This is a genomic window from Streptomyces sp. NPDC054796 (assembly GCF_053611545.1).
In genome coordinates, this window is record NZ_JBSHAO010000007.1 from 1 (window position 1) to 56407 (window position 56407).

The following is a 56407-nucleotide window of genomic DNA, read 5'->3' on the forward strand; positions in this document are numbered from 1 at the left end:
GGTGGCGACGAGTGCCGGGAGAAAGCAAGCAACGAAACCCGCACTTGTCGCCGCCCGAGGAGACACCCCACCACGGCACCGACCCCCACCACACACCAACCCCACACGACCACGGTCGCAACCAAGAACCACGCGGCGCCAGCCGCGACGTACCGGTCCACACGCCGCGCCGCAGCCACCAACCCGCACCCGGACCCGTACCGCAGGGCGACAGCACCGCAAATGTTGTGGGCAATCGTCCCGCAAGGCGGGACGGGTGGGCACAACCCGTGCCACCGGACCCCAGCACGCGAACGAACCCCAAGAGGCACCAGCCAAGGCGCACCCCCACAAGAACCGTGCACCCCGTGTGGCGGTCAACCTCGCACCCCGTGAAGCGGCGCAACCCGGCGAAGGGCCAACCCCCCGTTTCAAACGACCGGCAGGTCAAGCGTGCCCGTGTCGGAGGGGGTGCTGGTGAGGGTGACGGGCTTGATGCCACGGTTGCCGTAGTACGCCGCGTCGCCCGCGGCGACGACGAACTCCAGCCGGTGCCCCGCCTCATACCGGTGGGCGATCGCCGGAAGCGTGACCGTGAAGGGCCGCGTCGCATCCTTGACGCGGGCCGGGGCGACGAGCCGGTTGACGAGTGTCCTGCTGCCGTCAGGCGCCACGTCGTACACCTTCGCGAACAGCACCAGGTTCCCCGTCACGTCCTGGTCGCCCTGCGTCCCCTCGGCCTTCGGGGAGACCACCTTCAGCCTGGCCTTCGGGGCGCCGACGACCTCGACGGGCCCCGTCAGCGGCGCCGACGTGTACGCGAGGTGCGTGCCCTTGGCGTCGGAGGGTGCCAGGAGGTCGAGGCCCGCGGCGGCCAGCAGCGAGGACTCGGAGTAGCTGCTGGGCGCCAGCAGCCAGTTGCGGTACTCGCGGCTGCCGCGCCGCACCTCGTCGCGCGAGCCGACGAGCGTCCCGTCGCCGGAGAGGTAGAACCGCCTTTTCTCGCCGACGGGGAAGGTGTCCGAGGTGGCGTACGCGTCCTCGCCCTCGGCCCAGTCGCGGTAGTACGCGAACGCGGGCCCCGTGTCCGCGTCGGCGTCGTCGCGCAGATAGTGGTCGAACCAGGCGGCGATCCGCTTGTCCGTGTACGAGCCGTCCAGCCCGTCGTCGCCGGTGCCGCTGTGCCCTGACTGCTGCCAGATCATGCGGGTGGGGGTGCCCTGGTCGCGCAGGGTCTCGTAGGTGGCGACCGCCTCGTTGAGGTTGAAGAGGGTGTCCTTCTGGCCCTGGATCAACAGGGTCGGGGCCTTGACCCGCTTCAGATAGGAGACCGGGGACGCGGCCCTGATGCGGTCCATCGACTCCTGGGTCTCGCCTGCCGGGAAGCGCCCGGAGTCGAGCATCCGCTTGGTCCGGCACATCTCCTCGGGGAAGTTGATACAGCCGACGCTCACCCGGTCGGGGTCGGTGCCCAGTTCCTTGAGGCCCTGGATCTGGCCGAGGAGGTAGAAGCCGTTCGTCCACTGGGTCTTGTACGCGCCGGGGATGCCGGAGGTGACGCCGTGCGTCTGGTCGGTGTTGTTGGGGACCAGCGAGTACGTCAGGTCGTTCCAGGTGATCATCGGGACCAGCGCGTCCACCCGCTCGTCGACCGACGCCGTGGCGAGTTGTACGGCGCCCCCGTAGGAGCCGCCGATCATGCCGACGCGGGGGTCGTGTTCGCCGTCGCTGGTGATGAAGTCGGCGCGGGTGCCGTCGTCGGCGGCGCGCTCGCCGCCCAGGAAGCCGACGAGTTCGGAGGCGGCCTCGCCGTCCGTCTTCGGGTCGTCCAGGGTGATGCGGCAGCCCGACTTGCCGAAGCCGAGCCCCGAGTAGGAGAGCACGGCGTAGCCGCGCTCGGCGAAGGACTTGGCGACCCCGGCCGTTCCCGCGTCGTTCTTGCTGCCGCCGAAGCCGTTGGTGGTGAGCACGGCGGGCACGCGGTGGTCCGCGTCGGCGCCGGCCGGGCGGTAGAGGTCGGCGTCCACGACGCACCGGTGGGCGCCCTCTCCCGTGCCGCCGGGCCCGTCGCCGCCCACCTCGACGGTGAACTTCAGCGGGGTGACGGCGTAGGCGGGCACGTCGGCCGTGGCGGGTTCGGGTGCGGGGGCTGTCGCGTGTGCGGGTACGGCCGCCAGGAGCGGCGCGCCCAGTGCCGCGCTCGCGGCGGTGAGCAGGAGCTTCCCCGGTCGTCGTGCCATGACGCCTCCCCGTTGGGTCCGACTGAATGGTCGGTCATGCCCTGTCAGGTAATGTCGTTCGTCTGTCGAATACCTGTCAATAGACGTGCGGGGAGGGAAAGTTGGGGAGGGGGCGACGCACGTCGCGGCCCGGCCGCCGGACGCCCCCGTGAGGGGAACCGTCCGACGACCGGGCCGTGGTGTCGCGTCAGCGCAAGGCCGGAGACGGGAGGGGTCAGCCCTCGCGGGTGCCGTCCACGCGGCGGGGCAGGCCGAGCGGGTTGTCCTCGCGCAGCTCGGCCGGGAGCAGCGCGGCGGGCGCGTCCTGGTAGGCGACGGGCCGCAGCCAGCGCTCGATCGCGGTGGCGCCGACGGACGTCGAGGTGGAGGTCGTCGCCGGGTAGGGGCCGCCGTGCTGCTGGGCCGGTACGACGGCGACGCCGGTGGGCCAGCCGCCCACGAGCACCCGCCCCGCGAGCGGGGTGACCTCCTCGACCAGCCTGGCCCCGGACCCTGAGGCGCCCTCCGTCTCGGCCGTGCTGAGCTGGAGCGTGGCGGTGAGGTTGCCGGGGAGGCGGGAGAGCACGGCGGTGATCTCGTCCTCGTCGCGGTAGCGGGCGACGACGGTGACGGGGCCGAAGCACTCCTCCAGCAGCAGTTCGTGCGGGCCCGCTGCGGCCAGCTTCTCCGCGGCGACGGTGAGGAAGCCCGCGCCCACGGCGTTGCCCTCGCCCGGACCCGCGGCCACCGGCGCCTCGACGCCGTCGAGTCCGGCGCGCTCCGCGACCCCGGCGAGGAACGCCTCGCGCATGCCCTCCGTCAGCAGCGGGCCGCCGGGGGCCTCGGACACCTTCTCCGTGAGGGTCCTGAGGAACCGGTCGCCCGCCGCGCCCTCCGGCGCGAGGACGAGGCCCGGCTTGGTGCAGAACTGGCCCACGCCCATGGTCATCGACCCGGCGAGCCCGGCGCCGAGCTGCTCGGCCCGCTCCTCGGCCGCCGCCTCGGTGACGACGACGGGGTTGAGGGAGCCGAGTTCGCCGTGGAAGGGGATGGGCGTGGGGCGCGCCGCCGCCGCGTCGTACAGGGCGCGACCGCCGCGCACGGACCCGGTGAAGCCCGCGCCCGAGACGAGCGGGTGCTTGACGAGTTCGACGCCCGCCTCGAAGCCGTGCACGACGGAGACGACGTCCTCGGGCAGCCCGGCCCCGGCTGCCGCGCGGCGCAGCGCCTGGCCCGTCAGCGAGGAGGTGGCCGGGTGTCCCGGGTGTGCCTTGACGACGACGGGGCAGCCCGCGGCGAGGGCGCTGGCGGTGTCGCCGCCCGGCACCGAGAAGGCCAGCGGGAAGTTGGAGGCGGCGTAGACGGCGACGACGCCGAGCGGGACGCGGTAGCGCCGAAGGTCGGGGCGCGGCGGGGTCGCGTCGGGCGCGGCGTGGTCGATGATGACGCCGAGGTAGGCGCCGTCGGCCACCTCGTCGGCGAAGGCGCGGAACTGGCCGGCCGCGCGGCCGACCTCGCCGGTCAGGCGGGCCTCGCCGAGCGCGGTCTCGGCGTCGGCCGTGCGCACCAGTTCGTCGCGGACCGCCTCCAGTTCGTCGGCGGCGCCACGGAGGAAGGCGATCCTCCGGTCGCGGTCGGCGAGCGCCCCGCGGGTGGCGTGCGCGGCGCGCACGGCGGCATCGACGTCGGCCGCGCTCGCCTCGGTCCCGACCTGCTCCCGCTGCTTTCCGGTCCGGGGGTCAACGCTCCACACTGGTGTTGCTGCCACCGCGAGTTCCTCCTGCCAGGTGGTTGTCTTCACAGCCCTCGCGTTCGATATGCTGAACGCCGTCTCTGTGAGTGAATCACTGGCAGGGACTCTATGAGTGCCGCAACAGAGGGGTCAAGGTCGATGTCAGCTGGCGAGACGGGCGGTTCGCAGGTCAAGTCCGCGGTGCGGACGGTGGAGCTGCTGGAGTTCTTCGCGGGGCGTCCCGGCATGCACTCCCTCGCGGCGGTGCAGGAGGCCGTGGGCTATCCGAAGTCCAGCCTCTACATGCTGCTGCGCACGCTCGTGGACCTCGGCTGGGTGGAGACGGACTCCACGGGGACGCGGTACGGCATCGGCGTGCGCGCCCTGCTCGTGGGCACGTCCTACATCGACGGGGACGAGGTCGTCGCCGCGGCCCGCCCCACCCTGGACCGGCTCTCGGACGACACGACCGAGACCATCCACATGGCGCGGCTCGACGGCACGAACGTCGTCTATCTCGCCACCCGTCAGTCGCAGCACTATCTGCGCCCGTTCACCCGGGTGGGGCGGCGGCTGCCCGCGCACTCGACCTCGCTGGGCAAGGCGCTGCTGGCCACGTACGACGACGAGCAGGTCCGCAAGATGCTGCCCGAGACGCTGCCGTCGCTGACCGAGCACACGATCACGGACCGCGAGAAGCTGATCGAGGAACTGCACGCGGTCCGCGAGCAGGGGTACGCGGTGGACCGCGAGGAGAACACGCTCGGGCTGCGGTGCTTCGGGATCGCGATCCCCTACCGGACGCCCGCGCGGGACGCCATCAGCTGCTCGGTGCCGGTGGCCCGGCTGACCCCTGCGCACGAGCAGATGATCAAGGACGCGCTCTTCGACGCGCGGGACCGGCTCACACTGGCCACCCGGCGCTTGTAGGAACCTCAAGAACCTCGGGACCCCGCTGGGCGCCCCGGAGACGGCGCGGCGGTGTGGCCGCCCCCGGCGGCCGGGGAGGCCGCCGCACCACACCGCCCGCGTATGCGCGCCGGTCGTCAGTCCGTGAGTACGTTCAGTACGTCACGCCTTCTTCTCCAGCACGCCGAAGTTGAGCGACACCTCGTCGCCCTCCACACTGCCCACGGAGATCTCCATCGGCTTGCTCTCGTCCCCGAAGGTGGCGGTGCAGTCCACCTTCTCCTCCACCTTCGCCTTCAGCCCGCCCGGGCAGCTCACCTTGTCCGGCGTGTCGCCGGAGCCGGGGCGGCCGAACTCCTTGCCCGCTTCCTCCAGGTCGGCACGCGGCACCGTGTGGCCAGGCCCGCTGGCGGTGGCGGTGGCCCCGTCGGGCATCGAGTTCCAGGCGACGGTCCCGCCTATGCCCAGGACGGCGACCACGGCGACGACGATGATGACGATGTTCTTGCGCTTCATTCGGTGCTCCTCGAATCCTGTTACGGCCGGTCACTCCCGGCCCCCGTGAGCTCCCGGAGGCGCGTGGAACACAGTGGGAGACGCCCGGTCCGGACGATCAGGTTCCGGGTTGCGGGCAGCAAGATCGTGAGGGCGGCCCGGACCGTCCCGTCTCGCCCCGCCCTGAGATGAATGTTCGATGAGAACCGGCAGCGTGCGGAACTGCGACTACCGCTTCAGGCGTTCTTCCGCGGGATGAACAGGACAGTAAGGCGCGCCTCCGTCGTGATCCTGGCCCTCGTGCTCGCGCTCCTCGGACGCGTGACGTGGGTGCAGGTCGTCGAGGGCCAGGCGCTCGCGGAGGACGACAAGAACCGGCGGAACGCCATCGAGCAGTACGGGCACCCGTTCGGCGACATCATCGTGGGCGGAAAGCCCGTGACAGGGTCGTCGGAGGTGAACAGCGGAGACCTCAAGTACAAGCGGACCTACACCGACGGGTCCCTGTACTCCGCCGTCACCGGGTACAGCTCGCAGGTCAGGGGCTCGACCCAGCTCGAGGGGATCTACACGGACGTGCTCGACGGCAAGGACGACCGGCTCAAGAACCCGCTGGACCTCGTCACGGGCGAGCACACCAAGCCGGGCAACGTGATCACGACGATCGACCCAAAGGTGCAGAAGGCCGGTTACTCCGCGCTCGGTGACAAGAAGGGCGCCGCCGTGGCCATCGACCCGGACAACGGCGAGATCCTGGGCCTGGTCAGCACCCCCTCGTACGACCCGTCGAAGATCAGCGGCAGCGACGAGAGCGACACCGCCAACTGGAACAAGCTGAGCGCCGACGAGGAGAAGCCCATGCTCAACCGGGCGCTGCGCCAGCCGGTGCCGCCCGGTTCGACGTTCAAGCTGGTCGTCGCGGCGGCGGCGCTGGAGAACGGGCTGTACTCCTCCGTGGACGAGCGCACCGACAGCCCCGACCCGTACACGCTCAAGGGCAGCTCCACGCCCCTGGACAACGAGAGCGCCTCGGCGCCCTGCGAGAACGCCTCCATCCGCACCGCGCTGCGCTACTCCTGCAACACCGTCTTCGCGAAGATGGCCACCGATCTGGGCGCCGGAAAGGTGCGGGAGCAGGCGGAGAAGTTCGGCTTCAACAACGAGAAGCAGGACGTGCCGGTGCGCGCGTACACGAGCCTGTACCCGGAGAAGATGGACTCCGCGCAGACGGGTCTGTCCGGCATCGGCCAGTACGAGGTGACCGCGACGCCGCTCCAGATGGCCATGGTCTCCCAGGCCATCGCGCACAACGGCAAGCTGGTCGACCCGCACATGGTCTCCAAGGTGCAGGACGCCGGCGGCTCGACGCTCCAGAGCTACGAGGACGGGGACGCCGAGGAGGTCATGAGCGAGGACACCGCGGCCCAGCTCCGGTCCGCGATGGGCACCGTCGTCAACGAGGGCACCGGCACCAACGCCAAGATCCCCGGCATGACGGTGGGCGGCAAGACCGGTACGGCCCAGCACGGCGTGGACAACAGCGGCACGCCGTACGCCTGGTTCACGTCCTACGCGAAGAACAGCGCGGGCAAGCAGGTCGCGGTGGCCGTCGTGGTCGAGGACTCGGACGCGGCACGCGCCGAGGTCAGCGGCAACGGGCTGGCGGCGCCCATCGCCAAGAAGCTGATGAGCGCGGCCCTCGGCTGACGGGGAGGGCGGGTGGCCTGTGACCTCGTTTCCAGCCACCCGTCACCCGTCACCCGCCGTCCCCGCACCGGCCCGTGCGGCGCGGCTCAGTCCGTGACACCCTCCCGCACCCGCGCGTCCCTGCTCAGCCGTACCGCGCGGGCCAGCCGCGCCGCGTCGGGGCCCATGCCGCCGGGGAAGCCGTAGCGGCGCCGGGTGTAGCCGAGGGCGAGGCCGGCGCGGGGGTCGGCCAGGCCCAGGGACCCGGCGGCGCCGCTGTGCCCGATGCTGCCCTGGCCCAGGGCCGGTATGGATGCTCCGTAGGACTGGAAGCCGAGCGCGAACTCCTTGTACTGGCGCGAGACCAGGTCCGTGCCCGTCGAGTGGAGCTGCCCGAACTCGGCGAGCGTGCCGGAGTCCAGCAGAGGTTCCGCCCCGTCCACCTCGCCGATGACGGCGGCGTAGAAGCGGGCCAGGCCGCGCGCCGAGGCGACGCCGCCGTAGGAGGCGGGGCCCGCCGCGCGCACCAGGCGCGAGTTGACCAGCGCGTCGATCGGCGGGTTGCGCGGGTGGTGCCGGTTGAAGGCGATGCCGCCCAGGCTGTCGGGCCCGGACGCTGCGGCGTCCAGTTGGGCCTGCTGTTCGGGCGTCGGGTACATGGGGTGGATGTCCAGCACCCGGTGCTCCTGCTCCTCGGGCAGGCCCATCCAGAAGTCCAGCCCGTAAGGGGCGCGCACCCGTGCCTCGTAGAACTCCTGCATCGTCTTGCCCGTGGTGCGCAGCACCAGTTCGCCGGTGAGCGCGCCGATGTTGAGGGCGTGGTAGCCGAAGGCGCTCCCTGGACGCCAGAAGGGGCGCTGCCCGGCTGTTCGGGCCGCCATGAGGCGGTCGTCGGCGAGCTGGTCCGGGTCCAGGCCCTCCGCGTCGCCGACGAGCCCGGCGCGGTGCGCGAGGAGCGTGCGCACGGTGATGGCGTCCTTGCCGTGCGCGGCGAACTCCGGCCAGTAGTGGGCGACTTCCCTGTCCAGCTCGACGGTGCCCTCGCGCACCAGCAGCGCCAGTACGAGGTGGGCCGCGCCCTTGGTGGAGGAGTAGACGCCGAGGAGGGAGTCGGCCTCCAGGTCCTGGCCCGTCCACAGGTCGACCACGCGCTCGCCGTGCTCGTAGGCGGCGAGCTGCGCGCCGTGTCCGGGTTCGGCGGCGGCCACGGCCGCGAACTCCTGGGCCACCGGCTCGTAGCCGGGTGCCACGGTGCCGTGGACGACGGGCAACTGGCCGCTCATGGGCGCTCCTCGGGGTCGTGGGCCGACGCGTACGGCCGGGGCCCGGCCGTACGCGTTCCAGCCGTGTAGGGGGCACGGATATTCCTCCGCCGCCCCGTAAGGGCGCCCCGAGGGGCGCCCCGAGGGGTCAGCCCTTGCCCGCCCCCGCGCCGCGCGCGACAAGGCGGGGCACATCGGCCGGGTCGTCGACGTGCGGGCGCAGGCTCGGGGTCCAGCCCGCGTCGTCGCCGACGAGTGCGACGGGGTTCTGCGTGTTGTAGTAGCGCAGGACGTCGAAGGGTTCGCCGTTGACGTAGTTGCCCGACTCCGTCATCGCGGCCCCCTTCACCCAGGGGTGGATGACGCGGTACGGCGCGATGGTGTCCGGGAGCGTGAAGGCGTTGTGCTCCCCGACGAGCGCCGACTCGAAGCCCAGGCCCCAGCTGTAGCCGTAGGGGGCCAGGCCGCTCTCCTTGTAGTGGTTGTTGTAGACGTCGACCTTGCCGAAGCGCACGCGCGGGACACGTTCGTTGAGGTCGCGGAAGAGGTTGTGGTGGAAGGTGGCCCGCAGCCTGCCCCGGTCGGTGGCGCCCGCGCCATCGCTGTTGCCGATGAGGACGGACTTGTCGTGGTCGTACAGTTCGTTCCAGGAGACGGTCACCAGGTCGGCACCGCGCACGATGTCCAGCAGGCCGTCGTGCTGCTGGAAGAGGGCGCCGAAGTGGTGGGGCTGCGCCGAGTCGGGGCGGCGGCCGTCGGTGAAGCTGTTGTGGTCCACCCAGACGTGGCGTGAGCCGGTGACCACGAGGTTGTCGTACTCGGAGTTCCACGCGCCGGTCGTGTTGTCGTCCGGGTCCCACTGCGGGAAGCAGTCGAAGGCGTCCTCGAAGCGCAGGCCGCGCACGATGACGTTCTCGGAGTCCGCGATCTGGAGACTGACCCCGAGCAGCCGGGCCTTGCCGCCCACGCCGACGAGGGTCGTGTTCGAGGGCACCCGCAGCGCCACCCGCTCCTTCTGCCGGGCCGACGACGCGAGACGCGCGTCCTCCATCGGCCCCTCGGGGTCCTTGTCGCCCCAGGTCTCCGGGTCGTAGGCGGCGAGGTACTTCTCCAGGGTGTAGCCGTCGGTCGCGTAGTCCTCGCAGCTCAGCGGCCTGCCACGGTCGTCGGTGTTGCCGTCGATGGTGCCCTTGACCTTGATGACCGTCGGCTCGTCGCCCGCCTTCTCCAGCGCGGCGGCGAGCTGGGCCCGGGTGCGCACGGTGTGGGTGTGCGCCTTGTCGGCCCCGGCGCCGCCCGTCGTGCCGCCCTCCAGGGAGGCCCAGCCGTCGCCCTCGGGCAGCACGACATCGCCGGGGCCACCGGGGCCACCGGGGCCGCCGCCGCCCCGGGCCGCTGACGTGCCGGTGTGCGTGTCGGCGTGCGCCAGGCTGCCGGGCGCGAGGAGGGCGCACACGACCGCGACCGCCCCGGCCCACCCGTACCCCGGTCTCCGTCCCCGCGCCCCTGCCCGTGCCCGTGCCCGTCTCCGTGCCCCCGCGTGTTCCGTTGCCCGCATGCTCACTTCGCCTCCGACCAGGTGATCACGTCGTCCGGAATGTCCTCGCCGAGGCGCCGTACGCCCCGCAGCAGCCGCTCGTCGCGCAGCCCGCGCGCGACCATCCGGGCCACCTCGATGGCCCCGTGCGGCTGGAAGTGGGTGTTGTCGGCGACGCCGTCCGGGTAGTTGGGGAACACGCCGGGCGGCAGGTGGAGGAAGACGCCCAGCGTCCCCTCCTCCCCCAGCCTGTCCCACTCCCGCAGGCTGGCCGCCTGCACGTCCAGCAGCGGCACCCGCTCCTCGGCTGCGAGCGCCCGCATCGCGGCCGGGTACTCCCCGTGCGTGGGCTGCGCCCTCCCGCCAGAGAACCGGCGCCGCTCGACGGACGTCACCAGCACGGGCCGCGCCCCGGCGTCGCGGGCGCCTTTGAGGTAGTGGCGCAGATAGCCCTGGTAGGTGGTGTACGGGTCGGTGCCGCGCGCCGGGTCCCCGGTCTTCTCGTCGTTGTGCCCGAACTGCACGAGCAGCAGGTCACCGGGACGGATCGCCTCCAGGATCGGCGCGAGCCGCTCCTCGTCGTAGAAGCTCTTCGAACTGCGCCCGCTCATGGCGTGGTTGGCGACGGTGACGCCGCCCCCGAGGAACACGGGCAGCGCCATGCCCCAGCCCGCCTCGGGCGCGTACCGCGGCAGCTTGGTGTCCGCCGTCGAGTCCCCCGCGATGTACACGACGGTCCGGCGCGGCGCCGCGTGCGCGGTCTGTGTGCTGACGGTGCCGTACGCGACCGGGAGCGTCCCGGCGGCGAGCACAGCCCGTCTTCGTGAAATCCCTCTCCCCATCCCCATCCCCATCCCCATCCCCACTCCTCCACTCCCCGCTTCTCCTCGGACATCCCCCGGCCACGGCGGCTCCTCGCCGCGAGAACGCCACCGCCCGCCACCGCCCGCCGCGGACCGGGCCCGGTTCCGGGCCCGGGGGCCCGGACCGGGGCGTCACGGGGCGTGGTGGCGCGCCGTTTCGCGCGGGAGCGCGCGTCAGCGCGACTCGTATTCGGCCTGCGCCTCGTTCAGCCGCTTCGCGAGGTCGTCGGCGAACTCCTTCGCCGTCATCTTCCCGAGCAGCACCTTCTGGAAGTTCGGCTCCGTGTCCGCCTTGCTGATGTTGTTCCAGTCGGGCAGGTAGTACGGGAGCTGCACGACCTTCGTCTTCGGGTCGTCCAGGGACTCCAGCGCGGCCTTCGTCGGCGGGGCCTTCTGGATCCAGGCGTCGTCGCCCGCGTCCGAGCGCGCGGGGATCGCGCCCGCGGACTCGTTCCACTTGCTGTTCATCTCGCGCGAGGTGGCGAACTCGATGAACTTCCAGGCGGCGGCCTTGTTGTCGCTCTTCTTGAAGATGCCCATGCCGTCCACCGGGTTGGACACGATCGTGCGCGGCTGCCCCTCCTCGCTGGGCGGCAGCGGGGCACCGTCGATGCTGTCCTCGCCGTACGCCTTCACGTGGTCCTGGTAGGAGCCCAGGTTGTGCTGGAGCATGCCGATCTCGCCGCTGTCGAACTGCGAGACCATCTTCACGAAGTCGTTGTTGAGGTCGGCCGAGGGCGTCGCCTTCTTGTAGAGGCCGACGTACTTCTCCAGCGCCTTGACGTTCTCCGGATCGTTGACGGTGGTCTTCTCGCCGCGCCAGAAGGAGTCGACGCCGGACTGCGCGTACATCATGTCCAGGGCCTGCGCGACGGAGCCCTCGCCGCCCCGGATGGTGAAGCCGAACTTGTTGGAGTCCTTGTCGGTCAGCTCGTCGGCGGCCTTGTAGAAGGCGTCCCAGCTCGTGACCGGCGAGTCGAGTCCGGCCTTCTCGAAGAGGTCGGTGCGCCACCACAGGGTGCCCTGGTTGGCGGAGGTGGGGACCGTGTAGAGCTTCTTGCCGTCGCCAGCGGCGGCGGAGACGCTGTCGCGCATACCGGTGACGAGCTTCCCTCCCAGCGGGCTGTCGTCGACGCGCTCGGTGAGCGGTTCGAGCGCGTTCTGCGCGACCATGTTCGCCAGGTACGCGGTACCGACCATGCCGACGTCGGGGAGGCTGTCGCCGCCGCCCTGGATGGCGGTGTCGTACTTCGACTGGACGTCGTTGATGGGGATGCCCACGTACTCGACGTCGATGTCGGGGTTCTTCTTCTCGAACGCCGCGATGATCTCCTTCCAGACCTCGGTGCGCTCGCCCCCGTTGTTGTCCCAGAAGACGATCTTGCCTTTGCCGTCTCCCTCGCTGCCGGACACGCTCCCGTCGTCGCCGCACGCGGTGACGGTCAGGGCCAGCGCCCCCGCCATGGCCAGTGCCGCACCGGCACGCCTTCTGCCGCGGCTCTCAGCTCTGTTCATCGGTCGGACTCCTGTCGGTGGTGTGGGTCGTTGCGGGATGTGCGGGGTGCACCGGGTCCGGGCCCGTCACCCGGAAAGCGGTGAAGGCGGCGGTCACGGGCGTGGCTGTCGACGTGGCCGCTGACGTGGGCGTGGACGACGGCACGGACGCCGGGGTGGCCGGAGCGGTGGCGAAGAGGCCGAGCAGTGCGCCGACCCAGCGCCACGGCGTCGCGGCGAAGACCTGGCCCGAGGGCCGCATGCCGGCGCCGTCGAAGGTGTCGGCGGAGAAGCGGCAGCGGGCGCCCTCCCGTACCTCGATCCGCAGCAACGCCCGGCCCAGCGGCGCGGGGCGCGGCGGTGCCGCGTCCCGCTCGTACTCGGCGACGGACTCGGCGAACCGGTGCACGAGCCGCACCCCGGGCTCCGCTTCCCCGTGACCGCGCTCCAGGCCGATCCAGCTGAAGTCGTCGCCGAGCACGGCAAGACCGGCCTTCGCGCCCTCCGCCGCGCCGCCGTCCCCGGAACCGTCCCCCGTGAGGGACAGCTCCACCTCCGCCGTGAAGCGCTCGGCGGGCAGCCGCTGCGTCAGCACGCTGGGCAGGGTGCGCAGGTCGTGGGCCCTGTCCGTACGGACGCAGGCGAGCCGCAGCCCGTCGCCGTCGTGCGGGACGGTCCAGCCGGGCCCGGGGTTGGCGAGCCACGACCACTGGCGCCCGAACCGGCCGCCGGGGAAGTCGTCGTCGGTGACCGGCGCCTCCGGTGGCCGCGCGGGCGCGCCGTACGGCTTGCGGTGCGCGGCGACGGGGACGCCGCCGTCGCCGATGACCGGCCAGCCGTCCTCGCCCCAGCGCATCGGCTGAAGGTGGACGACGCGCCCGTAGGCACCACGCTGCTGGAAGTGGAGGAAGTAGTGCTCGCCCTCGGGGGTGTCCACCCAGGCGCCCTGGTGCGGCCCGTTGACGGCAGTGTCGCCCTGTTGCAGGACGACGCGTTCCTCGTAGGGGCCCTCGAACTCCCGCGAGCGGAACGCGCCCTGCCAGCCGGTCTCCACACTGCCGGCGGGCGCGAAGATCCAGAACCAGCCGCCCTGGCGGTACAGCTTGGGCCCCTCCAGCGTGAACCAGCCCGGCAGGAGGTCGCCGTCCACGACGATGCGGCCCTCGTCCAGGAGCCGGGTGCCGTCGGGTGCCATGCGGTGCCCGGTGAGGCGGTTCTTGACGCCTGAGCGTGACTTGGCCCAGGCGTGTACGAGGTAGGCGTGCCCGTCCTCGTCCCACAGGGGGCAGGGGTCGATGAGGCCCTTGCCCTCCTTGAGCAGCAGCGGCTCGCTCCACGGGCCGCGCGGGTCCGCCGCGTTGACCTGGAAGACGCCGTGGTCGGGGTCGCCCCAGAAGATCCAGAAGCGGCCCGCGTGGTGGCGCAGCGAGGGCGCCCATACGCCTCGGTCGTGGCGCGGCACGGTGAAAGCGTCGGCGGGCACGAGCCGTTCGAGCGCGTGGCCCGCGAGCCGCCAGTTGACGAGATCGCGGGAGTGCAGGACCGGCAGCCCGGGGACGCGGCTGAAGCTGGAGGCGGTCAGGTAGTAGTCGTCGCCGACGCGGATGGCGTCGGGGTCGGACCAGTCGGCGTGCAGCACGGGGTTGCGGTAGGTGCCGTCGCCCCGGTCGGCCCGCCATGCGGGGGTGCCGTTCATCGGGCGGCCCCCTTGCCGGTGCGCCGCGCTGCCCCGGTGGACGCGGCGGGCGCGTCGGACGGCCTGCCGGACGGCGCGTCGGACGGCGCGTCCGTGAGCTGGGCCGCCGTGCGCGCCGCCTCCGCGCGGCTGAGCCGCCCGTCGGCGACGGCCGTGACGACGCGCCGGGTGACGGTCTCCCCCGGCGGCAGGGCCAGCGGCCGGTCCCAGGCGAGCGAGGAGCCGACGCCGGGGTAGTCGGCGGCGCGCACGAACCAGGGGTCGGCGCGCGTCTCCTCGGTGGCGCCCGCGAAGACGAGGGTCCAGTCGGCGCCGCTGAGTGCGAGCCAGTCGGCGGTGCGGCCGTGCGCCGCCGCCTCGCCCTCGGCGTCGGGGGTGAAGACGGAGGGCGCCCTGTCGCCCAGGGGCGCGCGCCAGAAGAAGCCGCCGTACCCGGCGCCCGCGCGGCCGTTGGTTGCTGGGCTGCCGAGGGACAGCTCCTCGCCGGTCGCGTTGGTGAGCGCGGTGGTGAAGTCGAGCGCCCAGCGGTCGTCGGACAGCCGCTGCACGGCGACGGTGCGCCGCTCGGTGAGCAGCAGCCGTCCCCCGGCGACCCAGTCCAGCTCCTCCAGGAAGCCGTCCGGGTAGCAGAGCATCCAGCCCTGGTGGCGCTGGGTCCCGTGGTTGTCCAGTTCGGTGGGTCCCCGGCCGCGCACATAGGTGCGTCCGCCCCAGAAGTCGAACCCCGCCACGTCCGCGACCGCGAGTCCCGCGCCGAGGTGGTGCCGGTGGTCCTCGGGGCGCAGTTCGGTGACGGTGACGCCGCCGAGGGTGCGGACGGGGTGGAGGTAGGGGCGGGGCGCGTGCCCCGCGGGCAGCCGGGGCCGGTACACGTACCCGGCGACGGGCCGCCCGTCGCAGCGCAGCACGGTCGTGGTCCGGTTCACCTCGCGGGCCGCGCCTGTGCGCGAGATGCGGGGGGTACGGAGCAGGCCCGGTGCGGTCGGGCTTGCGGGGGCAGTGGTGGCGGTAGTGGTGGCAGTGGTGGCAGTGGATGCGCGGGGCGTGCGGTGTGACGCGTTCATGGCGCGGTCACCTCCAGCGGGGGTACGGCCCAGGGGGCGCGTAGTTCGGAGTAGAGCGAGAGCCCGGCGGCGCTGTCGGCGGTGAGGCCGTCGATGCCGGTGACGACGCGCCGTCCCGGCGCGGGCTCCCAGGCGGAGCCGGGCAGGGGGAGCGGCTCCGGTGCGGTGCGGACGGCCTCCACGAGCCGCATGAAGGCGCCCGCGCGTTCCAGCGGGGCGAGCAGGGGCCTGGGCGTGCGGCCCGCGGCACGGTCGCGTACGTGCGCCGCGAGGTCTTCGAGCAGGTCGGTGCGGGGGTGTTCGGTGGTCTCCGGCTCGTGCCCGTCCCGCTCCAGCAGCACCCGGTCCTGCTTGTACCAGAGCGTGATGCGGCCCTTCTCGCCGTGCACGACGACGTACGGCTCGTGGTTCTCCTCAGCGCACAGGGTGACGGCGGCGGTGATCTCGCCGCCCGCCGTGGTGCGCAGGCGGACGCATGAGGTGTCGTCCGCCTCGATGGGGTTGGCGCGGTACAGCTCCAGTTCGATGCCCGCGACGTCCTCGGCGTGGTCGGCGCCCGCGAGGCGCAGCGCCGTGGCGACGGCGTGCGCGAGGGGATTGGTGAGCACCCCGTCCATGACCTCCTCGCCGTCGAGGACGCGGTGCCCGGCCCAGGGCGCCCGCCGCCAGTACGCGTCGTCGCGCACCCAGGCGCCCGCCGCGCCGATGCCGCGCACCGCGCCGATGGCGCCCTCGTCGAGCAGGGTGCGGATGGCGGGCACGGCGTGCGAGCCGAAGGACTGGAAGCCGACCTGGCAGGAGGTGCCGGAGTCGCGCACCGCCTCGGCGATGCGCAGATAGCCGGACCAGGAGGAGGCCGGTGGCTTCTCCAGGAGCTGGTGCACCCCGCGCCGCGCGGCGGCGAGCGCGAGGGCCGTGTGCGTCTGGATGGGGGTGCACAGGACGGCGAGGTCCGCACCCGTACGGTCGAGGAGCGCGCCGAAGTCGGCGGACTGCTCCAGGCGCGTGCCGCCCGCTTCCGTGCCGTCGGGGTCCGCCGGGGCGTCGAAGCCGTACTCCGCCAGCTCCTCCTCCGGCAGCGGCCGTACGTCGCAGATGCCCGCGAGGCGGATCACGCCCTCGTCGGCGAGGCGCCGCAGATTGCGCAGGTGCCAGCGGCCGTGCCCCCGTGCCCCGGCCAGCACGACGCTGAGGGGTTCCGTCGGCCGTGTCGCGGCTCTTGTCGTCCGCTCGGTCGTCCGCTCGGTCATCAGCCCTTCACCGCCCCCGCGCTGAACCCTGTGACCAGCCACTTCTGGATGAAGCCGAAGATGATGACGACGGGCACCGCCGCGATCACCCCGCCCGCCGCGAGCGCGCCGAGGTCCACGCTGTCGGCGCCGAGCAGGGTGTTGAGGCCCACCGGGATCGTCTGCTTCTCCTGCGAGCTGAGGAACATCAGCGCGAAGAGGAAGTGGTTCCAGCTGTGCACGAAGGCGAACGAGCCGACGGCGATGATCCCGGGCCGCAGCAGCGGCAGCACCACGGCGCAGAACGCGCGGAAGCGACCGCAGCCGTCCACCCACGCCGCCTCTTCGAGGGAGGGCGGCACGTTCTTGACGAACCCGCTCAGCAGGATCATGGACAGCGGAAGCTGGAAGACGGCCTCCGCGATGATGACGCTTCCCAGGGAGTTGATCATCTGGAGGTTCTTGAAGATCTCGAAGAGCGGCACCAGCATCAGCGCGCCCGGAATGAACTGCGAGCACAGCAGCGCCAGCATGAACGGCGTCTTGAGCCGGAAGCGGAAGCGGGCGAGGGCATAGCCACCGGCGAGCGAGACGACGAGCGTCATCAGCATCGAGGCGAGGCCGACGAGCACGCTGTTCTGGAAGAAGATCCCGAAGCTGCGCTCGTTCCACACCTTCTCGAAGTGCTCGGTGGTGACCGGCCACGGCACCAGCGAGGTCGAGCCCGCCGGGCGCAGCGCGAACAGCAGCATCCAGTAGAACGGGACGAGCGTGAACAGCAGATACAGCCCGAGGGGCAGCAGGAGCTGCCAGCGCGGGATGTCGTCGGTCACGGGCCGCCGCCGTCGCGTGCGTGCGCGGCCGTTCCCGGCGGCGAGGGGGCGCAGTTCGGCGGGGGCGCCGCCGTTCCGCTCGGTCAGCGTGGTGGTCACTTGTCGTCGCCCCCGAACTTGCTGAGCCGCAGGTAGAGGATCGAGCAGAAGAGCAGGATCACGAAGGCGACGGTCGTCAGCGCGGACGCGTAGCCGAAGTCGTGGCCCTGGATGCCGGTGTTGGCGACGTAGAGGGGCAGCGTGGTGGTCTGCCCCGCGGGGCCGCCGCCGGTGAGGGTGTAGAGGAGGTCGACGTTGTTGAACTCCCACACCGCGCGCAGCAGCGTCGAGAGGACGATCGCGTCGCGCAGATGCGGCAGCGTGATGTGCACGAAACGGCGCAGGCGTCCGGCGCCGTCCACCGAGGCGGCCTCGTAGAGGTCCTTCGAGACAGACTGGAGGTCGGCGAGGATGAGGATCGCGAAGAAGGGCACCCCGCGCCACAGGTCGGCGACCACGGCGGCCCAGAAGACGGTTCCGGTGTCCGAGAGCACGGAGGTGCCGTACTCCCCGATGCCCGCGTCGGCGAGGTAACGGCTCAGCCCCGTGGAGGGGTTGTAGAGCAGGATCCAGATGGTCGTGGTCAGTACGCCGGAGACCGCCCAGGGCGAGAACACCAGGGCGCGCGCGAAGCCCCGGCCCGCGAAGGTCTGGTTGACGATCAGCGCGAGCATCAGGCCCAGCAGCAACTGGAGCCCGACCTCGGTGAAGACCCACTTGGCGCTGAAGACGAGCGTGTCGTAGAAGAGCGGGTCGGCGGTGAAGATCTCCCGGAAGTTGTCGAGCCCGGCGAAGCCGTTCTTCCAGGGCTTGGCCACGTTGTAGTGCTGGAGGCTGTAGTAGAGGACGCTGAGCATCGGGTACGCGATGAAGCCCAGCATCAGCAGCCCCGCCGGGGCGATCAGCCAGTACGGCAGGGCGCGCGTTCCGGTCACGCGCGAGCGGCGGGCCGCGCGCGGAGGGCGCGGCGCCGCGCCGGGCGGCGCTTTGGTCGGCACGGCGTGGGCCATTTGCCGGTGCTCCGTTCTGTCGGTGCGACGGTGCGTAGGTTCTGTCGGTGCGTCAGTTCTGTCGGTGCGGGGTCGTGCGGTGCGGCGGTGCGGCGGTGCTGGGTGGCGCGACGTGCGGGGCCGTACGAGGCGGTGCTGGGCCGTGCTGGGTGGTGCGGGGGCTCGGTGATCGGGGTGTCGAATCACCGTCGAACCTCGTTCGGTATCCCGGCCGTTCCGTGTCGCGGTCGCGCGGTGGTACGGGCGGCTCAGCCCGCGTAGGGCTCCGGCACCTCGCCCTTCCTGGCGAGGAAGCCGAAGTCGCAGCCGGTGTCGGCCTGCGTGATGTGCTCCTGGTAGAGGGCGCCGTAGCCGCGCCCGTAGCGCTCGGGCCGCGGCGTCCACGCGGCGCGGCGGCGGGCCAGCTCGGCGTCGTCCACGTCGAGGCTCAGTCGGCGGGCGGCGACGTCAAGCGTGATCAGGTCACCGGTGCGGACGAGCGCGAGCGGCCCGCCGACGTGCGACTCGGGTGCGATGTGCAGCACGCACGCGCCGTAACTGGTGCCGCTCATCCGGGAGTCCGAGAGCCGCACCATGTCCCGCACCCCCTCTTTGAGGAGGTGGTCAGGAATCGGCAGCATCCCGTACTCCGGCATGCCGGGACCGCCCAGCGGCCCCGAGCCGCGCAGCACCAGCACGCTGTCCGCCGTGATGCCGAGCGACGGGTCGTTGATGGTGGCCTGGAGGGTGCGGTAGTCGTCGAAGACCACGGCGGGACCCGTGTGCCGCAGCAGCCGGGGCTCGGCGGCGATGTGCTTGATCACGGCGCCGTCCGGCGCGAGGTTGCCCCGCAGCACCGCGATCCCGCCCTCGGGCGCGAGCGGGTCGTCCAGCCCGCGTATCACGTCGTCGTCGTGGACCAGCGCCCCGTCGAGCTGTTCGCGGAGCGTGTCGTGGGCGACGGTCGGGCGGTCGAGGTGGAGGTACTTCTCGCCGAGCCGCCCGAGCAGCCCCGGCAGGCCGCCCGCGTAGTGGAAGTCCTCCATCAGGTGGGCGCCGCCGGGCCGGAGGTTGGCCAGCACGGGGACGCGCCGGGCGACGGCGTCGAAGTCGTCCAGGGTGAGGGTGACCCCGGAGCGGCCCGCCATGGCGATGAGGTGGATGACGGCGTTGGTGGAGCCGCCCAGCGCGCAGACCGTGGCGATGGCGTCCTCGTACGCCTCGCGGGTCAGGAAGCGGGAGAGCCGCGCGTCCTCGCGGACGAGGCCGACGGCGCGCATCCCGGAGGCCGCAGCCATCCGCGCGTGCCCGGAGTCGACGGCGGGCAGCGAGGCGGCGCCCGGCACGGTCACCCCGAGCGCCTCGGCGACGGAGGTCATCGTGGAGGCGGTGCCCATCGTCATGCAGGTGCCCGGCGAGCGCGCGAGGCCGCACTCCAGCTCGGACAGCTCACGCTCGCCGATGAGCCCGGCGCGCTTGTCGTCCCAGTACCGCCACATGTCGGTGCCGGAGCCGAGGGTCTCGCCACGCCAGTGGCCGCGCAGCATGGGCCCCGCCGGGACGAAGACGGCGGGCAGGTCGACGGAGGCGGCGCCCATGAGCAGCGCGGGCGTGGTCTTGTCGCAGCCGCCCATCAGCACGGCGCCGTCCACCGGGTAGGAGCGCAGCAGCTCCTCGGTCTCCATGGCGAGGAGGTTCCGGTAGAGCATGGGGGTGGGCTTCTGGAAGGTCTCGGAGAGGGTGGCGACCGGGAATTCGAGGGGGAAGCCGCCCGCCTGCCACACCCCGCGCTTCACGGCCTCGGCACGCTCGCGCAGATGCTGGTGGCAGGGGTTGATGTCGGACCAGGTGTTGAGGACCGCGATGACGGGCTTGCCGAGGTGTTCCTCGGGCAGATAGCCGAGCTGCCGGGTCCTGGCCCGGTGGCTGAAGGAGCGCAGCCCGTCGGTGCGGTACCACTGGTCGCTGCGCAGAGGGGGGTCAGGGGGGTTTTCCGGCCCGGTCATGACGGGGTCTCCGTTCCGTCGAGGCCGACGGGTCCGGCGAGGCCCCACGCCTCCACGATGCGTGCCACCTCGGCCCGCTCCGCGGGGGGCAGCTCAGCGCTGGGGGCGCGGACGTCGCGGCGGCACAGGCCGAGCTGGGCCAGCGCCTCCTTGACGACGGTGACGTTGTACGCCGACTGCCGCGCCGCCCGCAGGGCTTCAAAGGAACGGATGCGCTCCCACACCTTCATGGCCCCCGCGAAGTCCCCGGCGCGCAGCGCGTCCAGCATCTCGGCCGAGACGCCGGGCGCGACGTTGACCAGGCCCGATGTGAAGCCGGTCGCGCCGCAGGCGAAGTAGGCGGGCGCGTACAGCTCGGCCAGGCCCGCCACCCAGACGAAGCGGTCGAGCCCGGCGTCGCGCGCGACGGCGGCGAAGCGGGCGGCGTCCGGCACCGCGTACTTCACCCCGATCACGTTCGGGCACGCCTCGCCCAGTTCGGCGAGCGCGGCGCCGTCGAGCAGCGGGTTGCGCACGTACGGGACGACGCCGAGCCCCGGCACGGCCTCGGCGATGGCGCGGTGGTAGGCGATCCAGCCGTCGCGCGCGACGTAGGGGTGCACGGGCTGGTGGACCATGACGAGGCCCGCGCCCGCGTCGCGTGCGTGCTCGGCCGCCGCGACGGCGGCGGTCACGTCGTGCCCGACGCCGACGATGACCTCGGCCTCGCCGCCCGCCTCGGCGACCGTCAGCTCGGCCTCGGCGCGCCGCTCCTCCGGGGTGAGGGAGTAGAACTCGCTGGTGTTGCCGTTGGGGGTGACGGCCCGGACGCCGCTGTCCAGGAGGCGGCGTAAGAGCGCGCGGTACGCGCCCGCGTCGAGCGCGCCGTCGGCCCCGAAGGGCGTCACCGGGATCGCCACGATCCCGGCGAGCGCGTCGCGCGCCGCGGTGAGGTCGCTCATGAACGTCTCTCCGTTCGGGTGGGGGCGGCGGGGGCCGCCGTCGCCGGGGCCGTGTCCACGGGGGCCGCGGGGGCCGCGTCCGGAAGGGCCGCGTCCGCCTCCGCCTCGGGGAAGGCGCGCCGCACGAAGCCCTCGATGTGCGCGTACAGCAGCCGCGCCGCGCCGTCCGCGTCGCCGTCCAGCGCGCGGGCGAGGATCTCGCGGTGCTCGGCCGCCTCCCGCTCCCAGGACGGGACAGCCCGCCAGGCGACGGTGGAGACCAGCGCCGCCTGGTCGCGCAGCTCGTCGAGCATCCGCGTCAGCAGCGGGTTGCCGCAGGGCAGATAGAGGGCGCGGTGGAAGTCACGGTTGGCGAGGGAGCGTTCGGCGCGGTCGGCGGCCTGGTCGGCCCGCTCCAGGGCCGCCCTGGCACCGCCGAGCGCCGAGCGCGACGCGATGACGCCGCGGCGGAGCGCCTCGGGCTCCAGCAGGAGCCGTACGTCGTAGACGGCACGGGCCATGCCCGCGTCCACGGTGCGCACGGTCACGCCGCGGTACTCGTTCATCACGACGAGCCCACGGCCCGCGAGGGTCTTCAGCGCCTCGCGGACCGGGGTCTTGGACACCCCGAACCGTGCCGCCAGTTCCGTCTCCACGAGCGGCTGCCCCGAGGACAGCTGCCCGGTGAGGATGGCGTGCTTCACGGCCTCCAGCACGAACTGCGTGCGGGACGGGATGGGCTGCGGTGGCTGGACTGTCTCCATGCGGCTCTCAAGGGTCTCTCTGGGTGACTCTCGCGGATCTCGCATATGGCTTCTCACGCATCTCGCATACGGCGTCTCATATATGACGCACGGTGCACGGCGTATCGCGTACGAGGTATCGCGTATGGCGTACGAGGTGCGGTGCGCAGAAAAGTAGGACGGCCCCAAGCGTTCGTCAACGCATCTGACAAAACTCGCGAAAAGTGCCAGGTCAACGGCACAGCAAGCCCTTACTAAAAGCCTGTCTCCGGAGCCCTTGCGCGGCCGTCCGGGAGCCCTTCGAGCGGGCTCCCGGACGGCTGCGTCGCGCTCAGCCCACAGCGGCGAGTGCCGCGCCCGCCGCGCTCAGGTCCGACGCCGAGGCCAGCCCCGCGTGGTAGAGCCTGACCTCGTTCGCGCCGTGCTCACGGGCGTGCCGGATGTCGTCGGCGAGGGTGCCGGGCGAGCCGCCCATACCCTTCACGAAGGTGAAGTTGGCCGCGAGCGTCGAGCCTTCACGGCGGTGCGGCGCGAACGGGTCCAGCACGGCGGCGCGTTCGGCGGCGGCACCCTCGCCCTGGCCGCCCGCGCAGGGCAGCACGAGCCCGTCGGCGTGCTCCAGCACGTCCGAGGGATCGACGCCCGCGTTGGCGCCGACCCTGTGCGGCGCGGGATCGGCGTGCAGCAGCACCCGGAAGTCCTCGCCCGCACGGTCCCGTACGGCGGCGACGGCCTCGCGCTGGAAGCGCGCGGCGACCGTGCCGCGCCAGGCCGCGAAGACGGCCGCGGGCTCGGCGCCGAGCGCCGCCTCGGCCCCGGCCCGCTCGGCCTCGCGGCCCGCGGCACCCGAGGCGGCGGGGTCCTGGCGCCCGGCCCACAGCGGCTCCAGCGCGCCCGTGACGGCGGCCCGCAGCGAATCGGGGTCTGCGCCCAGCGCCGCGTATCCGGCGCGGCACTCGTCGCAGAAGCACAGCGACATCAGATACTGGCCGACCCCGCCGAGCGCGACCCCCGCGGTCTTGTCGTGCGCGTGCAGATGCGCGAAGCCGTACCAGCCGCAGGACTCCAGCTCGGTGCCCCGTGTGCGGCCACCGGGTGGGACGGCCGCCTCGGCGGCGAGCGTGACGGCGTACTCGCGCACCTCTGCCCGCGCAGCGCAGGGCGCCCATGGGTAGCGGTCGCCGTAGGCGTTGCGGACGGTGACCTCGGGGAACTCGGCGCCCAGACGGGAGTTGTGCGCGAGCACGACCCACGAGTGGACGTCGAGCCCGGCCTCGGCCAGGGCCTCGGCGGCCTCTCCGTAGGCCCCGCCCTCGTGGTCGCTCACCGCCCAGTCCTGCGCGTACGGGCGCAGCCGCCGTCCCTCCCAGCGTGCGGGGTCCGGCGGGTAGAGGACCGCCGAGTGCCGGGCCGTGACGATGCGGTGGCGCGGGTGGCGCGGGGTGAGGGCGCGGGTGGAGTGGTAGGCGGAGGCAAGGGTGACCTGCTGGACGCCGAGGGCGGCGAGGCGGCCCGGCGCTTCCGGGTCGCCCACCACGTCCCAGGGGTAGACGAAGGCGGAGGCCCGCATCACGCGCCCTCCCTCTCCCGGGCCGGCTGGGCCGACTGGGCCGGCCGCGCCTGCCCTGTCTCCCCGACGAGCGCCAGGCCGCGTTCGATCAGCTCGGCCAGTTCCTTCACATGCGCGGGCGTCGGCTCGGCCAGCGGCGCGCGTACCTCTCCGACGTCGAGCCCGCGCAGTCGCACGCCCGCCTTGACCAGCGAGACGGCGTAGCCGCGCCCCTGGTCGCGCAGTTCGACGAGGGGGCGGAAGAAGCCGTCGAGGAGCGCGTCGACGGTCGCGTCGTCGCCGTTCGTCAGCGCGCGGTGGAAGGCGAGGGCGACCTCGGGCAGGAAGCAGAAGACGGCGGAGGAGTAGAGCGTGATGCCGAGGGCGCGGTAGGCGGGTTCGGTCAGCTCGGCCGTCGGCAGCCCGTTGAAGTAGAGGAAGTCCCGGCCAGGCAGCTCCGTGCGGACCGCGCTGACGATGCGCTGCATCAGGGCGAGGTCGCCGTAGCCGTCCTTGAGCCCGATGACGCGGGGCACCTTGGCCAGTTCGACGACCGTCTCGGGAGTGAAGACCGCGTTGTCGCGCTGGTAGACGATGACGTCGAGCCCGGTCGCCCCTGCGAGCGCGGTGTAGTGGCGCAGCAGCCCGTCCTGGCCCGGCACGACGAGGTACGGAGGCATCGCGAGCAGCCCGTCGGCGCCCGCCTCCTCGGCCAGGCGCGCGAACTCCACGGCCAGCGCCGTGCCGTAACCGGCGCCCGCGACGACCGGCACCTCACCCCTCGTCTCCTCGACGGCGGCGGCGACGCAGTCGCGGAACTCGCCCGGCGCGAGGGCGTGGAACTCGCCCGTGCCGCAGCAGACGAAGACGGCACCCGCGCCCGCCTCGACGCCGCGCCGCACGTGGGTGCGGAAGGCGTCGAGGTCGAGCGCGCCGTCGGGTCCGTAGGCGGTGACGGGGAAGAAGAGCAGCCCGTCCAGGCGCTCCGCGAGCGGCGCGCGCCCGCGCGGGCCCGCGCCCCCGGAAGAACCCGGAGAGGACGAGGAGGGTGACGGGGACGAGGAGGGTGATGAGGAAGGTGAGGTCATGCAGCACTCCCTGATGAGGGTCGGCGCGGAACCGGGCCGCTGTGCCGCGCTGTTCACCGCGCCGCGTCCGCCGCACCTGCTGCCGCCCGACCGGACGTGCACGTTTCTGATTTGCGTCTATATTTCTGAACGCCGCCACGCTAGGACAGCCACTCAGGGGCGGTCAAGCACGAAACCGCCTTCAGACGGCCGGAATTGACCCCCTCGCACACGCCCCGCCACCTCCCCCTCCAGAGCCCTCCCCCGGAGCCCCGCGCGGCCCGCGCGCGGGCCTTGACTCGGCCCCGGCTGCTCCCTAGCGTGTCCAAGTCCTCATATATGAATCGCGTCCATGTTTGGAGACTCGCCGATGCCTGTTCCCCGCACCGTCCTGCTGACCGGCGCCGCGGGTGGCCTCGGCACCCTGATGCGGGATCTGCTGCCTCCGTACGGGTACGAACTGCGGCTCCTGGACATGCGCCCCGTCGAGGGGGCGCCCGAAGCGCTCACCGTCGACCTCGGCGACGCCGCCGCGCTCAGGGAAGCGGTGCGCGGCGTGGACGCGATCATCCACCTCGCGGGCATCTCGCTGGAAGCCCCGTTCGAGAAGATCCTGCGGGCCAACATCGAGGGCGCTTACCACCTCTACGAGGCGGCCCGCCAGGAGGGGGTCAAGCGCGTCGTGTTCGCCTCCTCGAACCACGCGGTGGGCTTCACCCCGTACCCCAAGGAGGGCGAACCGCTCGTCCCCGTGGACACCCCGCGCCGCCCCGACACCTTCTACGGGCTCTCCAAGTGCTTCGGCGAGGACCTGGCGCAGCTCTACTGGGACCAGCACGGCATCGAGACCGTGTCCGTGCGCATCGGCTCCTGCTTCCCCGAGCCGACGACCGTGCGCATGCTCTCGGTCTGGATGAGCCCCGCCGACGGCGCCCGCCTCTTCCACGCCGCGCTCACCGCGCCGGACGTCGGCCACACCGTCGTCTACGGCTCGTCCGCCAACACCCGCCTGTGGTGGGACCTCTCCTCGGCCCGCGCGCTGGGCTACGAGCCCCAGGACGACTCCGAGCCGTACGCCGCGGAACTCCTCGCGGAACAGGGCGAACTGGACCCCTCGCAGCCCGGACACGCCTACCTGGGCGGCACGTTCGTCACGGACCCGCCCATCTGGCCGCACTGACGCGCGAGGCGGCGTGCATCATGGAGCGGCAACCGATCACCCACGGGGAGGGCCCTCCACCATGTACGCCGCGCACTCCGCGCACGCCGCCGCCTACCTCGCCGAATCCGGATCCGGGGCCGACACGGACGGGGACCTCGGCTCCGCACTCTCGGACCTCGCCAGTTCCGGCATCGTCAGCTGGCTCATCCTCGGCCTGATCGCGGGCACCGTCGCGAAGGTCATCCTCCCGGGGCGCGATCCCGGCGGCATCGTCGGCACCGCGCTGATAGGCGTGGCGGGCGCGTTCATCGGGGGCTGGCTCTCGGCGACGTTCCTGGACCGCCCCGTCAGCCACAACTTCGTCGACCCCGCCCTGTGGGTGGCGGCCGTCGCGGGCTCGCTGGTGCTGCTGGTCGCCTACCGGCTGCTGTTCGGCCACTCCCGCGAACGTCACCACCGCTGACGCGCCCTCAGCTCCTCAGCTCCTCAGTGCGCGCGGCCCCTTGTCCGGGCTACGCACGTGCTCGGGCTACGCGAGTACGCACGTGCTCGGGCTACGCGAGATCGAGGACGGCCTTGCCGTGCAGCCGGCGGCCGAGCAGGGCCTGTACCGCCTCGGCATGCCGGGTCCAGGAGCCGCGCCAGCTGATGCCCGGATCGAGGCGGCCCGCGGCGGTCTCTCCGGCCAGCCAGGTCAGATCGGCGGAGAAGTCGGCGGCGGGGTCGCCGAGGAGGAAGAAGGTGCGGATCGACCGGTCGTGCCGCCCCCCGTCGCCCAGCAGGGCATCCGGCGGCAGCACCACGTCGGCCTCGGAGGAGCGGCCCACGCTGTAGAGGACGCCGCCCGCCGACAGGGCGGCGAAAGCGTCGACGAGGTACTGTCCGCCGACGTTGTCGAGAACGGCGGACACGGGCTGCCGCACGGCGGCAGGCTCCGGGTGCACCTCGTCGGCGCCCAGGGCCCGCAGTCCGTCCGCCTGGGCGGGGTTCCGGCTGATGGCGACGACGTGCGCGCCCGAGCGGGCGGCCAACTGGACGGCGTAGCGGCCGACTCCGCCGGAGGCACCGGTGACCATCACGCGGCGGCCGAGCAGCGATCCCATCCGGCGCAGCACGTGCAGGGCGCTCAGTCCGGCGACGGGGACAGTGCTCAGTGCGCCGGGGTCGGCGTCCTGCGGCGCGGTGCCGAGCAGCGCCGCGGGTACGGCGCGCAGCTCGGCCCAGCCGCTCTCGCCGAGGGTGACGACCCGCTCCCCCTCGGCCGGGCCCGAGCCGTCGGCAGCCGCCTGGACGACCACGCCCGCCGCGTCCCAGCCGGGCACGGTGCCGCCCGGCGTCTGCGGACGGACCGCCTCATGGACCTCGCCGAAGTTCAGCGACACCGCCTCGACCCGCACCAGCGCCTCGTGGGCGGCGGGCCGCGGTGCGGGGACGTCAGCCAGGGACAGATGTCCGGGCGAGGCGTGGTCGACGACGAGTGCGCGCACGGGAAGACCTCTTTCACGAAGCATGAAGTGCCACAGAGTGGCGTTTGCTCCAGTAGAGCATATGCGCAGTCTCGGCGCGCTTGCTAAAGTGCCGACGGTGACCCCCTCCGAACAGCCCGTCGGCCTGCGTGAACGGAAGAAGCTCCGCACTCGCCAGGCACTGGCCGACACCGCCGTCACACTCTTCGGTGAACGCGGATTCGACGACACTCCACTGGACGTGCTGCTGGAGCGGGTGGAGGTGTCCCGGCGAACGTTCTTCCGCAACTTCCGCTCCAAGGAGGACGTGGCGCTCACCGCCGTCAAGCAACTCTGGGACGTCTATCTGGACGTCCTGGACGGCACCGAGAAGTCGGGGCCGCTGGCCGATGTCTTCCTCGACGCCATGCTGACCACCCTGGAACGCATGGACGAGGACTGGTACCGGCGCTTCCCCCTCACGCTGCGGCTGATCGCCGAGTCGCCCGCACTCGACGGGCACTCGCTGCGGCACTGCGCCGAAGTCCAGGCCGAGATCACCCGCAGGCTCGGCGAGCAGGGCGGGCCCGACAGACAGGGCGGGCCCGATGGGCAGCACAGCCCCGACGGACAGGGCGGCCTCGAACTGCGGCTCCTCATCGAGTTCTTCGTGGCGTCCTGGCGCTGCACCCTGGACGAGTGGCTGCCCGACTGCGCACCGGGCGAACTGCCCGCGCTCCTGCGCCGGACGTGCTCGTCCATGAGCGCCGCCCTCGATCTGTCCCTCCCGGCCCGAGCCGCACCGCACCGCACCGCTTCGCCCGCGCGCACCGGAACCGGCCCGGACCGTATCGAGCGGTAAGAGACAGGCTCAGCGCACGCAGCCCGCCCGTTCCATCGCCGGCTCCGCCATGGAACGGGCCACCCGCACGGGGTCGTCCACCACCGCGAGCCCGTGCAGCACCATGGCGCCCTCGTGCAGCAGCGCCAGTTCGTCCGCGAGCAGCCCTGGATCGCGGGCGCCCGCTTCTTCGGCGAGCCCCCGCAGCAGGCCGCGCAGCCAGCGCTTCTGCTCCGCGATCACCTTGCGCCCCGGATGGCCGGGGTCAGGCAGCTCGGCCGCCGCGTTGACGAAGCCGCAGCCGCGCGGATTGCGCTCGCTCATCCACTCGGCCAACGCGTCGAAGGTGGCCAGCGTGCGCGCGTACGCGTCCGGACCGCTCCGGGCCACCCGCTCCGTGAGCCACTCGCGCCACCGCTCGTCGCGTGCCCGCAGATACGCCGCGACCAGCGCGTCCTTCGAGCCGAAGCGGTCGTAGAGGGTCTTCTTGGTGACCCCCGCCTCCTTCGCGATCAGGTCGACGCCGACGGCCGTGATGCCCCGCCCGTAGAACAGCTCCTCGGCCGCGTCGAGGATCTTCCGCGCGCCCGGCGTCAGGGCCCTGACCACCGGCACCTCCGCCGCTTCCACTGCTTCCGCCGTTCCCGCCGCTTCCGGCGCCTTCGCGTCCGTCATTCCGGCACCGCCGCCTCTCCTCGTCCGCGCATCACGCTTGCGGTAAACCGATCTGTCTAGTTCACTCTACAACTCCGAGAGGTAGACAGATCGGTTTACCTCAGTAGCCCCTACGCAGCTCGCCCTGCGGTGAGGAGTCCTCCCGATGCCCGGCCCCCTCCCCCACGGCCCCGCGGACCGCGCCCCGGCCGCCGCCGTCGTCCCTGCCGGTACCTTCGTCGCGGCCGGTCTCGTCGTCATGTGGAGTTCCGGCTTCATAGGCGCCGGGCTCGGCACCCGCCACGCGGGCGCCGACACCCTCCTGATGTGGCGCTTCCTCGTCGCGACGGCGCTGCTCGGCGGCCTCTGGCTGCTGCTGCGGCGACGCCGTCTCCCGGCGCGCGCCGTGGCGGAGCAGTCCGTGATCGGGCTGCTCTCCCAGGGCGTCTATCTCGGCTCGACGGTCTGGGCCGTCGGCCTCGGCGTCCCGCCGGGGACCTCCGCGCTGATCGCGGCGCTCCAGCCCCTGGCGGCTGGCGCGCTCTCGGGAAGGCTGGTCGGCGAGACGGTGTCGCGGCGCCAGTGGGCGGGGCTCGCCATCGGCCTGGCGGGCGTTGCCATGGTCGTACGGGACGACCTCTCGGCCTCCGCCGCGGTGCAGGGCTGGGCCTACGCGCTGCCCTTCGCCGGGATGGCCGGGCTCCTCGCGGCCAGCTTCCTGGAGCGGCGCGCGCGGAGCCCGCTCCCCGCGACCGACGCGCTGCCGCTGCACTGCCTGGTGAGCGCGCTGGTCTTCACGGGCGTGGCACTGGCCGCCGGGCCGGGGCACGCGGCCCCTCCGGCGACGCCGGGCTTCTGGCTCGCGGTGGCCTGGGTGGTGCTGCTCTCCACCGTCGGCGGCTACGGCTTCTACTGGCTCAGCCTCCGCCGCGACGGCGTCACCCGCACCAGCGCCCTCATCTACCTCACCCCTCCCACCACCGCCGTGTGGGCGTACGCGATGTTCGGCGAGGCGCCGGGGCCGCTGGCGCTGGCCGGGATGGCGGTCTCGCTGGCGGGCGTGGTCGTGGCCGTACGGCGGAGTCCCGCGACGCGGACGGGGCAACCGGGGCGGCCGGGGCGCCGGGGAAGTGCGGGGCAGGCGGAACCGGCAGGTCGGCCGGTACGGACGGGGGAGGCAAAGGAACCGCAAAGGAGCCCCGCTCGTTACGAACGACATGACCGCGATGACTCCTGGCTCGAACCTTCCCCTGACCGCGACCCGCGTTGCGGTTGACGTCACCTCACCCACCCGGCTCGATGTCTCGGGCCTGCTGCTCGGCAGCGAAGGGAAGGTGCGCTCCGATGCCGACTTCGTGTTCTACAACCAGCCGAGCGGCCAGGGAGTGACCCACAGCAGCGGCGCGGCCGACACCATCACGGTGGACACGGCCGCCGTGCCCGCCGATGTGGAGAAGGTCGTCGTCACCGCGAGCCTGGACGCCTCCGGTGGCACCTTCGCCGGCACCGAGCCCACCGCCACCGTCCGCGACGCCGCCTCGGGCGCCGTCCTCGCCACCTTCACCCCGCCCCAGCTCGGCGCCGAGACCGCGCTGGTCGTGGTGGAGGTCTATCGCAGGGGCGGCGCGTGGAAGGTCCGAGCGGTGGGCCAGGGTTACGCCAACGGGCTGGGCGGCATCGCGGCGGACTTCGGCGTCGACGTCGAGGAACCCGCCGCAGCGCCGACACCGGCCCCCGCCCCGCAGGCGCCGCAGGCTCCCCCGGCCCCGCCCGCGCCTCCGGCTCCGCAGGCCGCACCCGCACCGCCCGCTCCCCCGGCTCCGGCTCCGGCGCCCGGCGCGGGGAAGATCAACCTCGACAAGGGCAAGGTCAGCCTCCAGAAGCACCAGACCGTCTCGCTGGTCAAGGGCGGCAAGCCGATGCTCACCTCCGTCAGGATGGGCCTCGGCTGGGAGCCCGTCTTCCGCGCGGGCCGCCGTGCCAAGGAGATCGATCTCGACGCCTCCGTCATCGCGTACGACGCCAACCGCAAGAAGGTCGATGCCTGCTATTTCGGCAAGCTCGCGATCCTGAACGGCGTGATCCAGCACTCCGGTGACAACCTCACGGGCGAGGGCGCCGGGGACGATGAGGTCATCACCGTCCACCTGGGCGACATCCCCTCGCAGGTCACCGGGCTGGTCTTCACGGTCAACTCCTTCTCGGGCCAGAAGTTCACCGAGGTCGCCAAGGCGTACTGCCGCCTGCTGGACGGCGGTTCGGGCCAGGAGCTGGTCCGCTTCGATCTGACGAACGCCGAGCCGCGCACGGGCGTCCTGATGTGCAAGCTGATCCGCCAGTTCTCGGGCGAGTGGGAGATGACGGCGCTCGGCGACTACGTCGACTCGCGCACCGTCCGCGGCATGGTGAAGCCGGCGGGCGCCGCCCTCTGACGCAGAGCCCTCTGACGCGGCTCGCGCGACGGAACAGCGCGGCAGGACATCGCAACAGGGCATGAAGAAGGGCCCCGCCGACGGGGGAACGGCGGGGCCCTTCACTCATAGTGTGGCAGACGAAGGGCGGTTGTGGTGAGCCCTCGCGAAAAAATACTGGCAGTCCGGATTACCACGCGGTCACCACCCCGCCCTCCGCACCGGCCCCCGCCCCACCTCACGGCCCCGCGCGGCGGATTCGCGGCCTGCGACGGGGCCGGAGGACTACGGCGCCGGGCTACGGCTCCGTCCCGATCGTGCCGTAGGTCGGCCGCCCCTGCGGCTCGTACGTGTGCACCGCGACCCCCGCGCTCGTCGTCCTGGAGCCGGTCAGCTTCAGCGCCGTCGGCAGCGTGCCGTCCGCGAACAGCCGCCTGCCCCGGCCGAGGACGACGGGATAGACGAGCAGCCGGTACTCGTCGATGAGGTCGTGCGCCATGAGGGACTGCGCGAGCACACAGCTCCCGTGGATCTGGATCTCCCCGCCGGGCCCGCTCCCCTCCGCCTTCAGCTCCGCGACCGCCTTGGGGACGTCGCCGGAGAGCAGCGTCGAGCCGTGCCAGTCGACCGAGGGCAGGGTCCTGGAGGCCACGTACTTGGGCAGTGAGTTGAGGCGGCTCGCGACGGGGTCGTCCTCGTCGGTGACGTGCGGCCAGTGCGCTGCGAAGATCTCGTACGTCCTGCGGCCCAGCAGGAAGCCGTCGGCCGCCTCGAACCAGCCGCTGATGACGCGGCCCATGTCCTCGTCGGCGTAGGGGACCAGCCACCCGCCGAGGTCGAACCCCCCGCTGGGGTCCTCGCCCGGGCCACCGGGTCCCTGTGTGACGCCGTCCAGCGTCAGGAAGGTGGTCAGCGTGATCTTCGTCATGGCCGGTCCCTCTCTCGGGAGTCCGTGGCCCGTGCCGTGCCGTGCCGTTCCGGTCCGCTCGGCTCCGTCGACGTGATGGCCGAGCGGAGCAGCGCGGCGCGGCACGGGCCACGCGTGATTCCTTCAAGAGGGTGACCCGCCGGGCGCTCGGAACTCATCGCCCGGCGCCGAACTCGTCGCGGACCAGCGGATTCACGCCATCCGGCTCCCGGAGCCCGCCGGGCCCCGGGGCGGGAACGGCCGTCAGCAGACACTGTCCGTCGGCTTGGGGTTGCCCAGGCCGAACAGGGGGCGCAGCCGCAGGCCCGCCCAGGTGCCGACGAGGGCCACCGCGCCCCAGATCCAGCCGTGCAGACTGCCGGAGGCGATGCCCGCGAGGTAGGCGCCGATGTTGCAGCCCCCGGCCATGCGGGCGCCGATCCCCATCAGGACGCCGCCGAGGACCGCGGCGACCGCCGTGCGCAACGGCATACCGCGGTGCAGCTTCCACACGCCGCCCGCCGCAGCGGCCACGGCGGCGCCGACCATGATGCCGATGTCGGTGAGGCTGGTCTTGTCCGCCAGCACGGGCCCGGAGAGCTGCGCCGCGTTCTTCGGCTCCTGCCAGAACGCCCACGCCTCGGGCGAACCGCCCAGCGCGCCCACGAGCTTGGAGCCCCACAGCGCGAAGGCGCTGGTGACGCCCCAGGCCCCGCCCGAGACCAGCAGCACGGCCGCGCCGAGCACGGCCAGCACCAGCGCGCCGACGGCCAGCGGCCAGGAGCCGCGCAGGACGCGGGCCAGCGCGCCCCGAGCGGAGGGCGGCGTGCCGACGGGCGGCGGGGTGCGCCGCGCCTGTATGCGGCGGGCGACCAGCCAGACGAGCGCGAGCAGCGCCACCGTCAGCACCCAGGACCCGAACCAGCCGACGTGGTCGGCGAAGACGACCGGGTCCATCGCGGGCAGGTCGCGCCACAGCCCGTACTGCCAGGCCGCCAGCGTCGAGCCCGCGATGAAGCCGCCGAGGGTCAGCACGATCGTGCTCTGGCCCGAGCCGACGGCGAAGAGCGTGCCGGAGGCGCAGGCGCCGCCGAGCTGCATGCCGACGGCGAAGAGGAAGGCCCCCACCAGGAGCCCGATGCCGAGGGTTCCCGCGCTGGGCGCGGGCACGGAGCCGAAGAGTCCGCTGCCCGTGCCGATGATCAGCGCGAAGAGGGTGGCCGTGGTGCCCAGCAGCAGGGTGTGGGCGCGCAGTCCGGTGCCGTTGCCGACCGCGATGAGCTGCCGCCAGGCGGAGGTGAAGCCGAAGCGGGAGTGGAAGAGGGCGACGCCGAGACCGATGCCGAGCAGGAGCAGCACACCGGGCTTGGCGCCGTGCGCCGACCACACGTACGCGGTCAGCGCGACCCCGAGCACCCCGGCGACGGCGAGCGGCAGACGGCGCACGCTCGGCGCCGGTGCCGCCTCGGGCGCGGGCACGTGGGTGGGCGAGGGGGTGAGCAGAGCGGTGCGGGGCGGCGCCCCGGCGGGGGGAGCGGTGGTCACGGGCGTCTCCGTGGGGATGGGGCCGGACACAGGTGTGCCGACGGCGCTACGAAGAGGAGGAGAAGGGAGGGAGGGAGGGAGGGGCGGGTGAGCGGGGGCGGCGCGCGGGAGCGCCTGGTCACCGGCCCGTGCGGCCACCCGCCGGGGTGGCCGCGGGGAGATCCGTCAGCGGCGACAGAGCGCGTCGTCGACGCTCCACGCCGTGGCCGCGAAGAGCGCGAGTGCCAGCAGGCGTGCGGGTCCGAACATGAGTGCCACGGTAGACCATCGAGATCCGGCCACCCCGGCCTGTCTCAATTACCGAGACCGAAAATGGACAGCCGCCGGTAGGGTCGGGCCCGCTCCTGTCCCCGTGCGCCCGCTGGAGGTCGGTTCTTCCGTGACCGAGCCCGTGACCACCGCCACCTCTCCCGTCACCTCCCCCGCCTCCCCCACCGCCTCTTCCGCCGTGCGCACCGAGCGCAGCGGCCCGGTCACGACCGTCGTCCTCTCAAGGGCCGAGGCCCGCAACGCCGTGGACGGGCCGACCGCCACCGCGCTCGCCGACGCTTTCCGCGCCTTCGAGACGGACCCGGAGGCGCGCGTGGCCGTGCTGTGGGGCGAGGGCGGCACGTTCTGCGCCGGTGCCGACCTCAAGGCGATCGGTACGGAGCGCGGCAACAGGGTCGAGGCGGAAGGGGACGGTCCGATGGGCCCGACGCGGCTGCGGCTGTCCAAGCCCGTCATCGCCGCCGTCAGCGGGCACGCGGTCGCGGGCGGGCTGGAACTCGCTCTCTGGTGCGATCTGCGCGTCGCGGAGGAGACCGCCGTCTTCGGGGTCTTCTGCCGCCGCTGGGGCGTGCCCCTGATCGACGGCGGTACGGTCCGGCTGCCCCGGCTGATCGGCACGAGCCGTGCCACGGACCTCATCCTCACCGGCCGCCCCGTCCACGCGCACGAGGCGCACGACATCGGTCTCGCCAACCGGCTCGTCCCTGCGGGCCGCGCCCGCGCGGCGGCGGAGGAGCTGGCCGCGGAGCTGGCCCGCTTCCCGCAGACCTGCCTGCGCGGCGACCTCGCCTCCGTCCACGAGCAGGACGGCCTCTCCGAGGAGGCGGCCATGGCGGCCGAGCTGCGCCACGGGCGGGCCGCGCTGGCCGAGGCGGCGGAAGGCGCCGCCCGCTTCGCGGCGGGCGCGGGGCGGCACGGGGACTTCGGCGACCTCGGCGGGTGAGGGGGTGAGGGGGTGAGGGGGGTGCGACGGGGGAGCCGGTGGCCCTCTCAACGCGACGTCGCGCCCGTCGGACCCGTCGCACCCGTCGCACCCGTCGCGCCCATCGCGGTTGCCGCACCCGCCGTGTCCGACGCACCCGTCACGTCCGTCACGCGTACGGCAGCAGTCCCGCGTCCGTCTTCTCCCAGGCCGCGCGCAGCCGGGCGAGGCGTTCGGGCTGCGCCGTCGCCCTGTCGGCCAGCTCTCTGGGGTCGGCGGAGAGGTCGTAGAGGTGGTCGGTGCCGTCCTTGCCCCGGTAGTACTTCCAGTCGCCGCGGCGCAGGGCGCGCTCTCCGCGCACCCGCCAGAACAGGTCGCGCTCCGGCGCCCGTTCGCCGCGCAGCAGATAGCCCGCGAGGCTGTGGCCGTCCAGCGGGTGTCCAGGCGCGGGGCGCGCGCCCGCGAGTTCGAGGAGGGTCGCGGTCCAGTCCGGGGAGTAGTGGGGGACGTGGCTGACCTGGCCGCCGTCGAGCCGCGCGGGCCAGCGGACGATCTCAGGGACCCGGATGCCGCCCTCCTGGAGCGACGCCTTCGCTCCGGACAGCGGCCACTGGTACGACCAGCGCTCGCCGCCGTTGTCGCTGGCGAAGAAGACGAGGGTGTCGCGCTCCTGGCCCGAGGCGCGCAGCGCGGCCAGCACCTCCCCCACCGAGCGGTCGAGGTCCTCGACCATCTCGGCGTACTTCTCCAGCGACCCGCCGTCCTCGTGCCGCAGCGCGCGCGAGTCCCCCGCGGCCACGCGCCGCGCGACCCGTGCCGCGTCCTCCTCGTCGCCCTCCGCTATCCAGGGCCAGTGCGGGGTGGTGAAGTTGAGGTTCAGCAGCCAGGGCTCCTCGCGCCCGCTGCCCTCCTTGCCGCGTACGTGGTCGACGGCGCGCTCGGTGAGGACGCGGGTGTAGTAGCGCAGGTCCTTGTACTCGGCGTCGCCCTCGTACAGGTCGTACTCGCCGCCGAGCCCCAGCTTGGAGTAGTACTCCAGCGCCCCGCCGAAGTTCCCGAAGAAGGAGTTCCAGCCGGACTTGGTGGGGCTGTAGTCGGGGAGGTAGCCGCAGTGCCACTTGCCGATCAGCGCGGTGTCGTAGCCCGCGTCGCGCAGCAGGGAGGCGAGGGTGGGGTGGCCGGGCTCCAGCCCCTCGCTCCGGTCGGCGATGGGCTCGGCGAGGCCACCACGGGTACGGCCCGGATAGCGGCCCGTGTAGAGGGAGAAACGGGTGGGCGAGCAGGTCGCGGAGCCCGCGTACGCCTGGGTGAAGCGGACGCCCCCGCGGGCGAGGGCGTCGAGGTGCGGGGTGCGGATGCGGTCGGAGCCGAACGAGGAGAGGTCGGCCCAGCCGAGGTCGTCGCCGAGGATGAACAGGATGTTGGGGCGCCGGGACCTGCGCCCGGTGTCGGCCCGGAACGGCCGCTCCTCCGGCGCGTGCGGGGCCGCGGTTCCGGTGGCGGGCGTGGCCGGAGCGGCGGAAGCGGCGGATGTGCCCATCGCGGCGGTGGCCGCCGACGTGCCGACGAGCCCGCCGAACGCGCGACGGGACAGGGCTGCGGACATGGTTCTCCCCGGGAGAGGTCGGATGAGGGTGCTGAGGCACGGGGTTGCTCTGCGCGGGCACGGGCACGGACGTACCGCGTCACGTCGCGTTGCGTTACGTTGCGTTGCGTTGCGTTGCGGGAGGTGGGACGACGAGGCGCGCGGCACGGACCAGGCGTACGGGCCCGCGTACGGGCGACACGTGCCGCCCGTCACCCCGTACGCGTCACACGCCGCACGTCACACGGCGGGAGCGGGGCGACACACCGCGCTGGCCACGCGCCGCAGGTCGACATGACGGCGGCGCACGAGGACGCGCGTCCTCCTCCGTACGGGCCGGTCGGCGGTACGGTCAGCAGGCCGACGTCGCACAGCGGGCACAGCGGACACTGCGGGCACAGCGGACACCAACCGTCCGGGCCGCGCAGACCGCGCGTCCCATCGCCCGAGGGGCCCTCTTCCGGGCCGTCGCGTCAGTCTCCGCATGGGCGCCGAGTCTTGTCGGCCCTGGTGACGGCGTCAATGCTCGGAGCCCACGCGTAACACGACCGCCATACGCACCTCTTGACGCGGCAACAACACCAGATCAGAGTGCGCACGGCAGCCGATTGTTTAGCCATACACGAATCCGGAGGCGCCCGTGTGCGATCTGCATGACCATCACGAGCACACTCAGCAGGCCGAAGAGGCCCTGGCCGCGAGTGGGATGAGCCGACGCCAGATCATGCAGTTGCTCGGCGCCGCCGGAGTGACCGCCGCGACCGCGACCGCCGTCGCCGCCGACCCCGTGATGGCCGCGACGGGCACCGCGACCGGCACCGTGGCGGGCGACGGCGGCTACGAGCCCCCGGAGGGCCTCGCCCAGGACTCCGCGGCCAAGCGCTCCGCGCTCGCGTGGATCGAGCGGCACGAGTCCCGCATCACCGGGCTGAACGACGAGATCTGGGAGAACGCGGAGCTGAGCCTGCGCGAGTGGAAGTCCTCGATCGCGGAGGCGGACTTCCTCAGAGAGGCCGGTTTCGAGGTGGAGTTCGGGACGGCCGGCTTCCCGACCGCGTTCACGGCGACCTTCAGCCAGGGCAGCGGCGGCCCGGTGATCGGCTTCAGCGGCGAGTACGACGCGCTGCCCGGCCTCTCCCAGAAGAAGGGCGTCGGCGAGCACGATCCACTCGACTACGTCCACGACCCCTTCTCCCCCGGCTACGGCCCGGGCCACGGCTGCGGCCACTGCGCGCTGGGCACGGCTGCCGCAGCGGCTGCGGCAGCCGTCGCGCGCGCGGCGAAGCAGCACAAGCTCGACGTCACCGTGAAGTTCTTCGGTTCGACGGCCGAGGAACAGCTCATCGGCAAGACGTACGCGGTGAGCGAGGGCGTGTACGACGGCCTCGACGCCTTCCTGGACTGGCACCCCTCCACCGGCAACGCCACCGGCTGGGGCAGCACGAACGCCATGACCGCGATCACCTTCACCTTCCTCGGCGTCGCGGGACACGGCGGCACCCCGCTCGGCAACAAGAGCGCACTGGACGCCACGGTGATGATGGCGACGATGTCGGAGTTCCTGCGCGAGGAGAGCATGGCGCCTTCGGCCCGCCTCCACTGGGCGATCACCAACGGCGGCGACATCCCCAACGTCACCCCCGAGATCTCGGAGATCTCCTACTACGTGCGCGAGGGCAGTCCGGCCCGCGTCCAGTCGCTGCTGGACAAGGTCATCGCCGTCTCCGAGGCCGCCGCCAAGGCCAGCAGGACGTCCGTACGGCACAAGATCACCTCGGCCTGCTGGAACCAGTTGCCCTCGAAGTCCTTCGCCGAGCTGATGCACGACAACATGCGGCAGATCGGCCCGCCGAAGTTCTCCGACGAGGCGCAGAACCTGGCCAAGCAGCTCCAGAAGTCGCTGGGCCTCCCCGAGAAGGGGCTGCACGACAAGATCGCGGATCTGACGCCGCCCAACCCGGTGTTCATGGGCGGGGGTTCGACGGACGTGGCCGACATAAGCTGGCAGGTGCCCACCGTCTCGCTGGGGACGGCGCTGGCGCCGGTCGGCTCGAAGATGCACACCTGGTCGACCGCCTCCTGCGCGGGCTCGGCGCCCGGGCACACGGCGCTGCTGGCCGCGGCCAAGTACCTCGCGGCGACGGCCGTCGATCTGCTGACGCAGCCGAAGCTGCTCAAGGGCCTCAAGGAGGAGTTCGCCGAGCGGACGAAGGACGTCGACTGGAAGACGGCGCTGCCCGAGGGCTACGAGCCGCCGATGTACGAGCCGCCCGCCTGGTTCCTGCGCAAGACGGGGCAGAGCTGGCCGCCGGACAACATCACCTGGCCGCCCGTACGCGTGATCAGCAAGGAGAAGTTCTCCTCGCTGGGTCCGGACCTGGAGCCGCAGACCTGACGTTCACGTTCCGGTGCGGGGGCGTTCCGGTGCCGGACCGGCTGGACTGACCGGACTGACCGGACCGGCTGGACTGGCCGTGGGGGAACGTGGGGTAGACATGCGCACATGATCACTCACCCGTTCCCCCGCAAGCTCGGGGCCGCCCTCGCCGTCGCGGTCGCGGCGGCCTCGCTGACCGCGCTCGGCGCGGGCACGTCCGCCGCCGCCACCCCTCGGACCGCCTCCGCCCCGGCCCCGGCCCCTGGCCCGGCCGCCGCCCCGGCGACCGAGGGCATCCCGGCCATCGCCGGGCTCTCGGCCGAGCGGGTGCGGCTGGCCGACAAGGTCGCGGCGGCGAAGTGGGGCACGGACCAGCCCATCGACGACCCGGCGCGGGAGCGCCAGGTGCTGGCGGACGTGGCGGAGCGGTCCGTCGGGATGGGCATCGATCCGGCGGAGGCCACCGCCGTCTTCCGGGACCAGATCGAGGCCAACAAGCTGGTGCAGCGCGGGCTGTTCGCCCGCTGGGAGGCCCACCCCGAGGAGCGGCCCACCGAGCGGCCCGACCTGGCCAAGGAGGTCCGCCCTGCCCTCGACCGGATCACCACCGGGCTGCTGGAGCGGCTCAAGGAGACCGAGGACGCGCGCCATGCCCCGTCCTGCGCCGCGCGCCTCGTCCACGGCTCCGCGCGTGCAGCGCTCACCCAGCGCCTCGACACGCTGCACGGCGCGGGACTGGCCCGCGCCGTGCCCTCCGTCTGCGTCCGGGGCGGCGTGGCGCGCGGCTGACGCCCCTTGAGGGCTAACGCGTCCACCTCGACCACAACCCCGTCGAGGGACGGCGCAAGGACGTGGGGCCCTTGAGCGCGTCGTCCTCCATGATGGGCAACAGCGTTTCACGCCGCAGCATATTCGGCATGTCGATGCCCCACAGCAGCGTGAAGCAGACTGCGTGGAACGCGACCATGTCCGGTTCCGGCGTGAACCAGTGGGCCCCGGCCGCGAGAGCGAGCCAGGGCAACGCGGCCACCAGGAGGAAGAGGACCATGAGCGGGGACCGGGTGGAGCCACGGGCGAGCAGCCTGCGCGATTCGTCCCGATTCCAGCTTCTCCAGGCGAGCGCGGCCAGAACGTGGACGCAAAGCACCGCGCCCACCACCGGCCAGAACGGAATCAGCCCTTCTGGGGCCGTTGCAAGCGAGAAGAACAGAAGGAGGGCGGTATTGAGGGGCACACGGGCGCGCCACCTCGTACGCAGCCACCGCCGGGCCCAGCCACGCTCGACGGACCGTCCGTTGCCGACGCGGGCCAGTGACAGACGGAGCGGCGTCGCCGAGCTGACGCGGTCGATCAGGGGAAGCAGGACCTGTTCGACATTGTGCTGGTAGGTCGTGTGGTCCCGGAACGGGGACCTGTGGTTCTGCACCTCGACGGAGACGACGTCGGCTCGTCGCGGGTCCAGGCTCCAGGGGCGCAGCGCCGGGTCCAGGAGTCGCCCGCCCGGGACCGGGTCGGCGGAGGCATGGATGTCGGTCCAGGCGAATCTGTCACCTTGGCCGGGCAGTTCCAGGTCCCTGTCGATCCCCCGTTGCAGCCGCCGGTAGTAGCGCAGCGGCAGTAACAGGCCGGCGATGACCAGCGCCAGGACCGAGCCGACGAACACCGCGATGGCGACCGGTCCGCGCCACGGAAGGCCCAGGGCCAGCCCGGCGGCGGGCAGTACCGCCCACAGGGGGCCGATGCTCGACAGCCTGGCCAGGACACCGGCGTCCTGGCCCCGTCGCAGGACCATCAGCTTGTCCAGCCCGGCCCCGAGCGTGACGAAGGACGTCACCTTCCGTGAGGGGACCGGCTCGGCCTTGAGCGCCGCGTGCGCCACGGCCGCACCCTGGGAGTGCGCCACCACGACGATCCGGGAGGCGCGGGCGTCCAGTTGACGCAACTGCTGGGAGACCGTGTCGACCATCAAGCCCCACGCCTTCGGGTCGGCGACGAAGGCGAGGCTGTCACCGACGGTGGCGACCAGCAGATACTGGATCCGCAGGACGAGGCGGCGCAGCAGCGGAACGCCCGCCAGCGGGATCAGCAGCAGGAACACCAGCTGCACGATCAGCGCCACTGCGACCATCACTGCCGGATGGAGGACCCGCCGCCAGAGGAACAGCGGCAGCTGTATGTAGAGGAGCCCGTAGATGCTGTAGAGAAACACGTCGGCGACGTTCTCTCGGGTGGGACGCGGGACGATCAGATATCGCAGCGCGTGGCGGTAGAGCGTCTGCGGACCGGCCAGCAGCAGCCACCGCACCAGTTGTCCGTACGACGGCGCCGCGAAGACCTTCGCCCACCACGCCTCGCTCACCAGCCAGGTCGCCGTGGTTCCTTCCACGTCAGGGCCCGTTCCGGGGCCCGCGCCGCCGTCCGTGTCCCGCCGGAGCGTGACACGGAGGGTGTCCTCTCCCGCGGATCCCGTGGAGCGCTCCTCCGACATTTCGAGGCCCTCGCCGCCCGGGCCCTCGACGAGTCGCCGCGCGCAGTCCAGCAGCGGGCCGGAGAACGAGGTGAGCGTGTCGCCCTGCCCCTGGTCACCGATTCCGTGCACGAAGAGCACCGCGACGTCCGCACGGGATTCCCGCGGATCCGCCGGTTCCCCCATTCCCGTATCTCTCCTCCCCCGGCCCTCCTGCGCCCCTCCTGGCCACTCCCATACAAGGTAGGCGGTCACGGGAACCGCACAGATCCATTCCGGACACGGGTCCATCGCCCCGCCCGGGGCGCGGGGCGATGGCCGTCCGGTGAGCGGGGGAGGGCGCCGTCAGCGCTGCCTGCGCCAGGGCCCCGTGATCGCGAACATGATCCCGGGGTCCTGGATGTTGGCGTAGAGCGTCTTCCCGTCCGGTGAGAAGACGACCCCGGTGAACTCGCTGTACGAGGGGTCGTCCGGCGTGCCGAGGTTCAGCTCGTTGCGGGCGATGGGGTACGTCGCGCCGTCGTCCGTCGCGCCGAAGAGGTGCTGCACGCCTTCGCCGTCCTCGGCGATGACGAGCCCACCGTACGGCGAGACCGTGATGTTGTCGGGGCCGTCGAACGCGCCGTCCTTCGAGGGGTCGGCGTTGACGCTGAGCAGCACCTTGAGGGTGAGGGTGCGGTGCCTCGGGTCGTAGAACCAGACCTGGCCGTCGTGCGGCGCGCCGGGGCTGTCGTCCTCGCGGGCGTACGAGGAGACGACGTACGCGCCCCCGTCGGCCCACCACATGCCCTCCAGCTTTCTGGCACGGGTGACCTCGCCCGCCTTGAACTGCGCGCGCACGTCGGTCTCGCGCGCGTCGCGCTCGGGGACCTCGGCCCAGTCGACGCCGTAGACGGTGCCCGGCCTGGTGGCGTGCGAGAGGTCGTCGACGAAACGGCCGCCGGAGTCGGAGCACTTCATCGCCTGGAGCACCCCCGCGTCGTCGGCGAGTCCGCGCAGCTTGCCGCGTCCGTGCCGGAAGCCATGCGGCGGGACCCAGCGGTAGAGGAGCCCGTTGGGACCTGAGGCGTCCTCGGTCAGCAGCAAGTGGCCGCGCTTGGGGTCCACGACGACGGCCTCGTGGTCGTAGCGTCCGAGGGCCTTGAGCGGCTTCGGGTTCCGGTTGGCACGACGGTCGTACGGGTCGACCTCGAAGACGTAGCCGTGGTCCTTGGTCATGCCGTTCTCGCCGGCCCTGTCCGTGTTCTCCTCGCAGGTCAGCCACGTGCCCCACGGGGTGCGCCCGCCCGCGCAGTTGGTGGAGGTGCCCGCGATGCCGACCCACTCGGTGACGTGTCCTCCACGCCCTCCGCCATTCCCGGCCCCGCGCCCGCGCCCGCTCCCGGCGCCACCCTCGACCTCGACGACCGTGCAGCCGCCGGAGGCAGCGGGGTCGTAGACGAGGCCCTCGGTCAGGGGGACGGGGTGCTTCCAGTTGGCGCGCGGGCCCTTCAGCTCATGGTTGTTGACCAGCAGGACGCTGCCGCGAGGACCCTCGAAGGTGGCGGTGCCGTCGTGGTTGGACGGGGTGGACTCGCCGGTCTCCAGGGTGGTCTCGCCGCTGCGGGTCAGCACGCGGTACGCGAAGCCCGCAGGCAGTGCGAGGAGCCCGTCCGGGTCCGGTACCAGGGGGCCGTAGCCGCGGGTGCCGCGCTCTCCGTCGCCCGCGCCCGAGGCGTTCCCCGTGCCGTCCGCCGTCGCGTCCAGCGGCTCGGCCGCGGCGCTGGAGAGCCCGCCGGGGGCCGTGGCCAGGACACCGGCGCTGCCGACGATCGCGACCCCCGCTCCGGTGAGCGCGGAACGCACGGCGAAGTCTCTGCGGCTGAGCGACATCTTCACTCCTCATGGGCGGCACCGTTGAGCGATGGCGCCCGACACGGTCGCGCCCCACGGCGAACCGTCGCTGAACACCGCACGAAGTCCGGGCGCTGTTTGCCCGCATTCTCCGGAGCGCGGCGGGTGGCGCGGGGGCGGATGTGCTCGGGCGCGCTGGAAGACACTCTGCGCAAAGAACCATGGCAAACAAGGTCATCGACGGCAAGAGCCGCTCAACAGCATGATTTATGACGTACCGCCTTGACCGCCCCGCGGCACGGCAATAGGCAGACAGGAGACAGGCAGCACGTCCCGCTCCACGCCGCAGCCCCGGGTCGCGGCGCCCCGGGTCCGGCGCCCCGGCACCGATGCTCTGGCGCCGATGCCCCGGACCGGCCGACCGGCCAGGCGAAGAGAAGAGGTGGTTGGCGTGAGCCAGCCCGAGATGATGCGAGGACCCACCGGCGGCAAGGTCAGCGAGACCTCCCGCCAGCAGGCGACGTCGGACTTCCTGCGCCCCCAGGCACCGCTCGCGAACGTCGTCGGCTTCGGCCACGGCGTGAAGTGGACCGGCGGACGGCCCACGGGCGAGCAGGCCGTACTCGTCTTCGTGACGCAGAAGGTCCCCGAGTCGATGCTCGCCGAACGCGACGTCGTACCGCCCGTGATGGACGACGGCACCCCCACGGACGTGGTCGCCGTCGGCCAGGTGTCGGCGCAGCGCCAGGCCAGCCAGTCCCGGCCGGGCGGGCGGCGGGCCGACGACCAGCCCGGCGGATACCGCCCCGACGCCTCGGTCGTCGAGCAACTGGCGGGCGTCTCGACACCGCTGCTGGAGGAGCTGGGCCAGATCAGCCGCGGCCTCAGCTCGACGCGGGACGCGCAGGCCCTGATCCGCAGGCTGCGCCCCTGCCCCTCCGGCTTCTCGGTGGGGAACGTACGGGTGACGGCGGGCACGCTCGGCAGCGTGGTCTACGACCTGCTGCCCGACGCCACCGTCGACCCTCCCGCGCCGGGCCTCGGCTCGCCGTCGCGGTTCTACATCCTGTCCAACAACCACGTCCTCGCCGACTCCAACCGTGCCCAGCCCGGCAGCGCCATCGTGCAGCCGGGCGTGTTCGACGGCGGGCAGGACCCCGTGGACCGGATCGCGACGCTGGACCGCTTCGTGACCATCCAGTTCGCGCCGCAGATCCCGCTGGAGCGGCACAGCAACGTGGTCGACGCGGCGCTCGGGCGCGTCGACTTCCAGGACGCGACCCGCGAGCAGTACTTCAGCGGCGCGCCGCTGAGCTGGCGCCGCAAGGCCAACGTGGCCGTCGGTGACCCGGTGAAGAAGACGGGCCGCACCACCAACATCAGCTTCGGCCGCGTCATCGCGATCGACGCGACCATCGACGTGGACTACGGCACGGCCGGAACGGCCCGCTTCAAGGACCAGATCCTGACCACCAACATCTCGGCGGGCGGCGACTCGGGCTCCCTGGTCACCTCGCCGGACAACGTGGCCCTCGGGCTCCTCTTCGCGGGCTCCTCCGTCGTCACCGTCGTCAACCACATCGAGACGGTGCGCGCCCTGCTGCGCGTCGAGATCGCCGAACAACTGGCCTGAGCACCGCCCCGGCCCCGTACCGCCCGCACTGCCCGTACCGCCCCGTCCCGGAAGGGGGACGCGCCATGGCCACGGCCGCGCAGAAGAAGAAGGGCGGCACCACAGCCGCCCGTAAGGAACACCGCTTCATCAACCCGCAGGGTGCGGAGGTCAAGACGCGGGACGAGGCGTTCGCCTCACCGCAGACGGAGGTGACGGGCGAGGCACTGGAGGTCACGAACACGCTGGCGCTGCACAACGGCGCCGTCACGTTCGCCATCGAGGTGACGTACAACCCCAACACGTATCCACACGTGGTGACCGGCGGCCGGATCACCTCCGGCATCTGCGGCGCGCCCTGGGAGATCACCGGCGGGTCCATCGGCCAGCAACTGCGCCTGGACGCGAAGCGGACCGGAGGACAGGGATCCTGCGCGGACACGCTGGTGATCGTCGGCGAATACCAGAACCCGCCCGCCTACCGCGGCACATACGGGTTCGACGGAGCCGCGTCCTCCTTCCGCCACACGACCCGCTTCGGCGTCTGACGCCCCCTCCGGCCTTCCCCGGTCCCCCTCTCCCCCGGCGGGGGCCCGGGACGGCGGAGGGGAGGCAGGCGTCAGGCGCGGCTGCGGGCCTTGAAGGCGGCCTTACGGGCCTCCTTGGCGGTGCGCTTGTCGGGGTGGACGCGGCCCATGGCCTCCAGGACGTCACCCGTGGCGGGGTGTTCCACCTTCCACACCTTGTCGAAGAACCCCGCGTGCTGATCGACCAGGCCCTGCACCAGGCCTTGCAGTTCGTCCGACTCGGAGGGCTCGCCCGCCATGGCCAGTTGCGCCGCGATGGTGTCGACGGTCAGCCAGAAGACCATCTCCTCGTCGGGCTGCGGCACGTCCCCCGCGCCGCGTTCGGCCAGCCACACCCGCGCCAGCCCGCCCAGTTCCCTGTCGTCCAGCACCTCGCGCAGCGCGGGCTCCGCGTCGGCGCCCGCGAGGGAGAGCGCCTGCTGACAGCCGAGGCGGCGCGCGGGCGCGTCCTCGTCGGCGCCGCGTGCCGCGGCGAGGAGTTCGCGTGCCGCGTCGACGGGCGCACGGGCCGCGAGCCACGTCTCGCTCTCGGTCTGCGCGTCGGCCTCCGAGTACAGCGGCAGCGCGTCGAGCAGCCGCCGCGCGTCCGCCTCCGCGAGATCGCCGACCGCGGGCGCCTCGATCCCCGCGTCGCGCATCCGCACCCGCACCCCGTGCAGGCCCAGCGGGGTCAGCCGCACCATGCCGTAGCGCGAGACGTCCTCTTCGTCCAGCTCCTCCGGCAGCTCGCCACCCTCTTCGGCCTCCTGCGTCAGCGCCTCGTCGACGGGCTGGTACGCGAGCAGGCCCGTCGGCTCCAGGATGCGGAACTGCTCGTCCAGCTTCATCATCGCCGCCGAGACCTCTTCGAGGACGTCGTCGGTCGGCTCGTCCATGTCCTCGGGCACGATCATCGAGGCGGCGAGGACGGGCAGCGGCACCATCGCGCCCCCGGCGACGGCGCTGTCGGTGACCGTCAGCAGATAGAGGTTGCCCAGGGCGCTGTCGAGGAAGTCGGCCTCTTCCTCGGGGTTCCAGTCCATGGAGTCGAGGTCGATGGAGTCGGGGTCGATCTGCCCGTCCTCACCGACCGCGCTCTCCAGGCCGCCGAGCAGTTCCTCGAAGCTGGGCGTCGCCGCGTCGGCGAGCACGGTCTCCAGGCCGCCCTGCCACAGGTCGAGCACCTCGGCCGGGGTGCCCTTGCCCGTCAGCAGCTCCAGTTCCTCGCCCGCTGTCGCGGTGCCCACGGGCTCGTCCGTGGACAGCACCGGCCTGTCCCCTTCCCCGTCCCCGGACTCCGGATTCCCGCTCTCCTCGTCCTCGTCGACCTCCAGCAGCCCGGTGTCCACGGCGAGGTTCCACGCCTCGGCCGCCAGCGCGGGCGCCTCCGCGTCGTCGCCGATGCCGAGGTGTTCCACGGCGGCCTTGAGCTGGTCGGAGAGCAGTTCTCCGCCCGCACCGACGGGGACCCCTGCCTCCGCCCAGCGCGCGAGCCTCGCGGCCCGCGAGAAGAGCGGCGCGGCGAGCGCGTCCCGTGCCAGCTCGGCCTCGGAAGGCAGCCGTACGGGCGGCATCGTGGGACGGTCGTCACCGGTCATCTGCGCGTTCATCTCCTACAGGGGTACGGACGGTGCAAGGCCCCCAGGGTAGACGGGATCTGTCCCCCGCTGCCCGAATCGTGCACTTACCAATGACTCGCTCGGGCCGCCCGGCCCCGAAGATACGTCACATCCTTGACAACTCCCGTTTCGCCAGCAGACTTTACGCGCGTAGAGAATGCCCGGCACCACGTCCGTCACCCCCTCGGAGGGACCGTTGTCGTCTCGCCTCGCACGTACCTGCGCGCTCACCGTCGCCGCGCTGTGTTCCACGCTCTTCGTCCTTCCCTCCTCCGCCTCGTCGGCCACCCCGTCGGCCGCCGCGAGCGGAGCCGGTGAGGGCACCCGCGTCCACGACATCCAGGGCCCCACCCGCGTCTCGCCCCTCAAGGGCGAGCGGGTGACGGACGTACCCGGCGTCGTCACCGCGATACGCGGCTTCGGCTCGGCCCGCGGCTTCTGGCTCCAGGACCCCTCACCGGACGACGACCCGTCGACCAGTGAGGGGATCTTCATCTACACCGGCGGAACCACCCCCGATGTCTCGGTCGGCGACGCGCTGCGCGTCACGGGCGACGTCAGCGAGTTCTACCCCGGCGGCGCGGGCTCCGGGTGCCAGTCCCTCACCCAGCTCTCCAAGGCGACCTGGACCGTGGAGTCCCACGGCAACCGGCTGCCCCGCACCGAACACCTCGACGCCGACCGCGTCCCCGGCAGATACGCGCCGCGCGCCAAGAACGACGACGGAAACATCGAGCCCCTCCCCCTGCGCCCGCACAGCTACGCACTGGACCTGTACGAGTCCCTCGAAGGCATGCGCACCTCCGTCAGGAACGCGCCGGTCACCGGCCCCACGACCCAGTACAACGAGCTGTGGGTGACCGCCGACCCCCATGAGAACCGCACCCCGCGCGGCGGCACCCTCTACGGCTCGTACACCCAGCAGAACGGTGCCCGGATGAAGGTCTCCTCCCTCATCCCCTTCTCCGAGCGCCCCTTCCCCGAGGCGAACGTCGGCGACGCGCTGAAGGGCACCACAGCGGGCCCCCTGGACTACGACCAGTTCGGCGGCTACGCGATACGCGCGACCACACTCGGCGAGCTGAAGGACCGCGGCCTCGCCCGCGAGAAGACCCGCCCCCAGCGCGAGGACGAACTCTCCGTCGCCACCTACAACGTGGAGAACCTCTCCCCCAAGACGGACGCCGCCAAGTTCACCCGCCTCGCCGACGCCCTCGTCACCAACCTGGCCTCCCCCGACATCGTGACCGTGGAAGAGGTCCAGGACAACACGGGCCCGGCCGACGACGGCACCGTGGCCGCCGACGCGACGCTGGAGAAGCTGACCGCCGCCATCAAGGACGCGGGCGGGCCCGCGTACGAGTGGCGCCAGATCGACCCGGCCGACAACGCCGACGGCGGCCAGCCCGGCGGCAACATCCGCGTCGCCTTCCTCTACAACCCCGAGCGGGTCTCCTTCACCGACCGCCCGGGCGGCGACGCGGCCACCCCCGTCCAGGCCGTCGAGCGGGACGGCGCCCCTGCCCTGTCCGCCTCCCCCGGCCGCATCGCACCGCAGGACGCGGCATGGGAGGCGAGCCGCAAGCCACTGGCGGGCGAGTTCCGCTTCCGTGGGCGGCCCGTCTTCGTGATCGCCAACCACTTCAGCTCGAAGGGCGGTGGCGACCTGGAGGGCGACCAGCCTCTGGAGGGGCGCATCCAGCCACCCAACCGGTACTCCGAGCCGCAGCGCATCGAGCAGGGAAAGCTGGTGAACTCCTTCGTGAAGGATCTGCGTGCGATCGATCCCAAGGCGGTGGTCGTCGCCACGGGCGACTTCAATGACTTCAACTTCTCCCCCACTCTCGACGCACTGCGCGCGGGCCGCGCACTGACCAGCCCGATGAGCCGGCTGCCCGCGAACGAGCGGTACGGCTATGTGTTCAACGGGAACTCGCAGTCGCTGGACCATGTGCTGACCAGCCCTGGCGCGGGCCGGGTGGACTACGACGTCGTCCACATCAACGCGGAATTCCACGACCAGTCCAGCGATCACGACCCCTCGGTGGTCCGCCTTCCGCTCTCCTGACCCGACTGCGGGGCGTAGCCCAAGGGGCATGACCCGAGGCGGGGGAGGTGACGGGGCACGCTCTCTCATCCCTCCCGCCGCGGGCAGGCCGACCGCGAAGGGGTCAGGCGTCACGGCGTCGCAGCGTCGCGTAACCGGCGAGAAGCGCGACGGACGTCCACGCCATCACGAGCGCCAGCGCGCCCCATGGGCCGTAGTCCTGGCCGAAGCGTGGATCCTCCTGCGGGCCGCCGATGCGCATGAGCACCATGCCTGCCTGGTCAGGAAAGTACTGGAGGACGCTCTTCAGCACCGGGACGTTTCCGAGCCCCTGGGAGCCGAGGAAGAACAGCGGCAGCAGGATCCCCAGCGACACCACCGAGCTGCGCAGCAGCGTCGCCACCCCTATGGAGAACACGCATATGAGCGTCAGATAGACACAGGCACCCATCAGCGAGGGCAGCACTCCGTCCGCACCGAGCGTGGTGCCGTACGGCCCGAGGGTCGCCTGCGCCACGAGGAACGTGACCGGCACGGTGACCACCGAGACGCCGAGCGCCACCACCCCGCCCACCAGCGCCTTGCCGCCGAAGAACGCTCCACGTATCGGCACCGCTGCCAGCGAGGCCCGTATCGTCCCGGAGGAGTACTCGGAACCGACGAGGAGCACTCCGAACACCACGAGGGCGAGCTGTCCGATCGTCAGGCTGTACAGCCCGGCGACGACCGGGTGGAAGTTCACGACATCCTCGATGTCGGCGCGGAAGCTGCGTGCGATCAGCGCGCCGAGACCTGCGCTGAGGGCCAGGGCCAGCCCCAGGGCCCAGACCGTCGACCGCACGCTCCGGATCTTTATCCACTCGGCGGCGAGCACTGCCCGTCCGAATGCCATGTCGTCCCGCATGTCATCTCACCTCCCCGTTGCCGTGGTCGCTGTGCGGCAGTCCGTGCCCCGGTAGTCCACGGACTCGCCGGTGATCCGTATGAAGGCTTCTTCGAGCGACGCCGTCTGCCGCGCCACCTCGTGCACCGTCACGCCATGTGCCGCGATCAGCTCGCCTATGCGTGCCGGTTCCGCGCCGATGGCCTCCAGGCTGCCGTGGGCCCCTTCCTCGACGCGGATGCCAGCGCCGGTCAGCACCTCGCGTAACCGCTCGGGTTCAGGTGTGCGGACGCGCACGCAGGAGCGCGTATGACGGTCGATGAACTCGGCGGCGCTTGTGTCGGCGAGCAGCCGTCCTCGGCCTATGACGACGAGGTGGTCCACGGTCAGTGCCGCCTCGCTCATCAGGTGGCTGGAGACGAGGACCGTCCGCCCTTCGGCTGCCAGGGCCTTCATAAGGCCCCGGAACCAGAGGATGCCCTCCGGATCGAGGCCGTTGACCGGCTCGTCCAGCAGCAGCACGCGCGGATCACCCAGCAGTGCCGCGGCGATGCCGAGCCGTTGTCTCATACCGAGCGAGAATTTCCCCGCCCGCCGACTGATCGCACTCTCCAGCCCGGTCAGCTCGACGACTTCGCTGACCCGGTGCCCGGCTATCCGATTGCTGCGCGCCAGCCAGCGCAGGTGGGCACGCGCCGACCGCCCTCCGTGCACCGATCCGGCGTCCAGCAGGGCGCCCACCGTGCGCAGCGGTTCCCGCAGTTGGCGATAGGGCAGGCCCTCGATGCGGACATGGCCGCTGGTGGGCCTGTCCAGATCCAGCATCATGCGCATCGCGGTGGACTTGCCCGCGCCGTTCGGTCCGAGAAAGCCGGTCACCCGCCCCGGACGTACCTGGAAGGACAGTCCGTCGACCGCGGTGATCCGGCCGAAGCGCTTGGTCAGTTCGCAGACTTCGATCATGCCGATGACGATCCCGCACCGAACGGGCCCGGCACATCAGTCCACAGCCGGAGCGAAACAGCTCCGCCCAGAGGCTGAGCGACCCCGTCGAAGCAGCCCGCGTATCCGTCCCGAGGAGGAGCTGGGAGGACAGCCCGGAGACGGAAGCGGCGGTCAGTCCGCTGCGACTACGGTCTTGCGGTGAACAGGGGGAGAAAAATGGACGTGGAAGAGCAATACCCCATTTTGGCCCGATGGCTGAACAGACGTCGGCTGATCGTGGTGGACGGCGTGATCGTGTCCGGGTACACGGCCGTGCTGCTTGCCACCGGCCCAGCCGAGACCACGCCCGGGTCCGGCCCGGTGTCTGGCGGGGCCCCGCCGTGGGAGCAGCTCGTGCTGATGGTCGCGGCCACCGTGCCGCTCGCCCTCCGGCGGGTCCGGCCGCTGCCGGTGTTCATCGCCGTGGTCCTGGTGACCGCGCTGGCGGTGGCCAGGGACGCGATGTGGGATCCCCTTCTCCCCGCGGCCTTCGCGCTCTATACCGTCGCACTCACCAGTTCACTGCGCCGCTGGTGGGAGCGGTGGCTCCGCGCCCTCGCCATCGCGCTGCTCTGCGTCGCCGCGGCGCTGGGGCCGGTGCGCGCGGAGCCGGCGTACTGGTGGGCGGGCGGCCCCGGTCTGCTGCTGCTCGGCTTCGCGGCGCTGCTCGGTGCGTGGGAGCTGGGGCGTGCCGTCCGGCAGCGGCGCGCGGACGCGGCGCGTACGGCCGAGCACCTCACGCAGCGGGCCGTCACCGAGGAACGGCTGCGCATCGCCCGCGAGCTGCACGACGTGGTGACTCACAGCATGGGCCTGATCGCGGTCAAGGCGGGCGTCGCCAACCACGTCATACGCACACGTCCCGAGGAGGCGTACGACGCGCTGCGCGTCATCGAGACCACCAGCCGTGAGGCTCTCACCGACATGCGGCGGATGCTCGGCGTGCTGCGCTCCGAGACGGACGGCGCACGGCTGCCCCCGTCCGCGCTCGGTCCGGCACCCGGCCCCGACACCCTGCCCGAACTGGCGGAGCGGGCAGGCGCGGAGCTGTCTATACGTGGGGTGGAAGAGCTCCCGGAAGGGATAGGGCTCACCGTTCACCGGATCGTGCAGGAGGCACTCACCAACGTGGCCAGACACGCGGCACCGGGGACACCCTGCCGCGTGGTGGTCGAAGGGAGCGGGCGCGAGGTGCGCATCCAGGTGACCGATGACGGCCGTTGCCCGGCGCGGTCGGCGCAGCAGTCCGAATCCGGCGGTGGCCACGGCATTCTCGGGATGCGGGAGCGGGTCGCGGCATACGGCGGTACGTTCACCGCGGGACCGCGCCCCGAAGGCGGCTTCGCGGTGACCGCCACCCTGCCGTACAAGGAGGCGCAGTGAACGACGCGGACGCGTCGGCCGACAACGACCCCGCACCCAATCCAGGTCACGGTCCCGGTCCAGAGTCGGGCCCAGGTCCAGAGTCAGGTCCAGCACCCGCCTTGGCATCCAGCTCCGCGCCGAAGCCCGCTCCCGTGCCGACCCGCGTCCTGCTGGCCGACGATCAGGCACTGTTGCGTGGCAGTCTGCGGGTCCTGGTCGACGCCGAGCCCGGACTCACCGTCACGGGGGAGGCCGCGACGGGCGAGGAAGCGGTGCGGCTGGCACGTCAGGACCCACCGGATGTCGTCCTCATGGACGTACGGATGCCCGACATGGACGGCATCGAGGCGACCCGGCAGATCTGCGGCGCGCCTGAGACGCCGGACACGCGGGTGCTCATCCTGACCATGTTCGATCTGGACGACTATGTGTACGCGGCGCTGCGCGCCGGTGCCAGCGGCTTTCTGCTCAAGGACACTCCGCCGGGCGAGTTGCTGGCCGCCCTCCGCGTCGTCGCCGCGGGTGACGCGCTGCTGGCTCCGGCCGTGACACGGCGCTTGATCGCGGAGTTTGCCCGTCGCCCGGAGCCCTGTCCGCTGTTGGGCAAGGATCTGGACGGCGTGACCGAACGCGAACGGGAGGTGCTGACGCTCGTTGCCCGTGGCCTGTCCAACAGCCAGATCGCCAAGCGCCTGTATCTCGGGGTGGCGACCGTGAAGACACATGTGAGCCACCTGCTCACGAAGCTCGGAGTCCGCGACCGCGCGCAGTTGGTGATCGTCGCCTACGAGAACGGCCTGGTGAAGGCGGCGGATCCGTCCGCACCGACCGCCTTGCCGTGATGCCCCGTCGTGGTGAGCCGTCGGCCCGGCATGGTCAGTAGACGCCGGGCCCCGTCACGCCGCCCTGCCCTGCCGGACCGCCCGGGCCCGTCGCGCCGTCGTGCCCCGTCACCCCGCCGGGGTCCGCCATACCGTCGTGCCTCGGCGTGTCGTCGTGTCCCGTCACGTCGCGGACCAGGAGTGCCGCGCCCGCCACCGCGCCGGGCATCAGCAGCACCGCGACAAAGGGCACCAGGAAGCACAGCACCAGGGGCACCCCGAATCCGAGCGCGAGGGCCTTGCGGCCACGCAGTACCCGCAGCCGTTCCCGCACCGGAATCTCGCGGCGCTGCATCGCGACGGACGTCAGCTCCAGGGTGAGGAAGAACCCGGAGACGCAGAACCCGAGCACTGGGATCACGGTCTGACCGATCACGGGCACAAAGCCGAGGAAGAAGAGGGGTACGCCGAGGAGCATCGCGCGCCACAGCACATAGAGGCTGTCGCGCAGGGAGATCCACAGTTCGCTGGCCAGCGACCGGTCGACACCCTCCGGGCAGCCGCCCTCGGACTCCTCGACCTGCTCGGACAGCTTCTCGTAGAAGGGGTCACCGACGAGCAGCGTCACAGCGGTGAAGGTGAGCACCGACAGCAGCAGTCCGCCCGTCCACAGCAGCACGGCGAACAGGGCGCGGAGGGTGGTGCGCCAGCCCTCGGACCAGTCGTCGGCGAAGGGCGTGGCCCATGCGGCGATGTTGTCGGTCCAGAAGGCGAGGACGGTGAGCACCACCCCGTACAGCACGAGCGTGACCAGCGCGGGCAGCAGCCCGAAGCCGAACCAGCGCCCGTGGCTCAAGACCCACCGCTGTCCGCGGCCCAAGTACCGTACTCCCGCTGCAAGATCGCGCATGCCCGTAAGCCTATGGCCTACGGGCATGCGCGGTGACGGGAACCCCTGCCGGGGCCGCGAGCCCCCGCGAACCTCGGCGAGAACTCCGGGGAGTGCGTCAGTTGTTGCTGTGCAGCGCCTCGTTCAGGCCGCCCCAGGAGCCGGTGCGCTGAAGCACCTCGACCTTGCCGGAGGTGGAGTTGCGGCGGAAGAGCAGGTTGCTCGCGCCGTTCAGCTCGGCAGCCTTGACGATCTTGCCGTCGGGCAGCGAGACGCGCGTGCCCGCGGTGACGTAGAGGCCGGCCTCGACGATGCAGTCGTCGCCGAGCGAGATGCCGATGCCCGCCTCGGCGCCGAGGAGGCAGCGCTCGCCGATGGAGACGGTCTGCTTGCCGCCGCCGGAAAGGGTGCCCATGATCGACGCGCCGCCGCCGATGTCGGAGCCGTCGCCGACGACGACGCCCGCGCTGATGCGGCCCTCGACCATGGAGGTGCCGAGGGTGCCCGCGTTGAAGTTGCAGAAGCCCTCGTGCATGACCGTGGTGCCCTCGGCCAGGTGCGCGCCGAGGCGGACGCGGTCGGCGTCGCCGATGCGCACGCCCTTGGGCGCGACGTAGTCGGTCATGCGCGGGAACTTGTCGACGCTGGTGACGTTCACCTGCTTGCCCGCGGCGCGCGCGGCCAGCCGCACCTGCTCGATCTGGTCCACGGCGACAGGCCCGAGCGTGGTCCAGGCCACGTTCGCGAGCAGCGCGAACTGGCCCTCCAGGCTCAGCCCGTGCGGCTTCACCAGGCGGTGGCTGAGCAGGTGGAGCCGCAGGTAGACGTCGTGGGTGTCCAGCGGCTTGTCGTCGAGGGAGGCGATGACCGTCCGTACGGCCACGATCTCCACCCCGCGCACCGGGTCGGGACCCAGCGCCTTGGGCGCCGCCTCCCCCAGCAGCTCGGCGGCCCGCTCGGGGCTCAGCCGCTCGGTACCGGCGGGACCGGCTTCGGCGGCCAGCTCGGGCGCGGGGAACCAGGTGTCGAGGACGGTACCGTCGGCGGCGACGGTGGCGAGCCCGGCAGCGACTGCTCCGGAGGTACTGGTGCTGGGTGCTTCGGTCATACGTCGAACGCTATCCGGATTCGCGCCACGATGACGAACCGGTCCTGCCATGCGGGCATCCGCCCCCACCTCGGCCCGAGCCGCCCTCGGACCCCGAGCCCCGAGCCGCGCTCATCGGCCCGGCCCCCTCCGTCGGACCAACCCCGCCCGCCCCGCCCACCCCTCAACCAATGACGCGGGCGAGCGCAGCCCGGACCTCCTCGGGATCGAAGGTGCGGTCGGCGAGCAGCATTTGCAGCAGCAGCCCGTCGATGATCGCCACGAGGGCGCACGCCGTGCCCTCGTCCTTCGTGTGGCGCCCGATCACCTCGCACATCTCGTCCAGCCACGCCCTGGCCACAGGCTGGAGCGCGGGCCTGCGCAGCGCGGCGAGGTACAGCTCGTACTCCAACCGGATCCGTCCGCGCCCGCCCGAGGTGTACTGCTCCAGCAGCCGCGTCAGCGCGTCGGCCAGCGGTACCTCCTTGGACAGCTCCTCGTCCCAGCTCTCGACGGCGCTCTGCGGCTCGCTGGTGACCTGCTCCAGCGCGGCGACCAGCAGATCGTCCAGGCTGGCGAAGTGGTACGTCGTGGAGCCCAGCGGTACGTCGGCCTCGGCCGCGACCACGCGGTGGCTGAGGCCGCCGATTCCCTTCAGCTCGACGACGCGGATCGCGGCGTCGATGATGCGCTGCCGCCGCTCCGGGTCGTAGCGGCGCGGCATCAGTGCGCTCCGCCCAGGTTGAGGACGACGACTCCGGCGATCACCAGCAGCACGCCGATGATCTTCGCCGCTGTCACCGGCTCACCGACGAAGACCATGCCGATCGCGGCGACGGCCGCCGTACCCACCCCGGCCCAGATCGCGTAGGCGGTGCCGACCGACATGGTCTTGAGCGTCTGCGCGAGCAGCCCGAAGGCCACGAGGTACCCCAGCGCCGTGATCAGCGAGGGCCACAGCTTGCTGAAGCCGTCGCTGTACTTCATGGCCGTGGTCGCGAGCACCTCGGCGAAGATCGCTCCCGCGAGCGTCACATACATCATGCGTACGAGCGTACACAAGGGTGCGTACGCCCGTACACAAAGGCCGATGCCCCCCGCACACGGACACGCGGACACGCGGACACGAAAAGGGCCGTTCGCGGGCACCGCGCCGTCCGGCGCCGGCCAGGGGGCCGGGAACCCGGTGACGGGGGCCCGAATCACCCCCCCCCCCCCGCCCCCGCGCCCCCGCGCACCCCCACCGGGCGGGCCCCGCCCCCCCCGGGGCCGGCCACGGCCCTGGGCGCCGGATACCGGATACCGGATGCCGGAAACAGCACCCGCACCCGCCCCGCGCGGCCGCTCAGACGTTGAAGCCCAGCGCCCTGAGCTGCTCACGCCCATCGTCCGTGATCTTGTCCGGCCCCCACGGGGGCATCCAGACCCAGTTGATCTTCAGCTCGTTGACGATGCCCTCGGTCGCCGAGTTCGCCTGGTCCTCGATGACGTCGGTCAGCGGACAGGCCGCCGACGTCAGCGTCATGTCGATCGTGGCCACGTTCGAATCATCGACGTGAATGCCGTAGATCAGGCCCAGGTTGACGACGTCGATGCCCAGTTCCGGGTCGACGACGTCCATCAGCGCCTCGCGGACCTCTTCCTCGCTCGCGGGCTTGGTGGTGGTCTCGGTCATGCCGTCTTCTCCTTCGCCGAGTCCTCGCCCAGTGCCTGGGCCGTGGCGTCCTTCCATGCCATCCAGCTCAGCAGAGCACACTTCACACGCGCCGGATACTTCGAGACACCGGCGAATGCGACGGCGTCC

Annotated in this window: 49 protein-coding genes (1 of these 49 cut by a window edge); 15 read left to right on the plus strand and 34 right to left on the minus strand. The window is 72.3% G+C overall.

Going from position 1 to position 56407, the window contains the following annotated elements:
- Nucleotides 1-410 precede the first annotated feature (410 nt).
- Both ACWGJ2_RS07940 and ACWGJ2_RS07945 read right to left on the minus strand, forming a co-directional pair.
- Nucleotides 411-2219 (minus strand): CocE/NonD family hydrolase, encoded by a 1809-nt coding sequence (locus ACWGJ2_RS07940; protein ID WP_453345127.1) that lies wholly within the window; start codon nt 2217-2219, stop codon nt 411-413.
- Between the two features lie 214 nt (nt 2220-2433).
- Complete coding sequence (locus ACWGJ2_RS07945) at nt 2434-3966, minus strand: aldehyde dehydrogenase (NADP(+)) (RefSeq protein WP_453345128.1); 1533 nt, start codon at nt 3964-3966, stop codon at nt 2434-2436.
- Between the two features lie 123 nt (nt 3967-4089).
- On the opposite strand from ACWGJ2_RS07945, the gene ACWGJ2_RS07950 reads away from it, so the two are divergent.
- Nucleotides 4090-4860 (plus strand): IclR family transcriptional regulator, encoded by a 771-nt coding sequence (locus ACWGJ2_RS07950; protein ID WP_453345129.1) that lies wholly within the window; start codon nt 4090-4092, stop codon nt 4858-4860.
- Between the two features lie 141 nt (nt 4861-5001).
- Here ACWGJ2_RS07950 and ACWGJ2_RS07955 read toward each other — a convergent pair whose 3' ends face one another.
- Entirely contained in the window at nt 5002-5355 is a 354-nt protein-coding gene (locus ACWGJ2_RS07955; protein ID WP_453345130.1) for a DUF4333 domain-containing protein, read from the minus strand.
- A 234-nt stretch (nt 5356-5589) separates the two neighbouring features.
- On the opposite strand from ACWGJ2_RS07955, the gene ACWGJ2_RS07960 reads away from it, so the two are divergent.
- Nucleotides 5590-7041, plus strand: coding sequence for a peptidoglycan D,D-transpeptidase FtsI family protein (locus ACWGJ2_RS07960; RefSeq protein WP_453345310.1), 1452 nt, complete (start codon nt 5590-5592; stop codon nt 7039-7041).
- Nucleotides 7042-7127: 86 nt separating this feature from the next.
- Here ACWGJ2_RS07960 and ACWGJ2_RS07965 read toward each other — a convergent pair whose 3' ends face one another.
- The 14 genes from ACWGJ2_RS07965 to ACWGJ2_RS08030 all read right to left on the minus strand — a co-directional run bounded on the left by ACWGJ2_RS07965 (nt 7128) and on the right by ACWGJ2_RS08030 (nt 24332).
- Nucleotides 7128-8303 (minus strand): serine hydrolase domain-containing protein, encoded by a 1176-nt coding sequence (locus ACWGJ2_RS07965; protein ID WP_453345131.1) that lies wholly within the window; start codon nt 8301-8303, stop codon nt 7128-7130.
- 127 nt (nt 8304-8430) lie between these two features.
- Nucleotides 8431-9738 carry a pectate lyase family protein gene (locus ACWGJ2_RS07970; RefSeq protein ID WP_453345132.1) on the minus strand — a complete coding sequence of 436 codons (1308 nt, stop codon included), beginning with the start codon at nt 9736-9738 and terminating at the stop codon, nt 8431-8433.
- Between the two features lie 104 nt (nt 9739-9842).
- Complete coding sequence (locus ACWGJ2_RS07975; protein ID WP_453345133.1) at nt 9843-10661, minus strand: rhamnogalacturonan acetylesterase; 819 nt, start codon at nt 10659-10661, stop codon at nt 9843-9845.
- Nucleotides 10662-10856: 195 nt separating this feature from the next.
- Nucleotides 10857-12197 carry an ABC transporter substrate-binding protein gene (locus ACWGJ2_RS07980; protein ID WP_453345134.1) on the minus strand — a complete coding sequence of 447 codons (1341 nt, stop codon included), beginning with the start codon at nt 12195-12197 and terminating at the stop codon, nt 10857-10859.
- On the minus strand, nt 12184-13872 hold the full coding sequence (locus tag ACWGJ2_RS07985) for a family 43 glycosylhydrolase (protein ID WP_453345135.1): 1689 nt from the start codon (nt 13870-13872) through the stop codon (nt 12184-12186). Before ACWGJ2_RS07985 ends, ACWGJ2_RS07980 begins: the two co-directional genes overlap by 14 nt.
- Nucleotides 13869-14936 carry a DUF6807 domain-containing protein gene (locus ACWGJ2_RS07990; RefSeq protein WP_453345136.1) on the minus strand — a complete coding sequence of 356 codons (1068 nt, stop codon included), beginning with the start codon at nt 14934-14936 and terminating at the stop codon, nt 13869-13871. The genes ACWGJ2_RS07985 and ACWGJ2_RS07990 overlap by 4 nt, the downstream gene beginning before the upstream one ends.
- Entirely contained in the window at nt 14933-16186 is a 1254-nt protein-coding gene (locus tag ACWGJ2_RS07995; protein ID WP_453345137.1) for a Gfo/Idh/MocA family protein, read from the minus strand. The genes ACWGJ2_RS07990 and ACWGJ2_RS07995 overlap by 4 nt, the downstream gene beginning before the upstream one ends.
- On the minus strand, nt 16186-17052 hold the full coding sequence (locus ACWGJ2_RS08000) for a carbohydrate ABC transporter permease (protein ID WP_453345311.1): 867 nt from the start codon (nt 17050-17052) through the stop codon (nt 16186-16188). Before ACWGJ2_RS08000 ends, ACWGJ2_RS07995 begins: the two co-directional genes overlap by 1 nt.
- Before the next feature lie 41 nt (nt 17053-17093).
- A complete protein-coding gene (locus ACWGJ2_RS08005; RefSeq protein ID WP_453345138.1) occupies nt 17094-18047 on the minus strand; it encodes a carbohydrate ABC transporter permease in 954 nt (317 codons plus the stop codon).
- A 248-nt stretch (nt 18048-18295) separates the two neighbouring features.
- Nucleotides 18296-20032, minus strand: a complete 1737-nt coding sequence (araD, locus tag ACWGJ2_RS08010) for an L-arabinonate dehydratase (RefSeq protein ID WP_453345139.1) — start codon at nt 20030-20032, stop codon at nt 18296-18298.
- Nucleotides 20029-20973, minus strand: coding sequence for a dihydrodipicolinate synthase family protein (locus tag ACWGJ2_RS08015; protein WP_453345140.1), 945 nt, complete (start codon nt 20971-20973; stop codon nt 20029-20031). Before ACWGJ2_RS08015 ends, araD begins: the two co-directional genes overlap by 4 nt.
- Nucleotides 20970-21716 (minus strand): GntR family transcriptional regulator, encoded by a 747-nt coding sequence (locus ACWGJ2_RS08020; protein ID WP_453345141.1) that lies wholly within the window; start codon nt 21714-21716, stop codon nt 20970-20972. Before ACWGJ2_RS08020 ends, ACWGJ2_RS08015 begins: the two co-directional genes overlap by 4 nt.
- Nucleotides 21717-22026: 310 nt before the next feature.
- Nucleotides 22027-23265: a hypothetical protein gene (locus tag ACWGJ2_RS08025; RefSeq protein ID WP_453345142.1), complete on the minus strand. Its 1239-nt coding sequence runs from the start codon at nt 23263-23265 to the stop codon at nt 22027-22029.
- Nucleotides 23265-24332: a 5-dehydro-4-deoxyglucarate dehydratase gene (locus ACWGJ2_RS08030; RefSeq protein WP_453345143.1), complete on the minus strand. Its 1068-nt coding sequence runs from the start codon at nt 24330-24332 to the stop codon at nt 23265-23267. Before ACWGJ2_RS08030 ends, ACWGJ2_RS08025 begins: the two co-directional genes overlap by 1 nt.
- Before the next feature lie 349 nt (nt 24333-24681).
- On the opposite strand from ACWGJ2_RS08030, the gene ACWGJ2_RS08035 reads away from it, so the two are divergent.
- Both ACWGJ2_RS08035 and ACWGJ2_RS08040 read left to right on the plus strand, forming a co-directional pair.
- Nucleotides 24682-25491, plus strand: a complete 810-nt coding sequence (locus ACWGJ2_RS08035) for an NAD-dependent epimerase/dehydratase family protein (RefSeq protein ID WP_453345144.1) — start codon at nt 24682-24684, stop codon at nt 25489-25491.
- A gap of 172 nt (nt 25492-25663) precedes the next feature.
- Nucleotides 25664-25936 carry a GlsB/YeaQ/YmgE family stress response membrane protein gene (locus ACWGJ2_RS08040; protein ID WP_453345312.1) on the plus strand — a complete coding sequence of 91 codons (273 nt, stop codon included), beginning with the start codon at nt 25664-25666 and terminating at the stop codon, nt 25934-25936.
- 91 nt (nt 25937-26027) lie between these two features.
- On the opposite strand, the gene ACWGJ2_RS08045 is transcribed toward ACWGJ2_RS08040, so the two are convergent.
- The gene (locus ACWGJ2_RS08045) at nt 26028-26960 is read right to left on the minus strand and encodes a zinc-binding dehydrogenase (RefSeq protein WP_453345145.1); all 933 of its coding nucleotides are present in this window, start codon (nt 26958-26960) and stop codon (nt 26028-26030) included.
- Nucleotides 26961-27057: 97 nt separating this feature from the next.
- Between ACWGJ2_RS08045 and ACWGJ2_RS08050 the strand changes: the two genes are divergently transcribed.
- Nucleotides 27058-27780 (plus strand): TetR/AcrR family transcriptional regulator, encoded by a 723-nt coding sequence (locus ACWGJ2_RS08050; RefSeq protein ID WP_453345146.1) that lies wholly within the window; start codon nt 27058-27060, stop codon nt 27778-27780.
- Nucleotides 27781-27789: 9 nt separating this feature from the next.
- On the opposite strand, the gene ACWGJ2_RS08055 is transcribed toward ACWGJ2_RS08050, so the two are convergent.
- On the minus strand, nt 27790-28434 hold the full coding sequence (locus ACWGJ2_RS08055; protein ID WP_453345147.1) for a TetR/AcrR family transcriptional regulator: 645 nt from the start codon (nt 28432-28434) through the stop codon (nt 27790-27792).
- 145 nt (nt 28435-28579) lie between these two features.
- Here ACWGJ2_RS08055 and ACWGJ2_RS08060 point away from each other — a divergent pair, with 145 nt between their 5' ends.
- Complete coding sequence (locus tag ACWGJ2_RS08060) at nt 28580-29689, plus strand: DMT family transporter (RefSeq protein ID WP_453345148.1); 1110 nt, start codon at nt 28580-28582, stop codon at nt 29687-29689.
- Nucleotides 29640-30845, plus strand: coding sequence for a TerD family protein (locus ACWGJ2_RS08065; protein ID WP_453345149.1), 1206 nt, complete (start codon nt 29640-29642; stop codon nt 30843-30845). The genes ACWGJ2_RS08060 and ACWGJ2_RS08065 overlap by 50 nt, the downstream gene beginning before the upstream one ends.
- 277 nt (nt 30846-31122) lie before the next feature.
- Here the strand turns inward: ACWGJ2_RS08065 and ACWGJ2_RS08070 are convergent, their stop codons facing one another.
- Together ACWGJ2_RS08070 and ACWGJ2_RS08075 are read right to left on the minus strand one after the other, a co-directional pair.
- Entirely contained in the window at nt 31123-31752 is a 630-nt protein-coding gene (locus ACWGJ2_RS08070) for a dihydrofolate reductase family protein (RefSeq protein ID WP_453345150.1), read from the minus strand.
- A gap of 243 nt (nt 31753-31995) precedes the next feature.
- Nucleotides 31996-33276: a YeeE/YedE family protein gene (locus tag ACWGJ2_RS08075; RefSeq protein ID WP_453345151.1), complete on the minus strand. Its 1281-nt coding sequence runs from the start codon at nt 33274-33276 to the stop codon at nt 31996-31998.
- 391 nt (nt 33277-33667) lie between these two features.
- Between ACWGJ2_RS08075 and ACWGJ2_RS08080 the strand changes: the two genes are divergently transcribed.
- Nucleotides 33668-34489, plus strand: a complete 822-nt coding sequence (locus ACWGJ2_RS08080) for a crotonase/enoyl-CoA hydratase family protein (protein ID WP_453345313.1) — start codon at nt 33668-33670, stop codon at nt 34487-34489.
- A 148-nt stretch (nt 34490-34637) separates the two neighbouring features.
- Here ACWGJ2_RS08080 and ACWGJ2_RS08085 read toward each other — a convergent pair whose 3' ends face one another.
- Nucleotides 34638-36074, minus strand: coding sequence for a sulfatase family protein (locus tag ACWGJ2_RS08085; protein ID WP_453345152.1), 1437 nt, complete (start codon nt 36072-36074; stop codon nt 34638-34640).
- A 219-nt stretch (nt 36075-36293) separates the two neighbouring features.
- Entirely contained in the window at nt 36294-36539 is a 246-nt protein-coding gene (locus ACWGJ2_RS08090) for a putative leader peptide (protein ID WP_453345153.1), read from the minus strand.
- Nucleotides 36540-36693: 154 nt separating this feature from the next.
- Between ACWGJ2_RS08090 and ACWGJ2_RS08095 the strand changes: the two genes are divergently transcribed.
- Nucleotides 36694-38448 (plus strand): amidohydrolase, encoded by a 1755-nt coding sequence (locus tag ACWGJ2_RS08095; RefSeq protein ID WP_453345154.1) that lies wholly within the window; start codon nt 36694-36696, stop codon nt 38446-38448.
- Nucleotides 38449-38556: 108 nt separating this feature from the next.
- A complete protein-coding gene (locus ACWGJ2_RS08100; RefSeq protein ID WP_453345155.1) occupies nt 38557-39219 on the plus strand; it encodes a chorismate mutase in 663 nt (220 codons plus the stop codon).
- A 13-nt stretch (nt 39220-39232) separates the two neighbouring features.
- Here ACWGJ2_RS08100 and ACWGJ2_RS08105 read toward each other — a convergent pair whose 3' ends face one another.
- Nucleotides 39233-41083 carry a hypothetical protein gene (locus tag ACWGJ2_RS08105; protein WP_453345156.1) on the minus strand — a complete coding sequence of 617 codons (1851 nt, stop codon included), beginning with the start codon at nt 41081-41083 and terminating at the stop codon, nt 39233-39235.
- A gap of 159 nt (nt 41084-41242) precedes the next feature.
- Nucleotides 41243-42769, minus strand: a complete 1527-nt coding sequence (locus tag ACWGJ2_RS08110) for an alkaline phosphatase PhoX (protein WP_453345157.1) — start codon at nt 42767-42769, stop codon at nt 41243-41245.
- A gap of 412 nt (nt 42770-43181) precedes the next feature.
- Between ACWGJ2_RS08110 and ACWGJ2_RS08115 the strand changes: the two genes are divergently transcribed.
- Both ACWGJ2_RS08115 and ACWGJ2_RS08120 read left to right on the plus strand, forming a co-directional pair.
- Nucleotides 43182-44363: a hypothetical protein gene (locus ACWGJ2_RS08115; protein WP_453345158.1), complete on the plus strand. Its 1182-nt coding sequence runs from the start codon at nt 43182-43184 to the stop codon at nt 44361-44363.
- A 65-nt stretch (nt 44364-44428) separates the two neighbouring features.
- A complete protein-coding gene (locus ACWGJ2_RS08120; protein ID WP_453345159.1) occupies nt 44429-44890 on the plus strand; it encodes a hypothetical protein in 462 nt (153 codons plus the stop codon).
- Nucleotides 44891-44961: 71 nt separating this feature from the next.
- Here ACWGJ2_RS08120 and ACWGJ2_RS08125 read toward each other — a convergent pair whose 3' ends face one another.
- A complete protein-coding gene (locus tag ACWGJ2_RS08125; RefSeq protein ID WP_453345160.1) occupies nt 44962-46506 on the minus strand; it encodes a hypothetical protein in 1545 nt (514 codons plus the stop codon).
- 178 nt (nt 46507-46684) lie between these two features.
- On the opposite strand from ACWGJ2_RS08125, the gene ACWGJ2_RS08130 reads away from it, so the two are divergent.
- Nucleotides 46685-48595, plus strand: coding sequence for an endonuclease/exonuclease/phosphatase family protein (locus ACWGJ2_RS08130; protein ID WP_453345161.1), 1911 nt, complete (start codon nt 46685-46687; stop codon nt 48593-48595).
- Between the two features lie 103 nt (nt 48596-48698).
- Here the strand turns inward: ACWGJ2_RS08130 and ACWGJ2_RS08135 are convergent, their stop codons facing one another.
- Both ACWGJ2_RS08135 and ACWGJ2_RS08140 read right to left on the minus strand, forming a co-directional pair.
- The gene (locus tag ACWGJ2_RS08135; protein WP_453345162.1) at nt 48699-49478 is read right to left on the minus strand and encodes an ABC transporter permease subunit; all 780 of its coding nucleotides are present in this window, start codon (nt 49476-49478) and stop codon (nt 48699-48701) included.
- A 6-nt stretch (nt 49479-49484) separates the two neighbouring features.
- Nucleotides 49485-50420 (minus strand): ABC transporter ATP-binding protein, encoded by a 936-nt coding sequence (locus ACWGJ2_RS08140; protein ID WP_453345163.1) that lies wholly within the window; start codon nt 50418-50420, stop codon nt 49485-49487.
- Between the two features lie 204 nt (nt 50421-50624).
- On the opposite strand from ACWGJ2_RS08140, the gene ACWGJ2_RS08145 reads away from it, so the two are divergent.
- The gene (locus ACWGJ2_RS08145; RefSeq protein WP_453345164.1) at nt 50625-51824 is read left to right on the plus strand and encodes a sensor histidine kinase; all 1200 of its coding nucleotides are present in this window, start codon (nt 50625-50627) and stop codon (nt 51822-51824) included.
- Nucleotides 51825-51925: 101 nt separating this feature from the next.
- Complete coding sequence (locus ACWGJ2_RS08150; protein ID WP_453345165.1) at nt 51926-52648, plus strand: response regulator; 723 nt, start codon at nt 51926-51928, stop codon at nt 52646-52648.
- A gap of 34 nt (nt 52649-52682) precedes the next feature.
- Here ACWGJ2_RS08150 and ACWGJ2_RS08155 read toward each other — a convergent pair whose 3' ends face one another.
- From ACWGJ2_RS08155 to sufU, 6 genes are all read right to left on the minus strand, one after another.
- Nucleotides 52683-53537 (minus strand): EI24 domain-containing protein, encoded by an 855-nt coding sequence (locus ACWGJ2_RS08155; protein ID WP_453345166.1) that lies wholly within the window; start codon nt 53535-53537, stop codon nt 52683-52685.
- A gap of 97 nt (nt 53538-53634) precedes the next feature.
- Nucleotides 53635-54624, minus strand: a complete 990-nt coding sequence (dapD, locus tag ACWGJ2_RS08160; protein ID WP_453345167.1) for a 2,3,4,5-tetrahydropyridine-2,6-dicarboxylate N-succinyltransferase — start codon at nt 54622-54624, stop codon at nt 53635-53637.
- A gap of 163 nt (nt 54625-54787) precedes the next feature.
- Nucleotides 54788-55327: a TetR/AcrR family transcriptional regulator gene (locus ACWGJ2_RS08165; RefSeq protein ID WP_453345168.1), complete on the minus strand. Its 540-nt coding sequence runs from the start codon at nt 55325-55327 to the stop codon at nt 54788-54790.
- Nucleotides 55327-55647 (minus strand): DMT family transporter, encoded by a 321-nt coding sequence (locus tag ACWGJ2_RS08170; RefSeq protein WP_453345169.1) that lies wholly within the window; start codon nt 55645-55647, stop codon nt 55327-55329. The genes ACWGJ2_RS08165 and ACWGJ2_RS08170 overlap by 1 nt, the downstream gene beginning before the upstream one ends.
- 301 nt (nt 55648-55948) lie before the next feature.
- Nucleotides 55949-56278: a metal-sulfur cluster assembly factor gene (locus ACWGJ2_RS08175; protein WP_453345170.1), complete on the minus strand. Its 330-nt coding sequence runs from the start codon at nt 56276-56278 to the stop codon at nt 55949-55951.
- Nucleotides 56275-56407, minus strand: the end of a protein-coding gene (gene sufU / locus ACWGJ2_RS08180) for a Fe-S cluster assembly sulfur transfer protein SufU (protein ID WP_453345171.1). Its footprint extends 335 nt past the window's final position; only the last 133 of its 468 coding nucleotides appear in the window; its start codon lies off the right edge, out of view — the gene reads right to left on this strand; its stop codon occupies nt 56275-56277. The genes ACWGJ2_RS08175 and sufU overlap by 4 nt, the downstream gene beginning before the upstream one ends.

Excerpts from the sequence above, each read along its gene's own strand:
- ACWGJ2_RS08070 (WP_453345150.1), bottom strand. The coding sequence starts at position 31,752 with ATGACGAAGATCACGCTGACCACCTTCCTGACGCTGGACGGCGTCACA.
- ACWGJ2_RS07990 (WP_453345136.1), bottom strand. The coding sequence starts at position 14,936 with ATGAACGCGTCACACCGCACGCCCCGCGCATCCACTGCCACCACTGCC.
- ACWGJ2_RS08120 (WP_453345159.1), top strand. The coding sequence starts at position 44,429 with ATGGCCACGGCCGCGCAGAAGAAGAAGGGCGGCACCACAGCCGCCCGT.
- ACWGJ2_RS08130 (WP_453345161.1), top strand. The coding sequence starts at position 46,685 with ATGCCCGGCACCACGTCCGTCACCCCCTCGGAGGGACCGTTGTCGTCT.
- ACWGJ2_RS08060 (WP_453345148.1), top strand. The coding sequence starts at position 28,580 with ATGCCCGGCCCCCTCCCCCACGGCCCCGCGGACCGCGCCCCGGCCGCC.
- ACWGJ2_RS07985 (WP_453345135.1), bottom strand. The coding sequence starts at position 13,872 with ATGAACGGCACCCCCGCATGGCGGGCCGACCGGGGCGACGGCACCTAC.
- ACWGJ2_RS08135 (WP_453345162.1), bottom strand. The coding sequence starts at position 49,478 with ATGCGGGACGACATGGCATTCGGACGGGCAGTGCTCGCCGCCGAGTGG.
- ACWGJ2_RS08125 (WP_453345160.1), bottom strand. The coding sequence starts at position 46,506 with ATGACCGGTGACGACCGTCCCACGATGCCGCCCGTACGGCTGCCTTCC.
- ACWGJ2_RS08110 (WP_453345157.1), bottom strand. The coding sequence starts at position 42,769 with ATGTCGCTCAGCCGCAGAGACTTCGCCGTGCGTTCCGCGCTCACCGGA.
- ACWGJ2_RS08030 (WP_453345143.1), bottom strand. The coding sequence starts at position 24,332 with ATGACCTCACCTTCCTCATCACCCTCCTCGTCCCCGTCACCCTCCTCG.
- ACWGJ2_RS08105 (WP_453345156.1), bottom strand. The coding sequence starts at position 41,083 with ATGGGGGAACCGGCGGATCCGCGGGAATCCCGTGCGGACGTCGCGGTG.
- ACWGJ2_RS08175 (WP_453345170.1), bottom strand. The coding sequence starts at position 56,278 with ATGACCGAGACCACCACCAAGCCCGCGAGCGAGGAAGAGGTCCGCGAG.
- ACWGJ2_RS07965 (WP_453345131.1), bottom strand. The coding sequence starts at position 8,303 with ATGAGCGGCCAGTTGCCCGTCGTCCACGGCACCGTGGCACCCGGCTAC.
- ACWGJ2_RS07940 (WP_453345127.1), bottom strand. The coding sequence starts at position 2,219 with ATGGCACGACGACCGGGGAAGCTCCTGCTCACCGCCGCGAGCGCGGCA.
- ACWGJ2_RS08090 (WP_453345153.1), bottom strand. The coding sequence starts at position 36,539 with ATGCGGAGACTGACGCGACGGCCCGGAAGAGGGCCCCTCGGGCGATGG.
- ACWGJ2_RS08025 (WP_453345142.1), bottom strand. The coding sequence starts at position 23,265 with ATGCGGGCCTCCGCCTTCGTCTACCCCTGGGACGTGGTGGGCGACCCG.
- ACWGJ2_RS07975 (WP_453345133.1), bottom strand. The coding sequence starts at position 10,661 with ATGGGGAGAGGGATTTCACGAAGACGGGCTGTGCTCGCCGCCGGGACG.
- ACWGJ2_RS08140 (WP_453345163.1), bottom strand. The coding sequence starts at position 50,420 with ATGATCGAAGTCTGCGAACTGACCAAGCGCTTCGGCCGGATCACCGCG.
- ACWGJ2_RS08100 (WP_453345155.1), top strand. The coding sequence starts at position 38,557 with ATGATCACTCACCCGTTCCCCCGCAAGCTCGGGGCCGCCCTCGCCGTC.
- dapD (WP_453345167.1), bottom strand. The coding sequence starts at position 54,624 with ATGACCGAAGCACCCAGCACCAGTACCTCCGGAGCAGTCGCTGCCGGG.
- ACWGJ2_RS08020 (WP_453345141.1), bottom strand. The coding sequence starts at position 21,716 with ATGGAGACAGTCCAGCCACCGCAGCCCATCCCGTCCCGCACGCAGTTC.
- ACWGJ2_RS08065 (WP_453345149.1), top strand. The coding sequence starts at position 29,640 with ATGACTCCTGGCTCGAACCTTCCCCTGACCGCGACCCGCGTTGCGGTT.
- ACWGJ2_RS08165 (WP_453345168.1), bottom strand. The coding sequence starts at position 55,327 with ATGCCGCGCCGCTACGACCCGGAGCGGCGGCAGCGCATCATCGACGCC.
- araD (WP_453345139.1), bottom strand. The coding sequence starts at position 20,032 with ATGACCGGGCCGGAAAACCCCCCTGACCCCCCTCTGCGCAGCGACCAG.
- ACWGJ2_RS08055 (WP_453345147.1), bottom strand. The coding sequence starts at position 28,434 with ATGACGGACGCGAAGGCGCCGGAAGCGGCGGGAACGGCGGAAGCAGTG.
- ACWGJ2_RS07950 (WP_453345129.1), top strand. The coding sequence starts at position 4,090 with ATGTCAGCTGGCGAGACGGGCGGTTCGCAGGTCAAGTCCGCGGTGCGG.
- ACWGJ2_RS07995 (WP_453345137.1), bottom strand. The coding sequence starts at position 16,186 with ATGACCGAGCGGACGACCGAGCGGACGACAAGAGCCGCGACACGGCCG.
- ACWGJ2_RS07980 (WP_453345134.1), bottom strand. The coding sequence starts at position 12,197 with ATGAACAGAGCTGAGAGCCGCGGCAGAAGGCGTGCCGGTGCGGCACTG.
- ACWGJ2_RS07960 (WP_453345310.1), top strand. The coding sequence starts at position 5,590 with ATGAACAGGACAGTAAGGCGCGCCTCCGTCGTGATCCTGGCCCTCGTG.
- ACWGJ2_RS08005 (WP_453345138.1), bottom strand. The coding sequence starts at position 18,047 with ATGGCCCACGCCGTGCCGACCAAAGCGCCGCCCGGCGCGGCGCCGCGC.
- ACWGJ2_RS08085 (WP_453345152.1), bottom strand. The coding sequence starts at position 36,074 with ATGTCCGCAGCCCTGTCCCGTCGCGCGTTCGGCGGGCTCGTCGGCACG.
- ACWGJ2_RS08155 (WP_453345166.1), bottom strand. The coding sequence starts at position 53,537 with ATGCGCGATCTTGCAGCGGGAGTACGGTACTTGGGCCGCGGACAGCGG.
- ACWGJ2_RS08170 (WP_453345169.1), bottom strand. The coding sequence starts at position 55,647 with ATGATGTATGTGACGCTCGCGGGAGCGATCTTCGCCGAGGTGCTCGCG.
- ACWGJ2_RS08015 (WP_453345140.1), bottom strand. The coding sequence starts at position 20,973 with ATGAGCGACCTCACCGCGGCGCGCGACGCGCTCGCCGGGATCGTGGCG.
- ACWGJ2_RS07955 (WP_453345130.1), bottom strand. The coding sequence starts at position 5,355 with ATGAAGCGCAAGAACATCGTCATCATCGTCGTCGCCGTGGTCGCCGTC.
- ACWGJ2_RS08035 (WP_453345144.1), top strand. The coding sequence starts at position 24,682 with ATGCCTGTTCCCCGCACCGTCCTGCTGACCGGCGCCGCGGGTGGCCTC.